At 51.5% G+C, this 57,063-nt stretch carries 57 protein-coding genes and 1 other annotated feature (1 of these 58 only partly in view); of the genes, 35 read left to right on the top strand and 22 right to left on the bottom strand.

Features of this window, described 5'->3' with window-relative positions; all coding sequences use genetic code 11:
- The 5 genes from dnaA (at position 1) to yidA (ending at position 6,968) form a co-directional block, all read left to right on the top strand.
- Positions 1-1,404: a chromosomal replication initiator protein DnaA gene (gene dnaA / locus HV352_RS00005; protein WP_016155069.1), complete on the top strand. Its 1,404-nt coding sequence runs from the start codon at positions 1-3 to the stop codon at positions 1,402-1,404.
- Positions 1,405-1,408: 4 nt separating this feature from the next.
- Positions 1,409-2,509, top strand: coding sequence for a DNA polymerase III subunit beta (dnaN, locus tag HV352_RS00010; protein WP_016155068.1), 1,101 nt, complete (start codon positions 1,409-1,411; stop codon positions 2,507-2,509).
- Entirely contained in the window at positions 2,509-3,582 is a 1,074-nt protein-coding gene (gene recF / locus HV352_RS00015; RefSeq protein WP_016155067.1) for a DNA replication/repair protein RecF, read from the top strand. The genes dnaN and recF overlap by 1 nt, the downstream gene beginning before the upstream one ends.
- Before the next feature lie 28 nt (positions 3,583-3,610).
- On the top strand, positions 3,611-6,025 hold the full coding sequence (gyrB, locus tag HV352_RS00020) for a DNA topoisomerase (ATP-hydrolyzing) subunit B (protein WP_016157816.1): 2,415 nt from the start codon (positions 3,611-3,613) through the stop codon (positions 6,023-6,025).
- 130 nt (positions 6,026-6,155) lie between these two features.
- Positions 6,156-6,968, top strand: a complete 813-nt coding sequence (gene yidA, locus HV352_RS00025; protein ID WP_016155065.1) for a sugar-phosphatase — start codon at positions 6,156-6,158, stop codon at positions 6,966-6,968.
- Between the two features lie 4 nt (positions 6,969-6,972).
- On the opposite strand, the gene cbrA is transcribed toward yidA, so the two are convergent.
- A complete protein-coding gene (gene cbrA / locus HV352_RS00030; protein WP_181635108.1) occupies positions 6,973-8,091 on the bottom strand; it encodes a colicin M resistance lipid reductase CbrA in 1,119 nt (372 codons plus the stop codon).
- Between the two features lie 99 nt (positions 8,092-8,190).
- Between cbrA and HV352_RS00035 the strand changes: the two genes are divergently transcribed.
- Positions 8,191-9,417, top strand: a complete 1,227-nt coding sequence (locus HV352_RS00035) for a DUF3748 domain-containing protein (protein ID WP_181635109.1) — start codon at positions 8,191-8,193, stop codon at positions 9,415-9,417.
- A gap of 1 nt (position 9,418) precedes the next feature.
- Here HV352_RS00035 and HV352_RS00040 read toward each other — a convergent pair whose 3' ends face one another.
- The gene (locus HV352_RS00040) at positions 9,419-9,751 is read right to left on the bottom strand and encodes a YceK/YidQ family lipoprotein (RefSeq protein WP_181635464.1); all 333 of its coding nucleotides are present in this window, start codon (positions 9,749-9,751) and stop codon (positions 9,419-9,421) included.
- A 238-nt stretch (positions 9,752-9,989) separates the two neighbouring features.
- Positions 9,990-10,062 (top strand) — a sequence feature (ROSE (Repression Of Heat Shock gene Expression) occurs in the 5'-region of heat shock genes and acts as an RNA thermometer to modulate expression.).
- Here HV352_RS00040 and ibpA point away from each other — a divergent pair.
- Both ibpA and ibpB read left to right on the top strand, forming a co-directional pair.
- A complete protein-coding gene (ibpA, locus tag HV352_RS00045; RefSeq protein ID WP_003023882.1) occupies positions 10,056-10,469 on the top strand; it encodes a small heat shock chaperone IbpA in 414 nt (137 codons plus the stop codon). Its footprint overlaps the feature before it by 7 nt.
- Positions 10,470-10,561: 92 nt before the next feature.
- On the top strand, positions 10,562-10,990 hold the full coding sequence (gene ibpB / locus HV352_RS00050; protein WP_003827096.1) for a small heat shock chaperone IbpB: 429 nt from the start codon (positions 10,562-10,564) through the stop codon (positions 10,988-10,990).
- On the opposite strand, the gene HV352_RS00055 is transcribed toward ibpB, so the two are convergent.
- On the bottom strand, positions 10,979-11,200 hold the full coding sequence (locus HV352_RS00055) for a hypothetical protein (protein WP_131380377.1): 222 nt from the start codon (positions 11,198-11,200) through the stop codon (positions 10,979-10,981). The two genes, ibpB and HV352_RS00055, sit on opposite strands and share 12 nt — an antisense overlap.
- Positions 11,201-11,271: 71 nt before the next feature.
- On the opposite strand from HV352_RS00055, the gene HV352_RS00060 reads away from it, so the two are divergent.
- Positions 11,272-12,933, top strand: a complete 1,662-nt coding sequence (locus tag HV352_RS00060; protein ID WP_016155061.1) for a putative transporter — start codon at positions 11,272-11,274, stop codon at positions 12,931-12,933.
- 67 nt (positions 12,934-13,000) lie between these two features.
- On the opposite strand, the gene HV352_RS00065 is transcribed toward HV352_RS00060, so the two are convergent.
- Positions 13,001-13,450 (bottom strand): hypothetical protein, encoded by a 450-nt coding sequence (locus tag HV352_RS00065; RefSeq protein ID WP_181547010.1) that lies wholly within the window; start codon positions 13,448-13,450, stop codon positions 13,001-13,003.
- Between the two features lie 107 nt (positions 13,451-13,557).
- On the opposite strand from HV352_RS00065, the gene HV352_RS00070 reads away from it, so the two are divergent.
- Genes HV352_RS00070 through HV352_RS00080 form a run of 3 tightly spaced genes read left to right on the top strand, consistent with a single transcriptional unit; the run spans position 13,558 to position 15,366 of the window.
- Positions 13,558-13,905, top strand: a complete 348-nt coding sequence (locus HV352_RS00070) for a DUF202 domain-containing protein (protein ID WP_016157812.1) — start codon at positions 13,558-13,560, stop codon at positions 13,903-13,905.
- Positions 13,895-14,257 (top strand): DUF202 domain-containing protein, encoded by a 363-nt coding sequence (locus tag HV352_RS00075; protein ID WP_019078012.1) that lies wholly within the window; start codon positions 13,895-13,897, stop codon positions 14,255-14,257. The genes HV352_RS00070 and HV352_RS00075 overlap by 11 nt, the downstream gene beginning before the upstream one ends.
- Entirely contained in the window at positions 14,254-15,366 is a 1,113-nt protein-coding gene (locus HV352_RS00080; protein WP_181635110.1) for an anaerobic sulfatase maturase, read from the top strand. Before HV352_RS00075 ends, HV352_RS00080 begins: the two co-directional genes overlap by 4 nt.
- A 12-nt stretch (positions 15,367-15,378) precedes the next feature.
- Here HV352_RS00080 and dsdA read toward each other — a convergent pair whose 3' ends face one another.
- Complete coding sequence (gene dsdA / locus HV352_RS00085) at positions 15,379-16,701, bottom strand: D-serine ammonia-lyase (protein ID WP_181635111.1); 1,323 nt, start codon at positions 16,699-16,701, stop codon at positions 15,379-15,381.
- A gap of 17 nt (positions 16,702-16,718) precedes the next feature.
- Positions 16,719-18,056 carry a D-serine transporter DsdX gene (dsdX, locus tag HV352_RS00090; protein ID WP_181635112.1) on the bottom strand — a complete coding sequence of 446 codons (1,338 nt, stop codon included), beginning with the start codon at positions 18,054-18,056 and terminating at the stop codon, positions 16,719-16,721.
- Positions 18,057-18,285: 229 nt separating this feature from the next.
- Here dsdX and dsdC point away from each other — a divergent pair, with 229 nt between their 5' ends.
- Both dsdC and HV352_RS00100 read left to right on the top strand, forming a co-directional pair.
- Positions 18,286-19,212, top strand: coding sequence for a DNA-binding transcriptional regulator DsdC (gene dsdC / locus HV352_RS00095; RefSeq protein WP_047415695.1), 927 nt, complete (start codon positions 18,286-18,288; stop codon positions 19,210-19,212).
- 78 nt (positions 19,213-19,290) lie between these two features.
- Positions 19,291-20,373 carry a cellulase family glycosylhydrolase gene (locus HV352_RS00100; RefSeq protein WP_085055756.1) on the top strand — a complete coding sequence of 361 codons (1,083 nt, stop codon included), beginning with the start codon at positions 19,291-19,293 and terminating at the stop codon, positions 20,371-20,373.
- On the opposite strand, the gene emrD is transcribed toward HV352_RS00100, so the two are convergent.
- From emrD to tisB, 3 genes are all read right to left on the bottom strand, one after another.
- On the bottom strand, positions 20,300-21,484 hold the full coding sequence (gene emrD, locus HV352_RS00105) for a multidrug efflux MFS transporter EmrD (protein WP_181635113.1): 1,185 nt from the start codon (positions 21,482-21,484) through the stop codon (positions 20,300-20,302). The two genes, HV352_RS00100 and emrD, sit on opposite strands and share 74 nt — an antisense overlap.
- A gap of 193 nt (positions 21,485-21,677) precedes the next feature.
- The gene (locus HV352_RS00110) at positions 21,678-22,511 is read right to left on the bottom strand and encodes a DMT family transporter (protein WP_181635114.1); all 834 of its coding nucleotides are present in this window, start codon (positions 22,509-22,511) and stop codon (positions 21,678-21,680) included.
- Positions 22,512-22,634: 123 nt separating this feature from the next.
- Positions 22,635-22,724: a type I toxin-antitoxin system toxin TisB gene (gene tisB, locus HV352_RS00115; RefSeq protein WP_003023909.1), complete on the bottom strand. Its 90-nt coding sequence runs from the start codon at positions 22,722-22,724 to the stop codon at positions 22,635-22,637.
- Positions 22,725-23,246: 522 nt separating this feature from the next.
- Between tisB and ivbL the strand changes: the two genes are divergently transcribed.
- The 3 genes from ivbL to ilvN all read left to right on the top strand — a co-directional run bounded on the left by ivbL (position 23,247) and on the right by ilvN (position 25,435).
- Positions 23,247-23,345 (top strand): ilvB operon leader peptide IvbL, encoded by a 99-nt coding sequence (gene ivbL, locus HV352_RS00120; protein WP_003827118.1) that lies wholly within the window; start codon positions 23,247-23,249, stop codon positions 23,343-23,345.
- A gap of 107 nt (positions 23,346-23,452) precedes the next feature.
- Positions 23,453-25,141, top strand: coding sequence for an acetolactate synthase large subunit (ilvB, locus tag HV352_RS00125; RefSeq protein ID WP_181635115.1), 1,689 nt, complete (start codon positions 23,453-23,455; stop codon positions 25,139-25,141).
- 3 nt (positions 25,142-25,144) lie between these two features.
- Positions 25,145-25,435, top strand: a complete 291-nt coding sequence (ilvN, locus tag HV352_RS00130; protein ID WP_003023914.1) for an acetolactate synthase small subunit — start codon at positions 25,145-25,147, stop codon at positions 25,433-25,435.
- 1 nt (position 25,436) lies between these two features.
- Here the strand turns inward: ilvN and HV352_RS00135 are convergent, their stop codons facing one another.
- Complete coding sequence (locus HV352_RS00135) at positions 25,437-26,222, bottom strand: DeoR family transcriptional regulator (RefSeq protein ID WP_016157805.1); 786 nt, start codon at positions 26,220-26,222, stop codon at positions 25,437-25,439.
- A 325-nt stretch (positions 26,223-26,547) separates the two neighbouring features.
- On the opposite strand from HV352_RS00135, the gene rbsK reads away from it, so the two are divergent.
- From rbsK to nepI, 11 genes are all read left to right on the top strand, one after another.
- A complete protein-coding gene (rbsK, locus tag HV352_RS00140; RefSeq protein WP_181635116.1) occupies positions 26,548-27,468 on the top strand; it encodes a ribokinase in 921 nt (306 codons plus the stop codon).
- Between the two features lie 27 nt (positions 27,469-27,495).
- Positions 27,496-28,812, top strand: a complete 1,317-nt coding sequence (gene fucP, locus HV352_RS00145) for an L-fucose:H+ symporter permease (RefSeq protein ID WP_003023919.1) — start codon at positions 27,496-27,498, stop codon at positions 28,810-28,812.
- Between the two features lie 11 nt (positions 28,813-28,823).
- Positions 28,824-29,837, top strand: a complete 1,014-nt coding sequence (locus tag HV352_RS00150; RefSeq protein ID WP_137379365.1) for an aldose 1-epimerase family protein — start codon at positions 28,824-28,826, stop codon at positions 29,835-29,837.
- 195 nt (positions 29,838-30,032) lie between these two features.
- On the top strand, positions 30,033-30,626 hold the full coding sequence (uhpA, locus tag HV352_RS00155; RefSeq protein WP_016155044.1) for a transcriptional regulator UhpA: 594 nt from the start codon (positions 30,033-30,035) through the stop codon (positions 30,624-30,626).
- Entirely contained in the window at positions 30,623-32,125 is a 1,503-nt protein-coding gene (uhpB, locus tag HV352_RS00160; protein WP_016157802.1) for a signal transduction histidine-protein kinase/phosphatase UhpB, read from the top strand. The genes uhpA and uhpB overlap by 4 nt, the downstream gene beginning before the upstream one ends.
- A gap of 9 nt (positions 32,126-32,134) precedes the next feature.
- Complete coding sequence (locus tag HV352_RS00165) at positions 32,135-33,463, top strand: MFS transporter (protein ID WP_046276191.1); 1,329 nt, start codon at positions 32,135-32,137, stop codon at positions 33,461-33,463.
- A 142-nt stretch (positions 33,464-33,605) separates the two neighbouring features.
- Positions 33,606-34,997: a hexose-6-phosphate:phosphate antiporter gene (gene uhpT / locus HV352_RS00170; RefSeq protein WP_003023929.1), complete on the top strand. Its 1,392-nt coding sequence runs from the start codon at positions 33,606-33,608 to the stop codon at positions 34,995-34,997.
- 148 nt (positions 34,998-35,145) lie between these two features.
- On the top strand, positions 35,146-35,598 hold the full coding sequence (locus HV352_RS00175; RefSeq protein ID WP_016157801.1) for a DUF1198 family protein: 453 nt from the start codon (positions 35,146-35,148) through the stop codon (positions 35,596-35,598).
- Between the two features lie 100 nt (positions 35,599-35,698).
- Entirely contained in the window at positions 35,699-36,040 is a 342-nt protein-coding gene (locus HV352_RS00180) for a type II toxin-antitoxin system RelE/ParE family toxin (RefSeq protein WP_016157800.1), read from the top strand.
- Positions 36,041-36,048: 8 nt separating this feature from the next.
- Positions 36,049-36,348, top strand: a complete 300-nt coding sequence (locus tag HV352_RS00185) for a helix-turn-helix transcriptional regulator (RefSeq protein WP_016157799.1) — start codon at positions 36,049-36,051, stop codon at positions 36,346-36,348.
- Between the two features lie 119 nt (positions 36,349-36,467).
- Positions 36,468-37,652, top strand: coding sequence for a purine ribonucleoside efflux pump NepI (nepI, locus tag HV352_RS00190; RefSeq protein ID WP_094169436.1), 1,185 nt, complete (start codon positions 36,468-36,470; stop codon positions 37,650-37,652).
- A gap of 55 nt (positions 37,653-37,707) precedes the next feature.
- Here the strand turns inward: nepI and HV352_RS00195 are convergent, their stop codons facing one another.
- Complete coding sequence (locus tag HV352_RS00195) at positions 37,708-39,090, bottom strand: glycoside hydrolase family 1 protein (RefSeq protein ID WP_047358473.1); 1,383 nt, start codon at positions 39,088-39,090, stop codon at positions 37,708-37,710.
- Between the two features lie 92 nt (positions 39,091-39,182).
- Positions 39,183-39,476 carry a YicS family protein gene (locus tag HV352_RS00200; protein ID WP_019078023.1) on the bottom strand — a complete coding sequence of 98 codons (294 nt, stop codon included), beginning with the start codon at positions 39,474-39,476 and terminating at the stop codon, positions 39,183-39,185.
- Between the two features lie 130 nt (positions 39,477-39,606).
- Between HV352_RS00200 and HV352_RS00205 the strand changes: the two genes are divergently transcribed.
- Together HV352_RS00205 and nlpA are read left to right on the top strand one after the other, a co-directional pair.
- On the top strand, positions 39,607-40,023 hold the full coding sequence (locus tag HV352_RS00205) for a GNAT family N-acetyltransferase (RefSeq protein ID WP_181633089.1): 417 nt from the start codon (positions 39,607-39,609) through the stop codon (positions 40,021-40,023).
- A 171-nt stretch (positions 40,024-40,194) separates the two neighbouring features.
- The gene (gene nlpA, locus HV352_RS00210) at positions 40,195-41,013 is read left to right on the top strand and encodes a lipoprotein NlpA (RefSeq protein WP_016157795.1); all 819 of its coding nucleotides are present in this window, start codon (positions 40,195-40,197) and stop codon (positions 41,011-41,013) included.
- A 28-nt stretch (positions 41,014-41,041) separates the two neighbouring features.
- Here the strand turns inward: nlpA and HV352_RS00215 are convergent, their stop codons facing one another.
- From HV352_RS00215 to HV352_RS00225, 3 genes are all read right to left on the bottom strand, one after another.
- On the bottom strand, positions 41,042-41,944 hold the full coding sequence (locus tag HV352_RS00215; protein ID WP_047415725.1) for a carboxylate/amino acid/amine transporter: 903 nt from the start codon (positions 41,942-41,944) through the stop codon (positions 41,042-41,044).
- A 118-nt stretch (positions 41,945-42,062) separates the two neighbouring features.
- Entirely contained in the window at positions 42,063-42,368 is a 306-nt protein-coding gene (locus HV352_RS00220) for a putative quinol monooxygenase (protein WP_047415729.1), read from the bottom strand.
- 1 nt (position 42,369) lies between these two features.
- Positions 42,370-43,377, bottom strand: a complete 1,008-nt coding sequence (locus tag HV352_RS00225; RefSeq protein WP_016155033.1) for a zinc-binding alcohol dehydrogenase family protein — start codon at positions 43,375-43,377, stop codon at positions 42,370-42,372.
- A 110-nt stretch (positions 43,378-43,487) separates the two neighbouring features.
- Here HV352_RS00225 and HV352_RS00230 point away from each other — a divergent pair, with 110 nt between their 5' ends.
- On the top strand, positions 43,488-44,393 hold the full coding sequence (locus tag HV352_RS00230) for a LysR family transcriptional regulator (RefSeq protein WP_049282835.1): 906 nt from the start codon (positions 43,488-43,490) through the stop codon (positions 44,391-44,393).
- Positions 44,394-44,748: 355 nt separating this feature from the next.
- Entirely contained in the window at positions 44,749-45,585 is an 837-nt protein-coding gene (locus HV352_RS00235; RefSeq protein ID WP_137352478.1) for a helix-turn-helix domain-containing protein, read from the top strand.
- 60 nt (positions 45,586-45,645) lie between these two features.
- On the opposite strand, the gene HV352_RS00240 is transcribed toward HV352_RS00235, so the two are convergent.
- The 4 genes from HV352_RS00240 to HV352_RS00255 are packed head-to-tail and all read right to left on the bottom strand — an operon-like array spanning position 45,646 to position 50,412.
- Complete coding sequence (locus tag HV352_RS00240) at positions 45,646-46,593, bottom strand: fimbrial protein (protein WP_137380135.1); 948 nt, start codon at positions 46,591-46,593, stop codon at positions 45,646-45,648.
- On the bottom strand, positions 46,584-49,046 hold the full coding sequence (locus tag HV352_RS00245; RefSeq protein ID WP_181635117.1) for a fimbria/pilus outer membrane usher protein: 2,463 nt from the start codon (positions 49,044-49,046) through the stop codon (positions 46,584-46,586). The genes HV352_RS00240 and HV352_RS00245 overlap by 10 nt, the downstream gene beginning before the upstream one ends.
- Positions 49,047-49,071: 25 nt before the next feature.
- Positions 49,072-49,776, bottom strand: coding sequence for a molecular chaperone (locus tag HV352_RS00250; RefSeq protein WP_049282831.1), 705 nt, complete (start codon positions 49,774-49,776; stop codon positions 49,072-49,074).
- Positions 49,777-49,830: 54 nt separating this feature from the next.
- Positions 49,831-50,412, bottom strand: a complete 582-nt coding sequence (locus HV352_RS00255; RefSeq protein ID WP_016157787.1) for a fimbrial protein — start codon at positions 50,410-50,412, stop codon at positions 49,831-49,833.
- A 481-nt stretch (positions 50,413-50,893) separates the two neighbouring features.
- Between HV352_RS00255 and HV352_RS00260 the strand changes: the two genes are divergently transcribed.
- Complete coding sequence (locus HV352_RS00260; protein WP_016157786.1) at positions 50,894-51,556, top strand: LuxR C-terminal-related transcriptional regulator; 663 nt, start codon at positions 50,894-50,896, stop codon at positions 51,554-51,556.
- A 62-nt stretch (positions 51,557-51,618) separates the two neighbouring features.
- Here HV352_RS00260 and HV352_RS00265 read toward each other — a convergent pair whose 3' ends face one another.
- The 3 genes from HV352_RS00265 to HV352_RS00275 form a co-directional block, all read right to left on the bottom strand.
- Complete coding sequence (locus HV352_RS00265; RefSeq protein ID WP_016155025.1) at positions 51,619-53,115, bottom strand: C69 family dipeptidase; 1,497 nt, start codon at positions 53,113-53,115, stop codon at positions 51,619-51,621.
- A gap of 343 nt (positions 53,116-53,458) precedes the next feature.
- Complete coding sequence (locus HV352_RS00270; protein ID WP_016155024.1) at positions 53,459-53,923, bottom strand: hypothetical protein; 465 nt, start codon at positions 53,921-53,923, stop codon at positions 53,459-53,461.
- On the bottom strand, positions 53,920-54,693 hold the full coding sequence (locus tag HV352_RS00275) for a winged helix-turn-helix domain-containing protein (protein ID WP_047358481.1): 774 nt from the start codon (positions 54,691-54,693) through the stop codon (positions 53,920-53,922). The genes HV352_RS00270 and HV352_RS00275 overlap by 4 nt, the downstream gene beginning before the upstream one ends.
- A 577-nt stretch (positions 54,694-55,270) precedes the next feature.
- Between HV352_RS00275 and HV352_RS00280 the strand changes: the two genes are divergently transcribed.
- A complete protein-coding gene (locus tag HV352_RS00280) occupies positions 55,271-55,888 on the top strand; it encodes a helix-turn-helix transcriptional regulator (RefSeq protein ID WP_046276006.1) in 618 nt (205 codons plus the stop codon).
- A gap of 75 nt (positions 55,889-55,963) precedes the next feature.
- Positions 55,964-57,063, top strand: the 5' end (the start) of a protein-coding gene (misL, locus tag HV352_RS00285; RefSeq protein ID WP_155574574.1) for an intestinal colonization autotransporter adhesin MisL. It continues 1,735 nt past the right edge of the window; 1,100 of the gene's 2,835 nt are visible here — the first part of the coding sequence; its start codon is at positions 55,964-55,966; its stop codon lies beyond the right edge, outside the window.

Raw genomic sequence — 57,063 nt, forward strand, 5'->3', positions numbered from 1 at the left:
GTGTCACTTTCGCTTTGGCAGCAGTGTCTTGCCCGATTGCAGGATGAGTTACCAGCCACAGAGTTCAGTATGTGGATACGCCCGTTGCAGGCGGAACTGAGCGATAACACGCTGGCTTTGTATGCGCCAAACCGTTTCGTGCTTGATTGGGTAAGGGATAAATACCTTAATAATATTAATGGATTACTCAATAACTTCTGTGGAGCGGATGCCCCGCAGCTGCGCTTTGAAGTCGGTACTAAACCCGTCACGCAAACGCTGAAAACGCCGGTAAACAACGTTGTTGCGCCCGCCTACGTGGCTCAGCAAGTGCAACCGCAACGTGCCGCTCCGGCGGCGCGCTCAGGCTGGGATAACGTCCCGGCACCGGCAGAACCTACCTATCGTTCTAACGTCAACGTCAAACACACGTTTGATAACTTCGTTGAAGGTAAATCTAACCAACTGGCGCGCGCGGCGGCACGTCAGGTGGCGGACAATCCTGGCGGCGCCTACAATCCGTTATTCCTTTATGGCGGTACGGGTCTGGGTAAAACCCACCTGCTGCACGCTGTCGGTAACGGTATTATGGCGCGTAAGCCAAACGCGAAAGTGGTGTATATGCACTCCGAACGTTTTGTGCAGGACATGGTTAAGGCCCTGCAAAACAACGCGATCGAAGAGTTTAAACGCTACTACCGTTCCGTGGATGCGCTGCTGATTGACGATATCCAATTCTTCGCGAATAAAGAACGATCGCAGGAAGAGTTTTTCCACACCTTTAACGCCCTGCTGGAAGGCAATCAGCAGATCATCCTGACTTCGGATCGCTATCCGAAAGAGATCAACGGCGTTGAAGATCGTCTGAAATCCCGCTTCGGCTGGGGACTGACTGTTGCGATCGAGCCGCCTGAGCTGGAAACGCGCGTCGCGATCCTGATGAAAAAAGCCGACGAAAACGACATTCGTCTGCCGGGTGAAGTGGCGTTCTTTATTGCCAAGCGTCTACGCTCTAACGTACGTGAGCTGGAAGGTGCACTGAACCGTGTGATCGCCAACGCTAATTTTACCGGCCGGGCGATTACCATCGATTTCGTGCGCGAAGCGTTGCGCGATCTGCTGGCTTTGCAGGAAAAGCTGGTCACCATCGACAATATTCAGAAGACGGTGGCGGAGTATTACAAAATCAAAATTGCGGATCTGCTTTCTAAGCGTCGATCTCGCTCGGTAGCTCGTCCGCGCCAGATGGCGATGGCGCTGGCAAAAGAGCTCACTAACCACAGTCTGCCGGAAATTGGCGACGCGTTTGGTGGGCGTGACCATACTACCGTGCTTCATGCCTGTCGCAAGATTGAGCAGTTGCGTGAAGAAAGCCATGATATTAAAGAAGATTTCTCCAATTTAATCAGAACATTATCTTCGTGACGCTATGAAATTTACCGTTGAACGTGAACATTTATTAAAACCGCTTCAGCAGGTCAGCGGCCCGCTGGGTGGACGTCCTACACTGCCTATTCTCGGAAATCTGTTGCTGCAGGTTGCTGACGGTGCGCTTTCTCTGACCGGTACCGATCTCGAAATGGAGATGGTGGCGCGCGTGGCGCTGATCCAGCCTCATGAACCTGGTGCGACCACCGTTCCGGCGCGTAAATTCTTCGATATTTGCCGTGGGTTGCCGGAAGGCGCGGAAATTGCCGTTCAACTGGAAGGCGATCGCATGCTGGTGCGTTCTGGCCGCAGCCGTTTCTCGCTGTCTACGCTGCCTGCCGCCGACTTCCCGAATCTGGACGACTGGCAGAGCGAAGTCGAATTCACTTTGCCGCAGGCCACGATGAAGCGCCTGATTGAAGCCACGCAGTTTTCTATGGCGCATCAGGACGTGCGTTACTACTTAAACGGCATGCTGTTTGAAACCGAAGGGGAAGAGCTGCGTACCGTGGCGACCGACGGTCACCGCCTGGCGGTCTGTTCAATGCCTGTCGGTCAGCAGTTACCCAGCCATTCGGTGATCGTTCCGCGTAAAGGCGTAATTGAACTGATGCGTATGCTCGACGGCGGCGACAACCCGCTGCGCGTGCAGATTGGCAGCAACAACATTCGTGCGCACGTGGGTGACTTCATCTTTACCTCCAAGCTGGTTGATGGTCGTTTCCCGGATTATCGCCGCGTATTGCCGAAGAATCCGGACAAACATCTGGAAGCCGGTTGCGATATCCTCAAACAGGCATTTGCTCGTGCGGCGATCCTCTCTAACGAGAAATTCCGCGGCGTGCGTCTGTATGTCAGTGAAAACCAGCTGAAAATCACCGCCAACAACCCGGAGCAGGAAGAAGCGGAAGAAATTCTGGATGTCTCCTATCCTGGCACTGAACTGGAAATCGGTTTTAACGTTAGCTACGTACTGGACGTACTAAACGCGCTGAAGTGCGAGAACGTTCGTATTCTGCTGACCGATTCCGTATCGAGCGTACAGATTGAAGATGCTGCCAGCCAGAGCGCGGCTTATGTTGTTATGCCAATGAGACTGTAATGTCGCTCACCCGTCTGTTGATCCGCGACTTTCGCAATATCGAAAGCGCGGATCTCGCTTTATCCCCTGGCTTTAACTTCCTGGTTGGCGCGAACGGCAGTGGCAAAACCAGCGTGCTGGAAGCCATCTATACGCTCGGCCACGGTCGGGCGTTTCGCAGTTTGCAGATTGGCCGCGTAATTCGCCACGAGCAGGAGTCGTTTGTTTTACACGGGCGTTTGCAGGGGGAAGAGCGTGAGACATCGATTGGCCTGACGAAAGACAAACTGGGCGACAGCAAAGTGCGCATTGACGGCACTGACGGGCACAAGGTCGCGGAACTGGCGCACCTGATGCCGATGCAGCTGATCACGCCAGAGGGGTTTACTTTACTCAATGGCGGCCCCAAATACAGAAGAGCATTCCTTGACTGGGGATGCTTTCACAATGAAGCCGGATTTTTCACCGCCTGGAGCAATCTGAAGCGACTGCTCAAGCAGCGCAACGCAGCCCTGCGCCAGGTGAGTCGTTATGAGCAACTGCGTCCGTGGGATAAAGAACTGATCCCGCTGGCGGAACAAATCAGCACCTGGCGCGCGGAGTACAGCGCCGGTATCGCGCAGGATATGGCGGATACCTGTCAGCAGTTTCTACCCGAATTTTCTCTCTCCTTCTCATTCCAGCGCGGCTGGGAGAAAGAGACCGATTATGCCGAAGTGCTGGAACGCAGTTTTGAACGCGATCGCATGTTGACCTACACCGCACACGGTCCGCACAAAGCGGATTTTCGCATTCGCGCTGACGGTGCGCCGGTGGAAGACACGTTGTCGCGTGGGCAGCTAAAGCTGCTGATGTGCGCCTTACGTCTGGCGCAAGGGGAGTTCCTCACCCGCGAAAGTGGGCGGCGGTGTCTCTACCTGATAGATGATTTTGCCTCTGAACTTGATGATGCCCGTCGTGGGCTGTTAGCCAGCCGCTTAAAAGCGACGCAATCTCAGGTCTTTGTCAGCGCAATCAGCGCTGAACACGTTCTGGACATGTCGGACAAAAATTCGAAGATGTTCACCGTGGAAAAGGGTAAAATAACGGATTAACCCAAGTTTAAATGAGCGAGAAACGTTGATGTCGAATTCTTATGACTCCTCCAGTATCAAAGTCCTGAAAGGACTGGATGCGGTGCGTAAGCGCCCGGGTATGTATATCGGCGACACGGATGACGGCACCGGTCTGCACCACATGGTATTCGAGGTGGTAGATAACGCTATCGACGAAGCGCTCGCGGGTCACTGTAAAGATATCGTTGTAACGATTCACGCTGACAACTCCGTGTCCGTTACCGATGATGGCCGTGGTATCCCAACCGGTATTCACCCGGAAGAGGGCGTTTCGGCGGCGGAAGTTATCATGACCGTTCTGCACGCAGGCGGTAAATTCGATGATAACTCCTATAAAGTTTCCGGTGGTCTGCACGGCGTAGGTGTTTCCGTAGTAAACGCCCTGTCACAGAAACTGGAGCTGGTGATTCGCCGCGAAGGTAAAGTGCATCAGCAAACTTACGTGCACGGTGTGCCGCAGGCGCCGCTGGCGGTAACCGGCGAAACAGAAGCGACGGGTACTCAGGTACGTTTCTGGCCAAGCCACGAAACCTTTACCAATGTCGTTGAGTTTGAATACGAGATTCTGGCTAAGCGTCTGCGCGAGCTGTCGTTCCTGAACTCCGGCGTCTCTATTCGTCTGCGCGACAAGCGCGATGGTAAAGAAGACCATTTCCACTACGAAGGCGGCATCAAGGCGTTTGTTGAATACCTCAACAAAAACAAAACGCCGATTCACCCGAATATCTTCTACTTCTCCACCGAAAAAGACGGTATCGGCGTTGAAGTTGCGCTGCAGTGGAACGATGGTTTCCAGGAAAACATCTACTGCTTCACCAACAACATTCCGCAGCGTGACGGCGGTACTCACCTTGCAGGTTTCCGTGCGGCGATGACCCGTACCCTGAACGCCTACATGGACAAAGAAGGCTACAGCAAAAAAGCCAAAGTCAGCGCCACCGGTGATGATGCCCGTGAAGGCTTGATTGCCGTTGTTTCCGTGAAAGTACCGGATCCGAAGTTCTCCTCACAGACCAAAGACAAGCTGGTCTCCTCTGAGGTGAAATCGGCGGTAGAACAGCAGATGAACGAACTGCTGAGCGAATACCTGCTGGAAAACCCGTCTGACGCGAAAATCGTCGTTGGCAAAATTATTGATGCTGCACGTGCCCGTGAAGCGGCACGTCGCGCGCGTGAAATGACCCGTCGTAAAGGCGCGCTTGACTTAGCGGGCCTGCCGGGCAAGCTGGCGGACTGTCAGGAACGCGACCCGGCGCTGTCCGAACTGTACCTTGTGGAAGGGGACTCCGCGGGCGGTTCTGCGAAGCAGGGCCGTAACCGTAAAAACCAGGCGATTCTGCCGCTGAAGGGTAAAATCCTCAACGTCGAGAAAGCGCGCTTTGATAAAATGCTCTCTTCTCAGGAAGTGGCGACGCTGATCACCGCGCTCGGCTGTGGCATCGGTCGTGACGAGTACAACCCGGACAAACTGCGTTATCACAGCATCATCATCATGACCGATGCGGACGTCGACGGCTCGCATATTCGTACGCTGCTGTTGACCTTCTTCTATCGTCAGATGCCGGAAATCGTGGAACGCGGCCACGTTTACATTGCACAGCCACCGCTGTACAAAGTGAAAAAAGGCAAGCAGGAACAGTACATTAAAGATGACGAAGCGATGGATCAGTACCAAATTTCTATCGCTCTGGATGGCGCAACGCTACACACTAATGCCAGCGCACCTGCTCTTTCAGGTGAGTCGTTAGAAAAACTGGTTTCTGAATACAACGCGACGCAGAAAATGATTGGCCGTATGGAACGTCGTTTCCCGAAAGCGCTGCTGAAAGAACTGGTTTATCAACCGACGCTGCCGGAAGCTGATTTGGCGAACGAGCAGACCGTTACCCGCTGGGTTAATTCGTTGATTACCGAGCTGAACGAAAAAGAACAGCACGGCAGCCTGTGGAAGTTTGATATCCACCACAACGCAGAGCAGAACCTGTTTGAGCCGATTGTGCGCGTCCGTACTCACGGTGTGGATACCGACTATATTCTGGATCACGAGTTTGTGACCGGTGGCGAATACCGTCGTATTTGTACGCTCGGTGAGAAGCTGCGCGGGCTGATCGAAGACGATGCGTTTATCGAACGTGGCGAGCGCCGCCAGCCGGTTGCCAGCTTTGAGCAGGCGCTGGAATGGCTGCAGAAAGAGTCACGTCGCGGCCTCGCTATCCAGCGTTATAAAGGTCTGGGCGAGATGAACCCGGATCAGCTGTGGGAAACCACCATGGACCCGGAAAGCCGTCGTATGCTGCGCGTTACCGTGAAGGATGCGATTGCCGCCGACCAGCTGTTCACTACGCTGATGGGCGATGCCGTTGAACCGCGTCGCGCGTTTATCGAAGAAAACGCCCTGAAAGCGGCGAACATCGATATCTAACTTGCACCCAGGTCTACAACCGTCCTGCAAAAGGGGAATCTCGATTCCCCTTTCTATCCCCCTTTTCGTAGCTGTTTTTTGAGCGGAATCGCGTTAGCATGAGGACGGACTCATTTAATCCGGGGAACTCATGGCTATCAAACTTATTGCTATCGACATGGATGGCACACTTCTGCTGCCCGATCACACCATTTCACCCGCGGTCAAAACGGCGATTGCCGCAGCACGCGCGCGTGGCGTAAATGTGGTGCTGACCACGGGGCGCCCGTATGCCGGCGTCCACAGCTATCTGAAAGAATTGCATATGGAAGAACCCGGTGACTACTGCATTACCTACAATGGCGCGCTAGTGCAGAAAGCAGGGGATGGCAGTACTGTCGCGCAAACCGCGTTGAGCTATGATGATTATCGTTATCTGGAGCAGCTCTCCCGGGACGTTGGCTCGCATTTCCACGCTCTCGATCGCAACACCCTGTATACCGCGAACCGTGATATCAGCTACTACACGGTGCATGAATCGTTTGTTGCGACGATTCCGCTGGTGTTCTGTGAAGCCGAGAAAATGGATCCCGCAACCCAGTTCCTGAAAGTGATGATGATTGACGAGCCGGAGATCCTCGATAAAGCTATCTCACGCATACCTGCGGAAGTAAAAGAGAAGTACACCGTGCTGAAAAGTGCGCCGTATTTCCTCGAAATCCTCGATAAACGCGTCAATAAAGGGACTGGCGTGAAATCGCTGGCCGATGCGTTGGGTATAAAAGCCGAAGAGGTGATGGCGATTGGCGATCAGGAAAACGACATCGCGATGATTGAATACGCAGGCGTGGGCGTTGCCATGGACAACGCTATTGGATCAGTCAAAGAAATCGCCAACTTTGTGACGAAATCTAACCTTGAAGATGGCGTCGCGTATGCCATTGAGAAGTTTGCGCTGAAATAAGATGTTATGGGCAAATGCCTTGGCGCATTTGCCCTGTTTCAGCAATTAGTTGTGATACTGAGTGGTCACCTTGAGGAATATGCGCCACGCCGCTGCGCATTATCCATTTACGGGAAAACGCCGACGTCAGGGCCCGACTTTTCAGGATCTTGCCAAACAGTTTGAGACGTAACTTGCGGGTGGCTTTGCGGTAAGCGTGATTCATATCTGGTGCATCCCGCAACAATACAGATTTGAGCGCCTCCGCGCTGTCCAGCGCATAGCTAATCCCCTCCAGTGAGCTGGCGCTGATAAAACCGGCCGCTTCGCCAATCAAAAATGCGTTGTCCTTGCCACAGACGAAGTCTTTCCAGCGTGAAGGAAACAGCACCGTACATTTTTCACTTTTCACCGGTTTGCCGAACTGAAATTGGAACGCTTCCATCTTCGCTTTCAGCGCGTCAAAGCGCGCCTGACCGTCCTTCATCGGGTAGGCACCGCCAAAGATAAAATAGCCATCTTTGCTGATACTCCAGGAATAACAGTCGGTTGCGTCGTTATCAAAAATGCAGGAATAGAACGGGACGGGATGTTTTTCCGCAAACCATTGTTGAATAGCAACATATTTACGGATCTGGTGCCGGGGATAGAGATGACGGCGTACCAGTGAGTTCGCGCCGTCGGCTCCCACCAGATAACGCGCGGTGATCTGCTGCTCCCAACCGTCGGCGCGGAAGATAACATGCCATTTATCGCCCTCGCGCCAGATTTTCCGACACAGGCTGTCGTGGTACACCTGTACATCATCAGGAATGAGAGATTTAAGCCATAAATCAAAAGTATGGCGGTTGATATTAATGTAGCTACGCTGGTAGTTACGCGTCAAAGAGGCTGCAACATCAACCGTTTTAACGCTAAATATCTGTGGGTTAGCGATGACATCAACGGGTAAGGTTATCCCGTCGCGGATAAACGAACGCTGGGCATCCGGGGCCAACAGACCGCCGCAGGGTTTGGTGAAACCTTCGTTGCCGCACTGGTGTTTTTTATCCAACGCGATCACGCGCATTTTTCCACTCAACTGCCGCGCCAGCGCTGCGCCTGCCGGGCCTAACCCGATAATGGCTACGTCAAAATGTTCCATCTTTCTGTCCGCAAAAATGAAGATGGCGATACGCTAAAGCCTGAAAGTGAAGTGCTTGTGAAGTATGATTGCTGAAATCGTCTTGTATCAGGGCATTCCATGAAGCAAATCACCTTTACGCCGCGTAATCATCAACTTACCAATATCAATACCTGGACACCGGACAGCCAGTGGCTGGTCTTTGATGTGCGCCCTTCCGGTGCCTCTTTTACCGGCGACACAATTGAGCGCGTCAATATTCATACTGGCGAGCTGGAGGTGATTTATCGGGCCATGCAGGGATCGCACGTTGGCGTGGTGACCGTTCATCCAAAGTCGGAAAAATATGTGTTTATTCATGGGCCTGATAATCCTGATGAAACATGGCATTACGACTTCCATCATCGGCGTGGGGTGATAGCTACGCAGGCAAAAGTGGAGAATCTGGATGCAATGGATATTACCGCCCCATATACGCCGGGCGCGCTGCGCGGTGGTAGCCATGTGCATGTATTTAGCCCGAGCGGCGAGTTTGTCAGTTTCACCTATAACGACCATGTGCTGCATGAGCGCTCACCGGCGCTGGATCTACGCAATGTCGGTGTGGCTGCGCCCTATGGTCCGGTGACGGTCTCCGCGCAGCATCCCCGTGAGTACAGCGGGAGCCATTGGTGCGTGCTGGTAACCCAGACGACACCCACGCCTAAACCGGGTAGCGATGAGATTAACCGCGCCTATGAAGAGGGCTGGGTAGGGGAAAACAGACTGGCGTTTATCGGTGATACGTTATCAGTCACGGGCGAGAAAGTGCCGGAGTTATTTATTGTTGATTTACCACAGGATGAAAGCGGCTGGAAACAGCCGGGCGACACTCCGCTGGAGGGCACTGAGACGACAATGCCTGCGCCGCCATTCGGTATTAATCAACGCCGCCTGACGTTTACTCATGCGCGCGCCTTTCCCGGTCTGGTAAATCAGCCGCGCCATTGGGTGCGCAGTAATCCAAAGGCATCTGAGATTGCGTTTTTAATGCGTGATGACGTCGGCATTGTGCAACTGTGGCTGATTTCCCCACAAGGAGGGGAACCGCGTCAGCTTACCCGCTGCGCCACGGATATTCAGTCAGCATTCAACTGGCATCCGTCAGGGAAATGGCTGGGGTTTGTACTGGATAACAAAATTGCTTGTTGTGATGCTCAGACGGGAGAGGTTGATTTTCTAACGGACCGTCACGGCAACCCACCATCGGGCGATGCGATCATCTTCTCTCCTGATGGTCGACAGGTTGCGTGGATGGAAGACGTCGAGGGTTTCCGCCAGCTGTGGGTAACAGAGACTGGGCGTTAACTTAAGGAGCAGGCATTTCAGCCGGAGGGATAACGGCGTTCGCGGCCTGCGTTCTCTCCTCGCTTTTTTCTACACGGGATCTCACCGAGTTATCTTTGCGAAAGAGATCCCACGGAAGTAATACTGTATCCAGTACTGCGGTAAACGGCATATCCAGAATCGCCAGTGACTTGGTTCCCCAGTTTGTATCACTTTCGCTAATCATTGTGGCGCTGGCGCGCGTGCCAGGATACGTCCCTTCTTTGCCTCCGGTATGCGACATAATGCTGGAACAGCCGCTCACAAACGCCATCCCGCTGCACATTGTCAGTGTTACCAATATTTTTTTTATCATCATTTTTTCATCTGTATTTATTGTGTTTGCATGGTGAGTTAAAGCGATCCGTTGCGAAAATAACATCACCATTTCGTCACACTGTGGCGGCTATCGCGATTTAACGATAACAACTGCTCCCACCAGTGTATGCAATAGACAACAAACTGCAAAAAAAGTCAGATGAATACGCTTGAAAAGTTTGTATTAAGACCCATTTTTAGAGTGTAGACAAATGAAGGGCATGCCTGATGGGTGTCCTGGCTACCTGACCTGTCCATGATGAAAGGTCTATTATTCTCGCTGATTTCAGGAGCTATTGATTATGCGTAACTTTGATTTATCCCCGCTGTACCGTTCTGCTATTGGTTTTGATCGCCTGTTTAACCTGCTGGAAAACAATCAGGGCCAGAGCAATGGCGGCTACCCTCCGTATAACGTTGAGCTGGTAGACGAAAACCATTACCGAATTGCGATTGCCGTTGCTGGTTTTGCTGAAAGCGAACTGGAAATTACTGCCCAGGACAATCTGCTGGTGGTGAAAGGCGCCCATGCGGACGATCAAAAAGAACGTACTTACCTGTATCAGGGGATTGCCGAGCGCAACTTCGAACGTAAGTTCCAGTTAGCGGAGAACATTCATGTTCGCGGCGCGAACCTGGTGAATGGTCTGCTGTATATCGATCTCGAACGCGTGATTCCCGAGGCGAATAAGCCGCGCCGCATCGAAATCAACTAATTCTGTGGGCCGCTTCAGGCGGCCCTGCTAAGCAATCGGCTTGCCGTCAGGGAGCCAAAAGGTACTTACTCGCTTCTTAGAAGGAGATTATTATGCGTAACTACGATTTATCCCCACTGCTGCGTCAATGGATCGGTTTTGACAAACTGGCCAATGCCTTGCAAAACACGGGCGAAAGCCAGAGCTTCCCGCCTTATAACATCGAAAAGAGCGATGATAACCACTACCGCATTACCCTTGCGTTAGCCGGTTTCCGCCAGGAAGATCTGGATATTCAACTGGAAGGCACGCGCCTGACCGTGAAAGGTACGCCACAGCAGCCGGAAAAAGAGACCAAATGGTTGCATCAGGGGCTGGTCACTCAGCCGTTCAGCCTGAGCTTTACGCTGGCTGAAAATATGGAAGTCTCCGGCGCAAGCTTCACTAACGGCTTGCTGCATATCGATTTGACCCGGAATGAACCTGAAACCATCGCTCCACAACGTATCGCCATCAGCGAACGTCCCGCATTAGACAGTTAAATAGCTCCATGCCTTTGCCCCGCCAGAAATGACGGGGCTTTTTTGTGCGTCAGCCCACATGAAACTATTATCTGGGAGGGCAGGATGCCGGAAGCGCTGCCATTGCCAGAAAAAAGCATTCAGCAATTTTAAATCGACGTGAAGAAAAACAGTAAAGAACGCCCTTCTTAAGCGCTCCTGGGCGCTCTGTAGCATGATAATGTGCGCCACTCTGCATTCATGCCTGAACGGTTCAGTCATAATCTTCGTTAAATAAAATGTTATTCACAGGGAACAGGAAAATGAGTGATATAGCATTGACGGTCAGCGTTCTGGCAATGGTGGCAGTTGTCGGATTATGGATCGGCAACATAAAAATACGTGGTGTTGGTTTTGGCATCGGAGGCGTGCTGTTCGGCGGTATTATTGTCGGGCATTTTGTCGATCAGGCAGGGATGACCCTGAGCGGTGACATGCTGCATTTTATTCAGGAATTTGGCCTGATTCTTTTCGTCTACACCATCGGTATTCAGGTGGGGCCGGGTTTTTTTGCGTCACTGCGCGTTTCGGGCCTACGGCTGAATCTGTTTGCCGTGCTGATTGTTATCATGGGTGGCCTGGTCACCGCGATCCTGCATAAGATTTTTGCCATTCCCCTTCCCGTGGTGCTGGGCATTTTTTCCGGTGCGGTTACTAATACTCCGGCGTTAGGCGCGGGGCAGCAAATTCTGCGCGATCTGGGTACTCCTGTTGATGTGGTGGATCAGATGGGGATGAGCTATGCCATGGCTTATCCTTTTGGTATCTGCGGTATTTTGCTCACTATGTGGCTGATGCGCCTTATTTTTCGCGTTAACGTCGATGCCGAAGCCCATCAGCATGAATCCACGCTGACCAACGGACACGCGCTGATTCAGACGATGAATATCCGTGTGGAAAACCCGAACCTCAACAATATGGCGATTCAGGATGTCCCAATCCTGAACAGCGACAAAATCATCTGCTCACGTTTGAAACGTGAAGAAACATTGATGGTGCCGTCGCCGGGGACGATTATCCAGATGGGCGACCTGCTACACCTGGTTGGTCAGCCTGCTGATCTGCACAACGCGCAGGTGGTGATTGGGCAGGAGGTGGACACATCGCTGTCGACGCGAGGCACCGATTTACGCGTTGAGCGCGTGGTGGTGACCAACGAACAGGTGCTGGGGAAACGAATCCGCGACCTGCATTTCAAAGAACGTTACGACGTGGTTATCTCCCGTCTGAACCGTGCAGGGGTTGAGCTGGTAGCCAGCAGCGACGCCAGTCTGCAGTTTGGCGACATCCTCAATCTGGTCGGTCGACCTTCCTCGATTGATGCTGTTGCCAATGTGGTAGGTAACGCGCAGCAAAAACTGCAGCAGGTGCAGATGCTGCCGGTATTTATCGGGATCGGGCTGGGTGTTCTGCTGGGTTCAATCCCGCTGTTCATTCCTGGGTTCCCGGTGGCGCTTAAACTGGGGTTGGCCGGTGGGCCGCTGATTATGGCGTTGATCCTGGGGCGTATTGGCAGCATCGGTAAGTTGTATTGGTTTATGCCCCCCAGCGCTAACCTGGCGCTGCGAGAGTTGGGTATCGTGCTGTTTCTCGCAGTGGTTGGTCTGAAGTCAGGCGGTGATTTTGTTCATACCCTGACGCAGGGGGATGGCCTGAGCTGGGTGGGCTACGGTATTTTCATCACCGCGATTCCGCTGATTACCGTGGGGCTGCTGGCGAGGATTTTCGTCAAAATGAACTACCTCACGCTGTGCGGCATGCTGGCTGGTTCAATGACCGATCCGCCTGCACTGGCATTTGCTAACAACCTGCATGCTACCAGCGGGGCAGCGGCGCTGTCGTATGCGACCGTTTATCCGCTGGTGATGTTCCTGCGAATTATCACGCCGCAACTGCTGGCGGTGATTTTTTGGGGGATGGGTTAAAGAGCGAGTATCCGGCCTGCATCACCTGTAGGCCGGGTAAGATGAACGTCGCCATCTGGCATGCAAACTAAACCGGTGAAACGTTGCCGAGAAAGGAGAAGATCAGAATAAGCAGGATGATGGCGCAGATAATTCCAATACCAAAAAGCAGGGCGTGAAAGGTGAGCGTTCCGCCACCAAAGCACATCGCACCACAAATACCCCAACGATTTTCTTTGCGCATGCCGCCAATAAATGCACATACCAGCGCGATGACGGCAAGAGCAATGCCGCTGTTATCCAGTATCTTATCGATATCTGTTGCTGGTTTTTCCACTGCGGCAGATGCTTGTTCGCCTTTCAGTCCAGCAAGAATACCTTTTTTAATGGCTGATACCTTCTCTGATACCACGCTTTCAAGCGTAGGAGGCGGGGCGGAAAAAGGACCGAAAGAAAAATGAAAAATGCCAAGGATCAATGCAATGGCGCCAAAAAGCATTCCCAATGAGCTACATTTGTTTTGCGATAATATGTCCATCAGACCTCCTTGTGCTGGATGGCATAAAGAGTATCAGCAATACCATGTTCGCAATTCTGAAAGTGAGCAGCGTTTTAGCTGAACTGTGAAAGTAAAAAGGAGTCCTGATGAAAATTTCCCGCCTTGGAGAAGCCCCGGATTACCGCTTCTCACTGGCAAATGAGCGTACCTTTCTGGCGTGGATCCGTACCGCGCTGGGATTTCTGGCGGCGGGGGTTGGTCTCGACCAACTGGCTCCGGATTTTGCCACGCCGGTAATTCGTGAGCTTTTAGCGCTGTTGCTATGCCTGTTTGCCGGTGGTCTGGCGATTTATGGCTACCTGCGCTGGCTGCGTAATGAGAGGGCGATGCGCCTGAAAGAGGATTTGCCCTATACCCATAGCCTGTTAATCATCAGTCTGATTTTGTTTATTGTCGCGGTGATTGTCATGGGACTGGTGCTGTATGCCGGATAGCCGTAAGTCGCGACGTATCGCCGATCCGGGGTTACAACCGGAGCGAACATCGCTGGCCTGGTTTCGTACGCTTCTGGGTTATGGAGCGCTAATGGCGTTGGCGCTGAAGCACAACTGGCATCAGGCGGGCTTCCTGTTTTGGGTTTCAATTGTGGTGCTGGCGATGGTGGCGATCGTTCTGTGGCGCTATACCCGCAGCCGTAATCTGATGGATGTTACGCATAGCGATTTTTCTGAATCTCGCGCGGTGCGTGACAAATTTATGATCTCCCTCGCGGTGTTATCCCTCGCAATACTGTTTGCTGTAACGCATGTCCGCCAACTTATTGCGTTTATCGGGAATTTAGCATGACAGGATGTCAGGTCATGGCCAAACCAGCCAGCTCTCGTTGTAACCTGTATTGTCGTTACTGTTTTTACATCGATAAACCCACTCAACCCGAAATGGATGACGCCACCTTAGAGACGTTTATTCGTCAGCATATCACCGCACAGCCGGGGGCTGACGTAATGTTCGCCTGGCAGGGCGGAGAGCCAACCCTCTGTGGCATCGACTTTTTTCGCCGCGTAGTGACGTTGCAAAAACAGTACGGGGAAGGGAAGAAAATCCATAACGCGTTCCAGACCAACGGGATTTTGCTCAACGACGAATGGTGTCAGTTTTTGCACGATAACGGCTGGCTGGTGGGGATTTCGTTGGATGGCCCCGCCGAGTTGCACGATGCTTATCGTGTTAACCGCAGCGGAAAACCGACTCACCATAAGGTGGTGGACGCCATTGCCAGGCTCCGTAAGCATCAGGTGGAGTTCAATCTGCTGGTAGTGGTTAATTCTCTGAACAGCCAGCAACCTGAGTTGATGTATCGCTACCTTCGCCAGCTTGGCACGCCTTTTTTGCAGTTCATTCCGCTGGTTGAATATGATGAAGACGGCGAGCTTACCGCCGAATCCGTCCCGCCTCAGGCGTGGGGAACCTTCCTGAATTCCGTCTTTGATATCTGGGTCAGAGAAGATATTGGCCGCGTATTCGTCCAGTTATTTGATTCAACTCTGGGCGTATGGTGCGGACACCCGGCGCAGATGTGTTCGCTAAGCTCCACCTGCGGACATGCTTTTGCTCTGGAAGCGAATGGCGATTTGTATCAGTGCGATCACTATGTTCACCCTGATTTTCGCCTGGGTAATATTCATCGCACGTCGTTGAGTGAGCTCAACGCCAGCCCGTGGGCAGCGGCGTTTGGTCAGTCCAAGAGAACCACGCTGAGCGCGGAATGCCAGGCGTGTTCGCTATTACGCTTTTGCCATGGTGATTGCCCAAAGCATCGCGACAGCAGTGGAAAGAGTGCGATTTGCGGCGGATACAGCGCTTTCTTCAATCATACCGCGCCGCATATGCGCGTGATGCGTGACCTTCTGAAGCAACATCGCTCACCGATGGAACTGATGGCGATGCTGCGTTAATTTCAGCGGCGTTTAACGTCCTTTGGCCAGATACTGCGCCATTTCGGCTTCCGGCACCATGCCGCCGCCGGTCGCCCACACCAGGTGGGTGGCGTTATTGAGCTGCTCCGCGCTGAAGCCATGCATTTGCTGATAGTCAGCAGAAGCGCAAACGTGCTGCGGACCGGCCATCCCGGCCAGCGCCGATGGCTCAAGGCGAATGCCTTCTTCCTGCGCCAGCCAGCCCAGCATGTCGTACATAGTCTGATCGTCCAGGGTGTACAGACCGTCGAGCAGACGTTCCATTGCTCGGCCAACAAAGCCGGACGCGCGGCCCACCGCCAGCCCATCAGCCGCTGTCAGGTTATCGATACCAATGTCCTGCACAGAAATCGTATCGTGCAGCCCGGTATAAATCCCCAGCAGCATGCACGGTGAATGGGTCGGTTCTGCGAAGAAGCAGTGCACGTTATCGCCGAATGCCAGCTTCAGGCCAAACGCCACCCCGCCAGGCCCACCGCCGACGCCGCACGGCAGGTAAACAAACAGCGGATGGTCGGCATCCACCACGCGCCCCTGCTGCGCGAACTGCGCCTTCAGACGCTGGCCGGCGACCGCATAACCTAAAAACAACGTGCGGGAATTTTCATCATCGATAAAGAAACAGTTCGGATCGGATTGTGCCGCCTTACGGCCCTGCTCAACCGCCACGCCATAATCTTCTTCATACTCCACGACCGTCACGCCGTGGCTGCGCAGTTTGGCTTTTTTCCATGCGCGAGCGTCTGCAGACATATGAACCGTCACCTTAAAGCCGATACGGGCGCTCATAATGCCGATCGACATCCCAAGGTTGCCAGTGGAGCCTACGGCGATGCTGTACTGACTGAAGAACTGTTTAAACTCAGGCGAAAGCAGAATGCTGTAATCGTCTTGTGTGGTCAGCAGACCAGCCTCCAGCGCCAGTTTTTCCGCGTGGGTTAGCACTTCATAAATACCGCCACGCGCTTTAATTGAGCCGGAAATCGGTAGATGGCTGTCTTTCTTCAGCAGAATTTCGCCGTTGATGCGCTGCCCATACTCTTTTTCCAGCCGCTTTTGCATCGTTGGGATCGCGGCCAGTTCAGATTCGATAATGCCGCCGGTGGCTGCGGTTTCCGGGAATGCCTGCGCCAGATACGGCGCGAAGCGCGTCAGACGAGCGTGGGCATCCTGAACATCGTGCTCTGTCAGGCCAACATACGGTAAACCTTCCGCAAGAGAGGTAGTGCCAGGGTTAAACCAGGTCGTCTCCTTGAGAGCGACCAGATCTTCCACTAAAGGATGCTGGGCGATAAGTGTTTGAATGTTTTCCATAGTCAGTCTCTTTGCGCTTAGATAATAAAGGAAAGCAGGAATGTGCAAACCAGTGCAATAACGGACGCGATAAATGTCGCGGTCGTATAATATTTGAACGTCTCATTTAGGGTGGCGCCGCAGTACTGCTTCACCAGCCAGAAGAGGGAATCGGTGACGATCGTGCAGCCAATCGCGCCGGAACCGATGGCAATGGCGATGATCTCCGGGCTAACGTTGGGGTAGAGCGGCAGCATCGGGGCCACGATTGCCGTCGCACCCATCATCGCCACCGTGGCAGAGCCCACCGCAGCATGCAGGATTAACGCCACCAGCCAAGCCAGCAGAATCGGGTGCATATGCATGTTCGAGAGGATCAGCGCGAGAGTATCCGCCAGTCCGCTGCTCTTGAGGATAGCGTTGAATGCGCCGCCTGCGCCGATAATCAGCAAAATGTTAGCAATGGAGCCAAAACCGTTTTCGGTGTGGGTCAGCAGCGCACCCATGCCAATGTGCTGACGCAGACCGAGAATGTAATAGGCCACGAAAACGGCAATAAACATCGCGGTGATCGGGTTACCAATAAACTCCAACAGCGTATAAACCGTGCTGCCTTTCGCCATGTTCAGCTCAGCGACGGTTTTTACCAGCATCAGGCCAATCGGCAGCAGTACGGTAAACAGCGTAGCGCCCAGCGATGGCAGCGTACTTTCGTCGCGCACCTTGAGGTCGGAAAACTCAGCCGGAACCGGTTTAAACGGCAGACGGTTACCGAGGAATTTCAGATACAGCGGACCGCCGATCAGCGAGGCCATTAAGCCCACCAGTAAGCCGTAGACAATCACGGTGCCAATGTCCGCGCCCAGCTTGTTCGCCACGAACAGGGCGGCTGGATGCGGCGGCACGACGCAGTGTACCGCCATCAGCGCTGTACATAACGGAATCGCCAGCTTCAGTAGCGAGGTATTGGTTTTTTTGGCAATTGAAAAGGCCAGAGGAATCAACAGCACTACGCCGACTTCAACAAACAGCGTGATCCCGCAAATCAGCCCGACCAGTACCATAATGACGTCAACGGAAAGCCAGCGACAGCGCTGTAGCGTCAGGCCGATACGTTCGGCCGCGCCGGATACTTCCATCATTTTGCCAAGAATGGTCCCAAGGCCGATAACCGCGGCGAGGAAGCCCAGCGTACCGCCGATGCCACTCTCAATGGCATTGACCATATCCAGCGGCCCCATACCCATCATCGTACCCACGAAGAAGCTGGCTAACAGCAGCGCCAGAAACGGGTGGAATTTGAACTTCACGATGGTCAAAACGATTAACACGATGCTTATCAGCAGCGTGCTCACAACCCAGATTTGAGAGTGCATAACTCACCTTGCCCTGTGATTAATATAGGGTTATTGGACAAAAATAAGGCATGGTCTGACAAACGATATAAATCCCCTTTCACATGAGCCAGATTGCATCAATTAGGTGATTTACGTCTAATTACGCTTTGTTTATGCGATATGGTTCACCTTGATTCATCTTTATGCTGATTTTTGCAGCGAACTTTTTTACACTCCGGCGAATGAATCAGGAGGACAGGAGGTGAACATGGATCCCTTACGCGAGGTCAGAAATCGGCTGCTCAACGGCTGGCAGTTGTCAAAGCTGTATACCTTTGAAGTGGCGGCCCGACATCAGTCGTTTGCGCTGGCGGCAGATGAGCTGTCATTAAGCCCCAGCGCTGTCAGCCATCGCATTAATCAGCTGGAAGATGAGCTGGATATTCAGCTGTTTGTTCGTTCGCATCGTAAAGTGGAACTCACCCACGAAGGCAAGCGGGTGTTCTGGGCGCTGAAATCATCGCTGGATACGCTGAATCAGGAAATCCTTGATATTAAAAATCAGGAGTTGTCCGGGACGCTCACCGTCTACTCACGGCCTTCTATCGCTCAGTGCTGGCTGGTTCCGGCGCTCGGCGACTTTACCCGTCGCTATCCGTCGATTTCGCTGACCATGCTGACCGGGAACGACAACGTCAATCTGCAGCGTGCCGGGGTCGATCTGGCCATCTATTTTGACGACGCGCCCTCCGCGCAGCTCACGCACCACTTCCTGATGGATGAAGAGATCCTGCCGGTATGCAGCCCGGACTACGCTCGCCGCCATGACCTTACCGGTTCGCTGGTGAATTTACCGCACTGTACGTTGCTGCATGACAGACAGGCGTGGAGTAACGACTCCGGGACCGATGAATGGCACAGTTGGGCGCAGCATTTTTCGGTGAATCTGCCGACATCGTCGGGAATTGGCTTCGATCGTTCTGATTTGGCGGTAATTGCGGCGATGAATCATATCGGCGTAGCGATGGGCCGAAAGCGGCTGGTGCAAAAACGCCTCGACAGCGGAGAGCTGGTTGCGCCTTTTGGCGATATGGCGCTGAAATGCCATCAGCACTACTACATCACCACCCTGCCTGGCAGACAGTGGCCGAAAATCGAGGCGTTTATTCGCTGGCTTCAGGAACAGGTTAAATAAGCGGGTTGCGAATATTTTTTACGCTTTCTCGCTACACGCAAAGTGAAAAAGCATGCTAAATACGTGATATCACTCCTGATGATTTGCGTAAGGACGACCGTGTTAAAGCCGATTGTTTCCCTTTTACTGTTAGCCAGCGCCACCGTGTGTGCCGCGCAACCTGTGCTGACCGCGGCGCAGTATGCGCAGCAGCTTGGCGTTGGGATGGACGTAGACTGGGCGCGCACCGATCGGGGTATTCGTGAATTCGATCCGCTGGTGGTGCGGGATTACAAGGCGAAAGGGTTAACCCACGTGCGCATTCGCGTGGCGGGAGAGCCTACGGAGGCGCGGCTTATACATCTGCGCAAGCTGGTGGAAGCCTGCGAGCAGTATGGCGTGATCCCGATAATTGCCTATCAGGCTGACGAATATAAAAAAGATCCCAGTACCGGTAACGAAAAAGAGGTGGTTAACTGGTGGGTGGCGGTGGCGCATTACTTTGGTCAAAGCTCGCCGTTGCTGGGTTTCGACCTGATATACGAACCCTCTGATAAGCTCAACCATAATCAGGTGTCGCTCAATCGGGTGTATGACAAAACCATTCGTACTGTCCATGCCATCGACCCGCAGCGGATGATTTTTATCGCGCCGCGACTACGCGCCGCCCCGGAAGATTTGCCTGACCTGAAACTGCCGCCGCAAAGTCAGAATACCGTGCTGGCTCAATGGCATATTTTTCCGTGGGGGCCGCTGAAAAATAACGGTAAATATCCGTGGACCTCAGGCACAGCGGCAGAAAAGGCCGCTATTCGCGCCCGTATCAATACCGCCATTCACTGGCAGCAGAAAACGGGTCATGTCAGTTGGGTGGGAGGCTGGTCGCCAGGAGAAACTATCAGGAACGCGCCTTCTGCCTCGCAAATGGCGTTTGCCCGATTTATGGCGTGCGAACTGAAAAAAGCGAAAATTCCCTATGCTATCAATGCGGATACGCAGTTTTATGATGGTGAGGAAGGCGCCTGGCGTCCGGCGCTGGAGCCGTTACTGACGACGATGATCGCGCCTGAATGCGAAAAGCCCGGCGATAAGCCGGGCCATCATACGCTTAAACCGCCTGCCCCTGATGCGACACGCGTGACGCCAGCGGAAGCCAGCAAACAAAAATCAACAGTCCCATAAGGGTCATCAGCAGGCCCAGACTGGCTTGCCCGGTCTGCGGCAGCATTGCAGAGAACCACGCCAGCACGCCGGAACCAATATTCTGTAATCCCCCAACCAGCGCACCGGCAGTGCCTGCCAGGAATGGGAAAGGCTCCATTGCGCCACTGGTTGCCAGCGGAAAAAGCATCCCGGCACCGAAGAAAAATAGTGCGGCGGGAATCAGCAGCGTCCAGACGTTCATCACGTCAAACAGGCCCGGGATCCACATCATTAAACCGGCTACCAGACAGCAGATAACCGACTGCCACATCAGCGTCGAGAAACGCTTATTCGGGCGACCGGCGAACCAGGCGCCGAAAAATGCCGCCGGGATGGGCAGAATAAACAGGATACTGACCACCATGCTGCTTAAACCGAGCCTTGCGCCCAACAATACCCCGGAGCAGGCCTCGAAGACCGCAACGCCCGCCAGGCCGCCGATCAGCATCAGCACGTAACAGGTGAAAGAACTGTTACCAAACAGCGTTTTATAGCTGGCGATAAGGCGTGGACGCGGTGCGCCCGCAGGACGCGTTTCCGGCATCCAGCGCGCCATGCTAAACGTGACGCCCGCGCACAGAACCAGCAGGAAGATGTAACAGGTGCGCCAGTTCCACAAGGTATCCAGCATGCCGCCAATCAGCGGGGCCAGCAGCGGACTCACCAGAATCCCCATGTTTAACAAACTATTCGCGTGGCGCAGCTGCGTGCCTTCGTACAGATCGCGCGGTAAGGTTCGCGCCATTACACCGCCGACGCCTGTGCCCATGCCCTGGATTGCACTGGCGATAATCAGTACCGTCAGGCTGTGGGTGGTAATCGCGACCAGCGTGGCCAGCATAAAAATAGACATTCCGGCGAGGATCACCGGACGGCGGCCAACGCGATCGGAAAGTGGGCCGTAAAACAGTTGTGACAGGCCGTAGGTCAGCAGGTAGGCGGCCATTACGCTTTGCACCGCTCCTTCGCGAACGTTCAGTTCACGCGCCATATCAGCAATCGCGGGGATATAAATGGTTTGCGCCATCTGACCTACCGCCACCAGTAATACCAACATCAACAACAAATTGACGCTTCTATGCCTTTTCATTTCGCTGATTACTTTTAAAAAAGAGAAAAAAGAAGAATAAGGTGCTGTACTTTCCCGTAAATGCGCGTGGAATCTACCACAACAGAAAAAGAAGGCCAGATAGTGGGCTGGAATGTTTACGCGATGAACGGCAGGAAATGTAAACAAAAAGCGGCAACAAATGTTGCCGGATTGCATCGGCTTTACGGCGCGATCATGACAAGCGAAGTAAGACAGCGCCTACGGCAATACCGGCGGCCGCGATAAGGCGTATTCCGGCAACCTTTTCTTTCAGCAGCAGCCAGGCGAGCAGAGCACCAAACAGAATGGAGGTTTCACGCAGCGCTGCGACCACCGCCAACGGAGCCTGGGTCATGGCCCACAGCGCCAGACCGTAAGAACCCATCGTACCAATCCCGCCCAGAATACCTTTCTTCCACTGCTGTACCAGATAGCGCGATGCTTCCCGGCGCCGGGCGATCATCGCCCAGCCCAGCAGACAGGAACCGTTCAGAAAGAAGGTCCACAGCGTATAACCGAGCGCGGTTTCTGATAAGCGTACGCCGGTGCCATCAACCAGCGTGTAACCGGCGATAAAGCAGGCGTTAATGAGCGCCAGTACGATCCCGCGTTGTGAGCTGCTGCGTCCGTTAAATGCCATGCCGAGAATGGCCAGACAGATCGTAGCAATCCCCACCCAGGCAAACACAGACAGGCTATCGCCAAGGAACAAGACGCTGATAATCGCAACCAGCAGCGGTGCTGTTCCACGCATCAGAGGATAGGTCTGACTCATATCCGAAACCTGATAGGTTTTGGCGACCAGGACCGTATACACCACTTGCAACGCGGTTGAGATGGCCAAAAACGGCAGGCTGGTGGCGGAAGGCTGAGGCGCGAAGGGTAAGCAGATCAATGCCATAATCGCCGCGGAGCCGCTGACGCCAATCGCCGAGTACAGTTTATCGTTTCCAGCTTTAACAATGGCATTCCAACTGGCATGCAGCAGCGCGGCAAACAGCAAAATGCAGAAAACAGAAAGCGTCATGGTGGCGTTCTTCCCTGAGAATGTCATAAAAACGTAACATATTGGCGCAAGACAAGCACCAGGGAGAAGGTGAAAGGGGAGCGGAGTTTTACCCGCTCCCCTTAGGTGCGACTTGAATCCGAATTACTTAACGTATTTCAGAACGGCATCAAGTAGTTGCAGTGCTGCAACAATGAGTTTGAGGATAAGAATAGCGATATCCACGAGGCTCATACGCTCTCCTTTTGGTACAAGGAGCACGGTGCTGACGTACCTCGCCGCTGCCTGTTGCCAGCACCTTTGTTGACATAACACAGTGTGCTCACACGGGGGTTAAGGCGCTGACGGCACCACCCGTTTCAGCCAGGACTTTGATGCGCCGGTTTACGATGCGGCCCCCGCATAACACATTGCGTACCGAGACATTATAGATAAATACTGTATAAATTAACAGTATTTTATGGACATTGTGCCATTCATGTTCCATACTCAAAACCATCAAAATTCGTGCCGAAATTGCGTGTTCTTCGCAGAACGCGTATACTTTTTCCGTTGACATAACACAGTGTGTTCGGCGGCTACCAACCGCACAGCGCTGAAAAAAACCTCGCTCCGGCGGGGTTTTTTGTTTTCCGACTCTGCACAGCGAAATGTGATCGTTGACGCATTTTTATGCAGATGAAAAATTTTCCATTGTCACGCTGAAAAACCTGTGTTTGTATAAATCCAGTTAATCAACAAACAGACAGGTCCCTAATGAACCCTTCCATGCTGACTGCGACCCTACTAAAAACTGCGCCATCTCGCGCAGCGGTCGTCGTGCGTGTGGTGGTGGTCGTCGGCAATGCGCCGTAGGGTCCGGATCAACACACGATTCCAAAACCCCGCCGGCGCAAACCGGGCGGGGTTTTTCGTTTAAGAGACCTGCCCGAAGCAAAGGCCCAGAATAAAAGGACTGGAGCATGGCAAGTTCGGGCATAACATCCAAGCGTACGCGTTTTACGGGCGCAGAATTCATCGTTCATTTCATGGAACGCCAGGGGATTCAGGTGGTCACCGGTATTCCTGGCGGATCGATTCTTCCCGTGTATGACGCCTTGAGCCAAAGCACGCAAATCCGTCATATCCTGGCGCGCCACGAGCAGGGCGCGGGGTTTATCGCGCAGGGGATGGCGAGAACCGATGGTAAACCCGCCGTCTGTATGGCCTGCAGCGGACCGGGCGCGACCAACCTGGTGACCGCCATTGCCGACGCGCGGCTGGATTCTATCCCGCTGGTGTGTATCACCGGGCAGGTTCCGGCCTCAATGATCGGGACCGACGCCTTCCAGGAAGTCGACACCTACGGCATCTCTATCCCCATCACCAAGCACAACTATCTGGTCCGCCATATCAGTGAATTACCGCAGGTCATGAGCGATGCGTTCCGCATTGCGCAGTCCGGCCGTCCGGGCCCGGTGTGGATAGACATTCCTAAGGATATTCAAACCGCCGTTTTTGAGATTGAAGAGATGCCGGAGCCCGCGCAGAAAATGGCGGCACCGGCGTTCAGCCAGGACAACATTCGCGATGCCGCAGCTATGATTAACGCCGCACAGCGTCCGGTGCTGTATCTCGGCGGCGGCGTGATTAACGCGCCTGAGCGGGTTCGTGAACTGGCAGAAAAAGCCATGCTGCCCACCACCATGACCTTAATGGCGCTCGGTATGTTGCCGAAAGCGCATCCGCTGTCGTTAGGCATGCTGGGTATGCACGGCGCGCGCAGCACTAACTTTATTCTGCAAGAAGCGGACTTATTGATTGTTCTGGGCGCGCGTTTTGATGACCGGGCGATTGGTAAAACCGAGCAGTTCTGTCCGAACGCCAAAATCATCCATGTGGATATCGACCGCGCGGAGCTGGGTAAAATCAAACAGCCACACGTGGCGATTCAGGCGGATGTCGATGAGGTTCTGGCGCAACTGATCCCATTAATTGACGCGCAGCCGCGAGAGTCGTGGCATCAAATGGTGGCCGATTTACAACGCGAATTCCCCTGCAGCATTCCGCAGGAAAGCGACCCGCTCAGCCACTATGGGCTGATCAACGCCGTAGCGGCCTGCGTGGATGACAATGCCATTATCACCACCGACGTAGGCCAGCATCAGATGTGGGCCGCACAGGCTTACCCGCTGAACCGTCCGCGTCAGTGGCTGACCTCCGGCGGTCTGGGAACCATGGGCTTTGGCCTGCCGGCGGCAATTGGCGCAGCGCTGGTCAACCCGGACAAAAAGGTGCTGTGCTTCTCCGGCGACGGTAGCCTGATGATGAATATTCAGGAAATGGCGACGGCCAGCGAAAATCAGCTGGATATTAAAATCATCCTGATGAATAACGAAGCGCTGGGTCTGGTGTATCAGCAGCAGAGTTTGTTCTATAAGCAGGGCGTTTTTGCGGCGACATATCCGGGGATGATTAACTTTATGCAGATAGCCGCCGGGTTTGGCCTCGAAACCTGCGATTTGAATAACGAAGCGGATCCACAGGCAGCGTTGCAGGAGATTATTAATCGCCCTGGACCTGCGCTGATCCACGTGCGCATCGATGCCGAAGAAAAAGTGTACCCGATGGTGCCGCCGGGTGCGGCAAACACAGAAATGGTGGGGGAATAAGCCATGCAACAGCAGACTCATGACAACGTAATCCTGGAACTCACCGTACGCAACCATCCGGGCGTAATGACCCACGTCTGCGGGCTGTTTGCCCGCCGCGCGTTCAACGTGGAAGGCATTCTCTGTCTACCGATTCAGGACAGCGACAAGAGCCGCATCTGGCTACTGGTCAACGACGATCAGCGTCTTGAGCAGATGATAAGCCAGATCGACAAGCTGGAAGATGTGGTGAAAGTGGCCCGCAACCAGTCCGACCCGTCGATGTTTAACAAAATCACGGTTTTCTTTGAGTGAGTTAGTCGCCGTCTGAATCCGGGGTGATGACTTTGACAGAGCCGTTCCGGCAGTGGGTTGCGTAATCTGCCGGCAACGGGCGATCGCTTATCAGTACGTCAAAAGTGGAAAGCGGACCAATGCTGGCGGGAGCAACCTCATCAAACAGGGCGTGGCGGGTTAGCAGAATTTTGCGCAATCCGCGTTCCATCGCTTTGCGTTTGGTGGCCAGATCGTCCGGATTGAACCAGCTAACGCCGAAATGCTCATGGACTCCGCTGGCAGAGATAAACACTTTTCGTGGGTTGAGCGCATCCAGCGGAGAGGGATTGCTGGTGTCGTAAAAGGCATCACTTTTCGCCCGATAGGTGCCCCCGCAAAGAATCACCGTGGCGTTGGGTTTTTCATTTAGCGCCACGAATACCCGGTGTGAGTAGCAAATTCCGGTAAAGGTAATATCGTCCGGGATCATGCTGACGACTAATGGCATTTCCGCACCATTATCAAAAAAGACCAGATCGTTTTCACTGACCAGTCCCGCGGCCAGAATGGCAACCGGTAAATCGTCGCGATGATACTGCTTTTGCACGGGGAGCGGAGCGTTAACGAGGGTGGCGGGCTTGTTCACCATCACGATGTAACCACCGAGTAGCGTAAGCGGCAATGGTTCGTCATCCTGGCTGAGATCCCGACGGATGGTCATCACGGAAACCTCCAGCATGCGCGCCGCCTCTTTCAGATGGATTCTGTCGGTCTTCTTCAACAATTCCATCAGACGTCGAATACGTTCTTTTTGCTTGGTTTCCATGCACACTCTCCACGAATCATGTTTTCATGTTCCTTCAGTAACATTTATGTGTTTCTGGGAACATGATATTGCTGCATTACTATACGTCTGACCATTGGGAAATAAAAGCGTGTTTTTACACGTTTTATTGATTATAAGCAGCGAGTTTTCAGTCAATTGTAAGCAAGTTAATCATTTTGAGTGTGATAGAGATGCAACATTTAGCATAATAAATAAACAATAAAATGATCCTCCAATCGCGATCCTAGTCACAAATGATACGGAAGTAACATGATAATGTTATTTTAATATCATTGTTGTGTGATTGTTTCTGAGAGGTAGTAAAATGGATATCGCGGTTATTGGCTCCAACATGGTGGATCTCATCACCTACATCAACCAGATGCCCAAAGAAGGGGAAACGCTGGAAGCACCCGCCTTTAAAATTGGTTGTGGCGGTAAAGGGGCAAATCAGGCCGTTGCGGCTGCTAAGCTCAACTCCAAAGTGCTGATGCTGACGAAAGTCGGTGATGATATTTTTGCGGATAACACCATTCGTAATCTCGAATCCTGGGGGATTAATACGACCTATGTCGAAAAGGTACCCTGCACCAGCAGCGGCGTTGCACCGATCTTTGTTAATGCAAACTCCAGCAACAGCATTCTGATTATTAAAGGTGCCAACAAGTTTCTCTCCCCGGAAGATATCGATCGCGCGGCGGAAGATCTGAAAAAGTGTCAACTTATTGTCCTGCAGCTGGAAGTACAGTTGGAAACGGTTTATCACGCGATTGAATTCGGTAAAAAACACGGTATTGAAGTGTTATTAAATCCCGCCCCTGCATTACGGGAATTAGATATGTCTTATGCCTGTAAATGCGATTTCTTCGTGCCAAATGAAACCGAGCTCGAAATATTAACCGGTATGCCGGTGGATACCTATGACCATATTCGCGCCGCGGCACGTTCTTTGGTCGATAAAGGTCTGAACAATATTATCGTCACCATGGGGGAGAAAGGCGCTCTGTGGATGACGCGTGACCAGGAAGTCCATGTCCCGGCGTTTAAAGTGAACGCTGTCGATACCAGTGGCGCAGGTGACGCTTTCATCGGTTGTTTTGCCCACTATTACGTTCAAAGCGGTGATGTCGAAGCCGCCATGAAAAAAGCCGCTTTCTTCGCTGCATTCAGCGTTACCGGGAAAGGCACTCAATCATCTTATCCAAGCATCGAACAATTTAATGAGTTTCTTACCTTAAACGAATAATACTCCTGCATTGTAAAAGGTAGCACTATGAACGATAAAAACATCATTCAGATGCCCGACGGCTATCTGAATAAGACGCCTCTGTTCCAGTTTATTTTGTTATCCTGTTTATTCCCTTTATGGGGATGCGCAGCCGCATTAAATGATATTCTGATTACGCAATTCAAAAGCGTATTTTCACTCAGCAACTTTGCTTCGGCATTAGTTCAGAGTGCCTTTTATGGCGGTTATTTTTTAATTGCGATTCCGGCATCTTTGGTGATTAAAAAGACCAGTTATAAAATCGCCATCTTAATGGGACTGACCCTTTATATTGTTGGCTGTACGCTCTTTTTCCCGGCATCGCACATGGCCACCTACACCATGTTCCTCGCGGCAATTTTTGCGATTGCGATTGGCCTGAGCTTCCTGGAAACCGCAGCCAACACCTACAGCTCCATGATAGGCCCAAAAGCGTATGCCACCCTGCGCCTGAACATCAGCCAGACCTTTTACCCCATTGGTGCAGCCGCCGGTATTCTGCTGGGTAAATATCTGGTCTTCTCTGAAGGCGAGAGTCTGGAAAAACAGATGGCTGGGATGAACGCGGAGCAGATCCACAACTTTAAAGTGTTGATGCTGGAAAATACACTTGAGCCTTACAAGTACATGATTATGGTGCTGGTTGTGGTGATGGTGTTGTTCCTGCTGACCCGCTTCCCGACCTGTAAAGTCGCGCAAACGGCGAGTCATAAACGTCCGTCAGCGATGGATACGCTGCGTTATCTGGCCAGCAATGCCCGTTTCCGCCGTGGGATTGTGGCGCAGTTCCTGTACGTGGGGATGCAGGTCGCGGTGTGGTCATTTACCATCCGTCTGGCGCTGGAATTGGGTGATATCAACGAGCGCGACGCCTCAACCTTCATGGTCTATAGCTTTGCCTGCTTCTTTATCGGCAAGTTTATCGCCAACATCTTGATGACACGCTTCAATCCGGAAAAAGTGCTGATCCTCTACTCCATTATTGGCGCACTGTTTCTGGTCTATGTTGCGCTGGCGCCAAGCTTCAGCGCCGTGTACGTTGCCGTACTGGTGAGCGTCCTGTTTGGACCCTGCTGGGCGACAATCTATGCCGGTACGCTAGATACCGTGGATAACGAACACACTGAAATGGCGGGAGCAGTCATTGTCATGGCGATTGTTGGTGCAGCGGTGGTTCCGGCAATTCAGGGCTATGTGGCCGATATGTTCCACTCGCTACAACTCTCGTTCCTGGTCTCCATGTTGTGCTTCGTGTACGTCGGTATCTACTTCTGGCGTGAAAGCAAAGTGCGCAATAACCTGGCTGAAGCGACTGTTTCCTGAGGAGAGCGATCATGACAACACGTATCACGCTGTGGCGGGAACTCTTTGCAGAGCATCCGCGAATCTTACTGAAGAATAGCGACTTCACGGTTACCGCATTTCGTTACGCCAGCGGTGTGGAAGGGCTGAAGGTAGAAAACAGTCGTGGACATCTGGTTATTCTGCCCTGGATGGGGCAGATGATCTGGGATGCTCAGTTTGACGGGCATGAACTGACCATGCGCAACATGTTCAGTCAGCCGAAACCGGCTGCGGAAGTGGTAGCGACATACGGCTGCTTTGCTTTCCACTCGGGTATATTGGCTAATGGCTGCCCTTCGCCGGAAGATTCTCACCCGTTGCATGGCGAAATGGCCTGTGCCGCGATGGATGAGGCCTGGCTGGAGCTGGAGGGAGAGAATTTGCGCGTGAGCGGACGCTACGAGTATGTGATGGGATTCGGTCATCATTATCAGGCGCATCCTGCGGTGATTATGCGCAAAGCGAGTGCGCTGTTTGATATTCAGATGGCGGTCACCAACCTCGCCTCAGTGGCAATGCCTTTACAGTATATGTGCCATATGAACTATGCCTACGTACCGGAAGCGACCTTCAGCCAGAATATCCCGGATGAAGCCATGAAGCTGCGTGAGTCGGTACCCGCGCATGTTAAACCTACCGAGCAGTGGCTGGCGTTTAATCAGCGGATCATTCAGGGCGAGACCTCGCTGGGGCGCCTCAACGAGCCCGATTTTTACGATCCGGAAATCGTTTTCTTCGCTGACCAACTGGACCGATACACGGATAAGCCTGAATTTCGCATGATCGCACCTGATGGCACCACGTTCGTGACGCGTTTCTCCAGCGCGGAGCTGAATTATGTCACCCGTTGGATCCTCTATAACGGCGATCAGCAGGTGGCAGCCTTCGCCCTACCTGCGACCTGTCGCCCTGAAGGCTTCCTGGCGGCACAGCGAAAAGGCACGTTGATTCAGCTAGAACCGCAGCACACCCGCACATTTACCGTCACAACTGGCATCGCCTGATCGCTCAAGGCTTAAACAGCAGCGCGTCGGAACACAAAATCCTTCAAGCTGCATAAGGCGGCAAGTCTGCTCACCTCAGAAGCTTACTCAAGTCAGTGACTGGGGTGAGCAGACCAAGCCAACGCAGAGGCTGCTTGAAGGATAAAGTGTATATCGTTAAGGTAAGCACGTTTTTTATCCCCCAGGACAGAACCCATGATCACCGTTGCCCTTATCGACGACCACACTATCGTCCGCTCCGGCTTTGCCCAGTTGCTGGGGCTGGAACCTGATTTGCAGGTTGTGGCTGAGTTCGGCTCAGGCAGTGAGGCGCTGGCGGGATTACCGGGACGTGGCGTGCAGGTATGTATCTGTGATATCTCGATGCCTGATATCTCCGGTCTTGAACTGTTAAGCCAGTTGCCAAAAGGGATGGCGATTATCATGCTCTCCGTCCACGACAGCCCGGCGCTGGTGGAGCAGGCGCTCAACGCGGGCGCGCGTGGTTTCCTTTCTAAACGCTGTAGCCCTGATGAGCTGATCGCGGCGGTGCATACCGTGGCGACCGGCGGCTGCTATTTGACGCCGGATATCGCCGTCAAACTGGCGGCTGGTCGTCAGGATCCGCTGACCAAACGCGAACGTCAGGTGGCGGAGAAACTGGCGCAAGGCATGGCGGTAAAAGAGATTGCCGCCGAACTGGGCCTGTCGCCGAAAACGGTGCACGTGCATCGTGCTAACCTGATGGAAAAACTGGGCGTTAGCAACGATGTCGAACTGGCCCGCCGGATGTTTGACGGCTGGCAATGAACACGCTCTGTTCCCGGTTAATCACCGTTGTTGCCTGCTTCTTTATCTTCTCTGCCGCGTGGTTTTGCTTGTGGAGTATCAGCCTGCACCTGGTTGAGCGCCCGGAGCTGGCGGTACTGCTGTTTCCGTTTGGCCTGCGTCTGGGGCTGATGCTGCAATGTCCACGCGGCTACTGGCCGGTGCTGCTGGGTGCGGAATGGCTGCTTCTTTTCTGGCTGGCGCAGGAAGTGGCGCTGGCTCACTTGCCACTTTTGATGATCGGGAGCTTCCTCACGTTACTCCCGGTGATGCTGATTTCGCGCTACCGCCATCAGCGCGACTGGCGCACGCTGCTGTTGCAGGGCGCGGCGCTGACGGCGGCGGCGTTGCTGCAATCGCTGCCCTGGCTTGGGCAAGGCGAAGAGGCGTGGAATGCCCTACTGCTGACGCTCACTGGTGGATTAACGCTGGCTCCGATCTGTCTGGTTTTCTGGCACTATCTTACCAGCACCACCTGGTTGCCGCTGGGTCCGGCGGTGGTGTCTCAGCCAGTGAACTGGCGCGGGCGGCATCTGGTCTGGTATCTGCTGCTGTTTAGCGTCAGCCTGTGGTTGCAGCTTGGCCTGCCCGACGAACTGTCGCGCTTCACGCCGTTTTGCCTCGCGCTGCCGATCATTGCGCTCGCCTGGCACTACGGCTGGCAGGGGGCGCTGATTGCCACGTTAATGAACGCCATTGCGCTGATTGCCAGCCAGACCTGGCACGATCATCCCGTTGACCTGTTGCTCTCCCTGCTGGTGCAAAGCCTGACCGGGCTGCTGCTCGGCGCGGGGATCCAGCGTCTGCGCGAGCTTAACCAGTCGCTGCAAAATGAATTAGCGCGCAACCATCGTCTGGCGGAACGCCTGCTGGAGACCGAAGAGAGCGTACGCCGGGATGTGGCGCGCGAACTGCACGATGATATCGGTCAGACCATCACCGCCATTCGCACCCAGGCGGGCATTGTCCAGCGGCTGGCGCCGGAAAACGCAGGGGTGAAGCGCAGCGGGGCGCATATCGAACAACTTTCTCTTGGCGTGTACGATTCGGTGCGTCGTCTGTTGGGTCGTCTGCGTCCGCGCCAGTTGGATGATCTCACGCTGGAACAAGCCATCCGCTCATTGATGCGTGAAATGGAGCTGGAAAGCCGTGGCATTGTCAGCCACCTTGACTGGCGAATTGACGAATCTGCACTCAGCGAAAGTCAGCGGGTGACGCTGTTTCGCGTCTGTCAGGAAGGGCTGAACAACATCGTTAAGCACGCCAACGCCAGCGCGGTGACGCTTCAGGGCTGGCAGCAGGATGAACGGCTGATGCTGGTGATTGAGGACGATGGCAGCGGCCTGCCGCCGGGGTCGAATCAGCAGGGATTTGGCCTCACCGGGATGCGTGAACGTATTACCGCCCTCGGGGGATCGCTCTCGATTTCCTGTACGCACGGCACGCGGGTCAGCGTGTCGTTACCCCAGCGTTATGTGTAAGGAGCGGTCATGTTTTCGTTTTTAAAATCCCCAGTCAGCGCGCCGCTCATCACCGATAAGCGTGAAGTGGATGCCCTCTACCGCTACTGGCGGCGGCATATTCTGACCACTATCTGGCTCGGCTACGCGCTGTTCTATTTCACACGCAAGAGCTTCAACGCCGCCGTACCGGATATCCTCACCAGCGGCGTGCTGACCCGCAGCGACATTGGTCTGCTGGCGACGCTGTTTTACATCACCTACGGCCTGTCGAAGTTTGTTTCCGGTATCGTCAGTGACCGTTCCAACGCCCGTTATTTTATGGGGTTTGGGCTTATCGCCACCGGCGTGGTGAACATTCTGTTTGGCTTCTCCACCTCGCTCTGGGCTTTTGCGGTGCTCTGGGCGCTGAACGCCTTTTTCCAGGGCTGGGGGTCGCCGGTCTGCGCGCGTTTATTGACTGCGTGGTATTCGCGTACCGAACGCGGCGGCTGGTGGGCGCTGTGGAATACTGCGCACAATGTTGGCGGGGCGCTGATCCCTATCGTGATGGCGGCGACGGCGCTGCACTACGGCTGGCGTGCCGGGATGATGATCGCCGGGCTGTTGGCGATTGTAGTGGGGATTTTTCTCTGCTGGCGGCTGCGCGACAGGCCGCAGGCGATTGGTCTGCCGCCGATTGGCGACTGGCGCCATGATGAGCTGGAAATCGCCCAGCAGCAGGAAGGCGCAGGGCTGAGCCGTAAAGAGATCCTCACCCGCTATGTATTGCTGAATCCCTATATCTGGTTGCTGTCGCTGTGTTACGTGCTGGTGTACGTCGTCCGCGCCGCCATCAACGACTGGGGCAATCTGTATATGTCGGAGACGCTCGGCGTGGATCTGGTGACCGCCAATACCGCCGTGACCATGTTCGAATTGGGCGGATTTATCGGCGCGCTGGTCGCAGGCTGGGGCTCGGACAAACTGTTTAACGGCAACCGCGGTCCAATGAACCTGATTTTCGCTGCCGGAATTTTGCTCTCCGTGGGCTCGTTGTGGCTGATGCCGTTCGCCAGTTACGTGATGCAGGCGGCGTGCTTCTTCACCACCGGATTCTTCGTCTTCGGCCCGCAAATGCTGATCGGCATGGCGGCGGCGGAGTGCTCGCACAAAGAGGCAGCGGGCGCGGCAACCGGATTTGTCGGGTTGTTTGCCTATCTGGGGGCATCGCTTTCCGGCTGGCCGCTGGCGAAGGTGATGGAGGTCTGGCACTGGACCGGATTCTTTGTGGTGATCGCCATTGCGGCGGGGATTTCCGCGCTGCTGCTGCTGCCGTTTTTGAACGCCCAGGCTCCACGCGAACTCAACGAAGCGTGATGCACCTCACCTTTTTGCCCCGAGTAGGGTAAAACTAAGAAATTTTCCCGGTTTCACCTGGACGCTGTCTCAGGCGCGTCTCCCGGCTGATTTTTACAATGCCTGCCATTCGCAGGTATAAAAATTAGCTCGGGAGTGTCAAATGCTGGCCTTTCTAAACCAGGTACGCAAGCCGACCCTGGATCTGCCGCTCGATGTGCGGCGCAAAATGTGGTTCAAACCGTTCATGCAGTCCTATCTGGTGGTCTTTATTGGCTACCTGACCATGTATCTGATCCGCAAAAACTTCAACATCGCGCAGAACGACATGATCTCCACCTACGGGCTGAGCATGACGCAGCTGGGAATGATTGGCCTGGGCTTCTCCATCACCTACGGCGTGGGTAAAACGCTGGTTTCCTACTACGCAGACGGCAAAAATACCAAGCAGTTCCTGCCGTTTATGCTGATCCTCTCCGCCATCTGTATGCTCGGCTTCAGCGCCAGCATGGGGGCGGGTTCAACCAGCCTGTTCCTGATGATCGCCTTCTACGCGCTGAGCGGTTTTTTCCAGAGTACTGGCGGCTCGTGTAGCTATTCCACCATCACCAAATGGACGCCGCGTCGCAAGCGGGGTTCTTACCTCGGTATGTGGAATATCTCCCACAACCTCGGTGGTGCGGGTGCGGCTGGCGTGGCGCTGTTTGGCGCCAACTATCTGTTCGACGGTCACGTCATTGGTATGTTTATCTTCCCGTCAATTATCGCCCTGATTGTCGGCTTTATCGGCCTGCGCTACGGCAGCGACTCCCCGGAGTCTTATGGCCTCGGTAAAGCTGAAGAGCTGTTCGGCGAGGAGATAAGCGAAGAGGACAAAGAGACTGAAGAAAATGAGATGACCAAATGGCAGATCTTTGTTGAGTACGTGCTGAAAAACAAAGTGATCTGGCTGCTGTGCTTCTCCAACATTTTCCTGTACGTGGTGCGCATCGGTATCGACCAGTGGTCCACTGTCTACGCTTTCCAGGAGCTGAAGCTCTCCAAAGAGGTGGCGATTCAGGGCTTTACCCTGTTTGAAGTGGGCGCGTTGGTCGGCACGTTACTGTGGGGTTGGCTCTCTGACCTGGCTAACGGTCGTCGTGCGCTGGTAGCCTGCGTGGCGCTGGCGTTGATTATCGCGACCCTGGGCGTTTATCAGCACGCCAGCAACCAGTATGTCTATCTGGCTTCGCTGTTTGCGCTGGGCTTCCTGGTGTTTGGTCCTCAGCTGTTAATCGGCGTTGCAGCCGTCGGATTCGTACCGAAAAAAGCAATCGGCGCAGCCGATGGGATTAAAGGCACCTTCGCATATCTGATTGGTGACAGCTTCGCCAAGCTGGGTCTGGGGATGATTGCCGACGGCACGCCGATTTTCGGTCTGACCGGCTGGGCGGGCACGTTCGCCGCGCTGGATACCGCCGCCATCGGTTGTATCTGCCTGATGGCCATCGTGGCCGTGTTTGAAGAACGTAAAATTCGCCGCGAGAAAAAAATTCAACAATTGAAAGTCGCTTAAGTTAAGTGTGCATTGGTAACTTTTGCCCGCCTGGATGGCGGGCTTTTTTATGTCGCGGAACCATCCTGAATCGTGTTGATACGTTCAGTCGTCGACAGAGAGGAATTTGCCGTTATGATGGGCATCCTGTCTGGTAATGGATGTGCGCATGATTTGGATAATGCTGGCCACATTGGTCGTTGTTTTTGTAGTGGGTTTTCGGGTGTTGACGTCCGGATCTCGACGGGCAATTCGCCGTCTGAGCGAGCGACTGAATATTGATGTTGTGCCGGTAGAGTCGATGATCGATCAGATGGGAAAAGTACAGGGTGAGGCTTTTTTACAGTACCTCCACCGCCCAGATGAATCGCATCTGCAAAATGCTGCCCAGGTGTTGTTGATCTGGCAAATCGTTATTGTCGACGGCAGTGAGTCGAATCTGCTGCAATGGCACCGTTGGCTGCAAAAAGCCCGATTGGCCACGCCGATTACTGACGCACAGGTGCGTCTGGCGCTCGGTTTTCTGCGCGAGATAGAGCCGGATATGCAGGAGTTTAATGCGTTTCAGATGCGCTATAACGCCTTTTTCCAGCCCGAAGATGGCGTGCACTGGCTACACTGACAGTCATGCCTGTTGGCGAATTAATTGTGCAAATATAAATTGATTTAATAGCTAATGGGCTATAATTTACCTATAGCTTATTAGCTATGAGGGATCGTTGATGTGGGAAGTGGAAACAACGGATGTTTTCGATAAATGGTTTGACGTACAGACCGAGGCGCTCAAGGAAGATATGCTCGCAGCGATGATGATTTTATCCGAGTATGGTCCTCAGTTAGGCAGGCCGTTTGCTGATACGGTAAATGCTTCTGCTTTTTCAAATATGAAAGAGTTGCGAGTGCAGCATCAGGGCAACCCGATTCGGGCGTTCTTCGTGTTTGATCCTTCTCGCCATGGCATCGTGTTATGCGCTGGCGACAAAACAGGGTTAAACGAGAAGAAATTCTATAAAGAGATGATCAGGCTTGCTGACGCTGAGTACCGAAATCACCTTAATAAGTAAGGAAAATTATGGCGACGCTTAAAGAATTGATGGCGAAACAAAGCCCGGAAAGCCAAGAGCGCATTGCTGAAAAAGTAGAAGTGCTACGTCAGGTGATTGCGTTAAATATGTTACGGGAAGAACTGAATCTCTCTCAGGCGGAACTTGCCTCGGCAATGGGCGTTAAGCAGCCAACAATCGCAAAAATGGAACAGGCGGATAACGATCCTCGTCTGTCGACGCTTAAGCGTTATGTCACGGCGTTAGGTGGCGAACTGAGCATTGATGTTAAGTTACCGACAGGTAAAAGAGTCGCGTTTCATCTTTAAAAATCCGTGTGGCCTGGATTTTGTGTTAGATGAAAGTAGTTGCCAAAACGTTAAATGCGTCACAAATTTAGTGTTACACTGCGTAACTTATTCTGCAATAACCCCACGCAGGTAACAAAATGAGTGAAGCTGTTGAACAAAAATCCCGCGCTGAGGCAAATGCCCGACCGAACTGGTCGGCGGTATTCGCCGTGGCGTTCTGCGTTGCCTGCCTGATAACCGTTGAGTTTCTGCCCGTTAGCCTGTTAACGCCGATGGCGCAGGATCTGGGGATTTCTGAAGGTGTTGCCGGACAATCGGTGACTGTGACGGCATTTGTTGCCATGTTCGCCAGCCTGTTTGTGACGCAAATTATCCAGGCGACCGATCGTCGCTACGTGGTGATCGTGTTTTCGGTGCTGCTGACGCTCTCCTGCCTGCTGGTTTCCTTTGCCAACTCTTTTTCACTGCTGCTCATTGGCCGCGCCTGTCTCGGTCTGGCGCTTGGCGGATTCTGGGCGATGTCGGCGTCGCTGACCATGCGTCTGGTTCCCGCCCGTACGGTACCGAAAGCGCTGTCGGTGATTTTTGGCGCGGTCTCTGTCGCGCTGGTGATTGCCGCGCCGCTGGGGAGTTTTTTGGGCGGTATTATCGGCTGGCGCAACGTGTTTAATGCGGCGGCGGTAATGGGCGTGCTGTGCACGATTTGGGTGGTGAGAGCGCTGCCGTCGTTGCCAGGTGAACCTTCGCATCAGAAACAAAATATGTTCATCCTGCTGCAGCGCCCGGGGGTGATGGCCGGGATGATTGCCATCTTTATGTCCTTTGCCGGACAGTTCGCCTTCTTTACCTATATTCGCCCGATCTATATGAATCTGGCAGGCTTTGAAGTTGATGGCCTGACGTTGGTGCTGCTGAGTTTTGGTATCGCCAGCTTTGTCGGGACGTCGCTCTCCTCGGTAGTTCTGAAGCGCTCGGTCAAACTGGCCTTAGCCGGTGCGCCGCTGGTGCTGGCGCTTAGCGCGCTGGTCCTGATCCTGTGGGGTAGCGACAAAGTTGTGGCGGCAGGTATTGCGATTATCTGGGGCCTGGCGTTTGCGTTGGTTCCGGTCGGCTGGTCGACGTGGATCACCCGATCGCTTGCCGATCAGGCAGAAAAAGCCGGATCCGTCCAGGTCGCCGTGATCCAGCTTGCCAATACCTGCGGGGCAGCGGTGGGAGGCTATGCGCTCGATAACCTCGGACTGCTTTCGCCCCTGATGCTTTCCGGCAGCCTGATGCTGCTGACGGCGCTTCTGGTCACGATGAAGGTCAGAATACAGTGAGATTGTTGCCTGATGGCGCGCAGCTTTCAGGTAACACCGCTATCTGACGACTGAATCAATCAAAACCCTTGTTTTCGGCGGTATGGGCAAACCATTCGCCGCTTTTCTTCACCGTACGTTTTTGCGTATCTAAATCTAACTGGACAAAACCGTAGCGGTTTTTATATCCGTTGAGCCAGGACCAGTTATCAATAAAGGTCCACATATGGTAGCCAAGACAATTACACCCTTCGCTAATGCCTTTATGTAGCCATTTAAGATGCGCAGAAACAAATTCAATACGGTAGCTGTCGTTGATTTGGTCCTGCTGAATAAAACGTTGCTCATTTTCGACTCCCATGCCGTTTTCAGAAATAAAACAGCGCGGGTTGCCGTAGTTATCACGCAGATTAGTAATAATATCGTATATACCTGGCTCGTAAATTTCCCAGCCACGGTAAGGGTTCATTTTACGCCCCGGCATTTCGTAATAATCAAACAGCCACTCCGGCATAAACGGCGCGTCAGGATTGACGGCAGTATCACGACATTTCACGCGGCGCGGCTGATAATAATTAATACCGAGCAGGTCGATTTTGCCATCGGCGATGAGCTGACTGTCGCCTGGCTGACATGCTGGGAGTTGATCGTACTCTTTTAGCAGCTCTATCAGATCCGCCGGATATTCACCTTTTAGCACCGGGTCAAGGAAGCTGCGGTTAAACAGCAGATCCGCATGGTGCGCAGCTTTTACATCCGCTGGGTGTTGTGAGCGCGGATAAGAGGGCGTTAAATTCAGGATCACACCGATTTCACCGTCATAACTACCGGCGTGATATGCGCGTACCGCCGTGGAATGCGCCAGTACGGTGTGATACGCCACGGTGGCCGCGCGTTTGAAATCCACCACATTAGGGTAATGGAAGTCATACAGATAGCCGCCTTCTACCGGGACAATCGGTTCGTTAAAGGTGAACCAGTGCTTCACCCGATTGCCGAACAAGGTAAAACAGGTTTGTGCGTAGCGACCAAACGCCTCAACCACATCACGGTTTTCCCAGCCACCTTTCTCCTGCATCACCATCGGCATATCGAAGTGGAACAGGGTGATAAATGGCGTAATGCCTTGCGCCAGCAGCTCATCGATGACGTTGTTATAGAAATCAACTGCCTGCGGGTTGACGTCGCCAGTACCGTCCGGGATCAGTCGTGACCAACTGATTGAAGTGCGGAAGCTGTTGTGCTTCAGCTGTTTGAGCAGTGCGATGTCCTGTTTCCAGTGCTGATAAAAGGTCGAGGTGTTCGCCGGGCCAACCCCCTGATGGAAACGCCCAGGCTGGCGGTCGAACCACACGTCCCATGTCGTCTGGCTTTTGCCGCCGTTCAGACTATCCCCTTCGGTTTGCAGCGCCGAGCAGGCACTGCCCCACCAAAAGTTTTCGGGAAAACGATATCGCATTATCTTGCTCCTTGATGTGTTTCATTTCCCTACACAATAGGCGATTTTGCAAAACAGAAACCGGTTACAGCACTCGTTTTTCAATGCGATAGTTACAAATCCGGGCATTCAACTTTGCCCAGCGCTTCCCAGTAGTTGTTCTGATTGTTTCTTTGTATTGCCAGAATGGCTTCGCGGATGTGTTGCTGATTACGGGTATCAGCCATAATCGTTTTTTCCCACACCTCATCCGATGGCGACCCCTGCGGGGTACAAATCTTGCGTAAATCCTTCAATACGGTGTTTTTTTCATGAACGGACTGTAGAGAGCCATAAGCCGAATCGGCCTGCGCCAAACCCGGCAGCATGAAAAGAATGGCAATAAGCGGTAAAACGGCTTGTTTCATGATAATAATCCTTGTTGTCGATGCGCATCATCTCAAGAGTAAGTGTAGACGGCATGCGCCTCACTCATCAGCCTGTGTTAATTTCTAAAAAGAAAATCAGCCAGAAGTTTTAGTTTTTCAGGAGGATAGGATGCAAATACAGATTACAGATACCATTACTGAAGACGATCAAAATGCTCTGCTTGTTGGATTGCGCGCCTACAATCGCCAGTTCCTGAGGACCACCAATTTTGGCGACCTGGCGGTGTACTGGCGCGATGAGCACAATGAAATACTGGGCGGGCTGATCGGTAAAATCAAAGGCGAATGGCTGTGCATTGATTTCCTGTGGATGCATGAATCGCTGCGTAAAGGCGGTTACGGCACAAAGTTGATGCAGGCCGCTGAACAGACGGCGCGTGAGAGAGGATGCCTGCATGCGCTGGTGGACACGATGAGTTTCCAGGCGCTGCCGTTTTATCAGAAAAACGGCTATCAGTTGCAAATGACCCTCGATAACTTTCCAGAAACCGGTTCCGCGCGCCATTATTTGTCGAAAACGTTTTGATGACCGGAAGGACTGCAAAAGGGATGACCTAACGGCACATTCCGAGTCATTTTCCTTTTCGCATTATGCTTTTTTCTTCTTGCTGATGCTTTTTCGTTTTTTAAACCGCAGCGGCCTTCCCGCTATAGTCATTTCATTACTCATCAGGCGGTTATTGCAAAAGGAAAAAACGTGAAACTGAAGATACCTTATTTCGGGGCTGGGGCGGCGTTATTACTGGCGGGATTATTGCTGGCAGGATGCGATCAGCAGAACAATGATGCAAAGCATATTAAAGTGGGCGTGATTAACGGCGCGGAGCAGGATGTGGCGGAAGTCGCGAAGAAAGTCGCTAAAGAAAAATATGGCCTGGAGGTGGAATTGGTGGGGTTTAGCGGTTCTCTGCTGCCCAACGATGCCACTAATCATGGTGAGCTGGATGCCAATGTCTTCCAGCATCGTCCGTTCCTTGAACAAGATAATAAAGCGCACGGCTATAAGCTGGTAGCGGTGGGCAATACCTTTGTGTTCCCGATGGCGGGTTATTCGAAGAAAATCAAAACCGTTGCTGAACTAAAAGACGGTGCGACGATTGCGATACCTAACGATCCGACCAACCTTGGGCGGGCGCTGTTGCTGCTACAAAAAGAGAAGTTAATCACTCTGAAAGCGGATACCGGCCTGCTGCCAACGGCGCTGGATATTACGGATAATCCGCGACATCTGAAAATTATGGAACTGGAAGGGGCGCAGCTACCGCGTGTGCTGGACGATCAAAAAGTGGATGTGGCGATTATCAGTACCACCTACATCCAGCAAACCGGGCTTTCTCCGGTACATGACAGCGTATTTATCGAAGACAAAAATTCACCGTACGTGAACATTCTCGTGGCGCGAGAAGACAATAAAGATGCCGAGAATGTGAAAGAATTCCTGCAATCTTATCAGTCACCGGAAGTGGCGAAGGCCGCTGAAACTATCTTTAACGGCGGCGCAGTTCCGGGCTGGTAATCGTCACCCGTTGCCGCGCCGGTTGGGGTTAAACCGCTCTGGCGCGGCGACGTGAGTCCATTGAGATAAGCACTACCGATGAGAGGATCAAAAGCGTACCCAGCCAGTCTGGAAGGGTAAAGGTGATGCCTAACAGCAGCAGGGACAGCAACGCACTGCTCAACGGTTCCGCGCAGCTTAAAATGCTCGCTTTCGGTCCGCCAATCATCTGCGCGCCTTTCAGGTACAGGCTAAACGTGAGTGACGTGCCGATGACCACCAGATAGAAAAACGCCAGAATTAAACTGCCATTCACCACGAAATGAGTTCCCTGCCCGGCATAGAACGGCAGTAGGATCATTCCACCGATTAACATACTCCAGCCGACGACCGGCAACGTGCCGTAGCGCGCGATGAGCGTTGAGGGGTAGGTGGTATAGAACGCGGCGGCAAACGCCGAGGCTATTCCCCAAAACAGCGCGGCAGCTGAGATAGATAACGACGTCGGATTACCGTGGGTGACCAGTAAGAAGGTACCGATGAGCGAGGTGAAGATCGCCGTCAGCACTAAAATCCCCGGCCGCGCTTTGCGCACCATGGAGAACCACGCCACGATAATGGTCGGTGACAAAAATTGCAGCACCGTCGCGGTGGCGGCGTTGGATTTTTCGATGGTCAGCAGGAAGGTTAGCTGTACGGTGAGTGCCCCAACCACGGAAAAAATCAGCAGGCTGATGGCGTCCTTGCGGTTTTTGATAATGGAGAACACGTTGTCGCCATGAACGAAAGAGAGCATCAGCAGAATGAGCCCCGCGAAAATCAGGCGCGTCATGGTCAGAAACTGCGACGACATCTGGCTTTGTTCCATGATGTACTGCGCGCAAACGCCTGAACTTCCCCATAATACGGCGGCAATCAGGACGTTCATCATCCCTCTTCTGGTGGAACTCATCTTTCCCTCTGCATGTTGTTTTGTTTTATTTGTGTGCAGGCATCATAGCAGAGATAGCGAAGCGAGTGAGACATGACGGGCACAGCCCCCCACACCGCAGGGGGCTTCGGCAGTCATCTTACGGCGCAATCGGCGTCAGATAATCCAGTCGTAGCGGTTCGGCCAGCAGCTCGTTCATTTGCAGAATAAACGTCTGGAAATGGGGCAGGGCGATATGCTCGTCCAGACCGGCCTGACCGCGCCAGGATTCACGAACGTAGAAGACATCCGGTGTGTCGCGCAACTGGAACAGGGCATACTCAATATTGCCCGGCTCCTGGCGCGTGGGCAGCAGCAGAGCCTGCAGCGCCTGTTTCAGTGCGTCGATTTTCCCCGGTCTGGCTTTCAGTACCGCAATAATTGAAATCACCTCTGAATCAGACATGTTAAAACCCCTCCAGCACAATCTTGCCGACTGAACGACCGGTTTCAATTTGCGCGTGCGCTTTTTGCAGATTCGCCGCGTTGATTGCGCCAAAATGCTCGCCCAGCGTGGTGCGAATGGTGTTGTCATCGATCAACTGTGCCACGCGGGTTAATAGCTGATGCTGCGCAATGATGTCGTGGGTGGTAAACATCGAACGGGTAAACATAAATTCCCAGTGCAGCGAAATGCTTTTGGCCTTCAGTGGACGTGCATCGAGGGTTTGCGGATCGTCAATCAGCGCCAGTTTGCCCTGCGGCGCCAGGGCGGCAATAATTTGCGGGTAGTGCTGCTCGGTATTGTTCAGGCTGGCAACGTGCGTCACCTCTTTAATGCCTATCCGAGCCAGCTCTTCCATCAGCGGCTTGCTATGGTCAATCACGTGATGAGCGCCTGCTTCACGTACCCATTTCTGGCTCTGTGGACGTGAAGCGGTACCGATGACTGTCATTTTGGTCAGCTTACTGGCCAGTTGCGTCAGGATAGAACCGACGCCGCCAGCAGCGCCAACAATCAATAACACATCATTTTCATTGCCATTTTCCTCAACGCCCAGACGGTCGAACAGCATTTCCCAGGCGGTGATGGCGGTCAGCGGCAGTGCCGCAGCAGAAGCGTTGTCCAGCGATTGCGGCTTCAGCGCGGTAATACGTTCATCAACCAGCTGAAATTCACTGTTACTGCCAGCGCGACCCAGCGCACCGGCGTACCAGACTTCATCGCCAGGAGCGAACAGAGTGACTGCTTCACCCACGGACTTCACTACGCCAACGGCGTCCCAACCCAGCACGCGGGGCACATCAGCGTTAAAACCTTCGCGGACCTTGGTATCAACGGGATTGACGGAAATGGCCTTCACTTCAACCAGCAGATCGTGCCCGGAGGCGACGGGCATGGGCAGGTCAATCTCTTGTAAAAATTCAATGTTACTGCCGTCGGTTGCGGCGCGGGTAATAGCGATGGCTTTCATAATCTCTCCGGTTCATAAACCTTCTATCTGTTGAATAATTCGATGGTAAACCGGTAGCAGAACGGGAAAAATAGCCCTTCGGCGACAGGACTTATACTCGGGGAGTGAAAATGTTCCGGCTTGAAGATCTCACGTTGTTTGTCCGCGCCGCGGCGCTAAATAGTTTTAGCGATGCCGCGCGCGAAGTCGGCGTTCAGCCTGCTCAGGTCAGTTCTGCTATTAAGCGCCTGGAGTCTACGCTGGCTATCCGCTTGTTTGCCCGCTCCACGCGCAGTCTGCGCCTGACGCCGGAAGGTGAGGTCTGGCTACCCTATGCCCGCCAGATGCTGGACGTGATGCATGCCGGGCTGCAAAAAATTCAGACCCCGGAAGATGAAGTTTCAGGCACGCTGCAAATCGCTGTACCTTCCGATCTCGGTCGGAACCTACTGCTGCCGGTCTTTCAGTCGTTTCGACGCCGCTATCCCGCGCTGCGCCTGCGGATTTTTTTCTCCGACCAGGTGACGGATGTCTTTAAAGACCCCGTCGATGTAGCGTTTCGCTATGGCAACACCGAAGACGCATCTTACATTGCGCTGCCTGTCGCACCGGGTAACCGGCGCGTGCTGGTGGCATCACCGGAATGGGTTGTGCAAAACGGCGCGCCGCAAACTCCGGATGATTTAACACAGCTCAACGCCATGACCTTCGTCTTACGCGGACGCCTGCACGATCGCTGGACGTTTACGCATAACGGCGAGGTTAGCAGTGTGCAGGTTAACGGCACCATTATGAGCGACGATGCTGAAGTAATCCGACGGCTGGCGATTGCCGGAGAAGGCATCGCGTACAAGTCGTGGCTGGATGTCAGCGAGGATGTGCGTGATGGACGATTGCAGCTACTGATGCCTGATTACCTGGGCGAGAAAGCCCCGCTGAATATGATTTGCCCACATCGTAAGCAGCTTTCAACGGCTGTCCGTCTGCTGCATGACGCCGTGAAGGCGCGGTGTGACACGTTGGGCGTTTCCCCGTGAGGTGTTCAATCGCAGGAATATTATTCGATAGCCATACGCATAAATAATAGCTAATCTCTGTTGCTGGCATTAATCTGATCGGAACGCCGATCAGTTAGTGATAATTGTTTCATTGAGTATAGTTTCTTCGATAAATATTATTTCTTAAACTAATGCAGTGTTTATAATATTTATGTTAAGAATTTTTTGGTCGATGATTTAATGACTTGTATATTTATTAAAAGGTATTTGACGAGATACCTTCCGCTACGATATAAAACATAATAGCCCCGATACATACCTATTTCTTTGCCTGATTGTTAAACGCATTGATGCTTTTTGTTATTACGTTATTTATTGGGGTAGGAGAGGGCCATTGAAGTCAAAGACTATAAATGATGTATTGTATTATATAGAAGATAATTTTGTTTCAGGCATTGGTATTGATGACATTTCACAGTTTTCCGGATACAGTCGCAGACATATACAGAATATTTTAAAGCAGCGAATAAATATGCCTGTGGGGCTTTATATTCGTAGGCGACGGATAACCAAAGCAGCAAGCTTGTTACGCCTTACTCATATGGATATTATCGATATTTCAGTGCGGGTAGGATTCGATTCTCAGCAATCTTTCTGCCGTGAATTTAAAAAACTAACCGGTTATACCCCCACAGAATACCGTAAAAATCCCAGTTGGGATCTTTCGCCGTTAATGTCGTTTGTACTGCGCAGTGATATTGTTGTCGGCGAATTGCAACTACGTACCTTACCTGCTGATATCGTGCATGGATTTCAGTACAACTATGACACACCAATCCCGCCTGCCAGTGACTCGCATCTTCATCGATTAAATCTAATATTTGAGCAACTTACCAGTTCAAAACAAAATGTGTGGGCATTAACCGATTTCTCGTCTAATCCAAACTCAATGATGCGGTTGAAAGTTAAAAGCATCATTGGTAACAAAAGTCATCATTCGCCCAATGCCTATAATCGTTATGAGTGTCCTTCGGGAACGTATGCCTGTTTTTCATTCAGATTCAAGAAAGAGGACTATCCACTCTATTCAAGATATATTTATTTTAAGATGTTGCCGGAGAGTAAATTAAAAAGGAAGGCAGGCTATGATATTGAAATATTCCATTATAACCAAGAGGATCTTAAAAACAAAATAATTACCTGTGAACATTACATTCCGATAGATGTGTAATGTAAAAAAGCTCCACTTGCGTGGAGCAAAGACCTCGCAGTACGCCTAAATTAGGATTAATTATTGGTACTCAGCATTGAAATACAAAACTGAACGTACAATGCCGGGACTGACATTGTTAGCTGTTTGATAATACTGAGCATAAAACGGGATGGAATGATTACCTTTATCTTGAGGTGCTAAATTGATATATGAAGGTGTATTGAATTTAACAGGCTGTTGTTGTTGATCTAACACCTGAATGCCGATGCCAGCAGCGCCTTTGAGGTGGATATTCTTTAGTACACCGATAATACTTTGGTGACCATTCTCTGTGTCGCTCCAGCTTAGAATAACCCGGGAAGGCGTGGTAAAATCACTTTTACAGAGAAGGTCGATAGTAAATGGTTTTCTTCCCGCAGTGCTTCCATAGCCTCTGAATTGCTCAAGTGCTATATCGGGCAGTTTGACGTTGATCGAGCGGTTACCTTTGATTGCGCATGACCGGTTGAGCATCGTGATATATTTTGCCGGCACAATGATATCCACCACGGGCAACGATTGAGCCTCACTTCTGATTTGCAGGTTGATGGAACCCGCAGCGGCTCCTGCCGCAAGCTGATCATCCAGTTTGATCAGCTCAATCTTTATTTTGCTGTTTCTGAATTCATCTGCCGTCGCTCTGAAAGTTGATGGCCACTGGATCGTTTGTCCGGTTGAGGTTTCCAGGGTGACTTTAATGCCAATCCCACTCACATTGCTGCGTATAATACCGGGTTGTTTCATTGCGGACCGATCGCCAATAATCTGTGCGGAAAAAGGCTGGTTGTTAGTACAGCCTGACGCCTGAATATTCTGTAGCGAAAGCGTGCGCGTCTGAATAACTCCCCCTGACTGGATTGATTGCTTATCGTTAACGATTTCCGGCGATAAAATAAACTTTTGTGTGGTCAGGGTACATGCAGCACTGGCTGCCTGATGAATGCCCAAGGCACAGCCCAGAATTAAAGCGGTACGTATTACCGACATGTGGCCTCCTGGTTTTTTAACACGATCGTGCATTTCCCTGTTTCCAGTGAAACGAACACTTCTGGTGAGGTGGTTTCATCAATATAAAGCGCACCGCCTTGTCCGACGTAGCCGACATGATTATTGGCATTGTCGCGGATGATGGCACCGAATGGCATTCTCTGCTGACCCTGCAGGCGGGGATAAATAATGTTCTGTTTTCTGAGCGTCGTTTCAAAGGTGACTGGAATGACATTACCTTCGTAAGGCGCAATCTTGGCCTGGGTTTTAGTAAAGTTCAGACCTTCAGTTGAACCTTTTGGATCGATAGTAACGTCATTCACGCGCCACGGACGAAGCCAGGGCAGAATGGCGTAGCCATTTTTATCGAAGCGGGTTCCAGGTACGCCTTCAAGATGAGCGCCATGCGCATCAGGCGCATAGACCAGCGCGACGGTATCTGAGCGCTCTGGTGAAAAGGTTATTCCCCCCGCGTGCCCAACCAGCATGCCACTCATTCCACCGCTTACCTGGTGCCATGAGTTACTCTGACTCCACGTCCCGTTCAGCGAGGTATAAGGCGTACGCACCATGCCGTTTGCTCCCCATTCCACACTACCGCCGCGGAGATAGCCAGTATTGGCTCCCCAAACGATATTGTTTTCCTCATCAGTCGAGGTCGTGAAGCCGAGGCGTGTATTGCTGGCTTTGCCGTTATTGCTGTAGCTATCAGAGGAGATCTGCGTAAAACCGGCGTTATCCCGGGGCAGGAAATAGCTGAATGAGAGCATGATTTGGTCATCTTTGGTGACCGAACCCTGTTGATCCTCATTCCAGAAACGCTGGGCGGATATACTCCAGGTCAGGTTGCCCCAGGCATTGGTGTATCCCACGGCATACTGGCGATAATTATCCTGCTGATCCCAGAACTTCTTAAGAGAGCCGGATAAATAGAATGAGCCCCAGGTATCGGATAACGGCTGATTAATACTGGCGCTAAACGACTGCTTCTCGCGTGACGAGAAATATTGGCTGACGAATGCCTGTGCATCCAGGGCATCCAGGGCATCGCGTTGACCGTAAAAGTGATGTGAACTGTATTTTGCTTCCAGCCAGAGCGCGGTTGCCGACCAGGGTAGGGTGCTATTCCATGTCAGACGATACTGTTGTCCTTGTTGACGATTGTCCTCAAGCTTTAGGCGCGATTGGGTGATATCAAGGGCGAATGCGCCGAGTTGGGTGTTCAGACCGCTACCGATGAGGGCTGACTGATAGCGCTCGAATCCAGAGGCCCCGGTATACAACGTTAAATAGTTGTTCAGGCCATACTGCCAGTAGGCCTGGGCTAAAAACGGATCTTCATCATAATTATCTTCATCGACGGTGCCGAGAGTGATGCCATAGCGCGAAATGCCGGGTTTTAGTAGCTGTGGTACCGAAGAGTATGGAACGGTAAAGCGGCGGATACGCCCGTCTGATTCCTGAATCGTGACCAGCAACTCGCCGCCAGTATTCGCGGGCAACACGGAATCAATCGAGAATGGCCCAGCCGGAACCGAGGACTGATGAATGGTTTGACCATCCTGGGTGATGGTAATACGGGCGTTGGTCTCAGCTACGCCGCGAATAATCGGCGCCCAGTTCAGCGTGCTATCCGGGCGCATTAAATCCTCAGAAGCCAATCCCACTCCGAGAATAGCCATACTGTCGAACATCTGGCTGTCAGTATAGAACTTGCCAGCGCTTAACATGGATTTCCAACGAGTGATGGGCCGTTTTAGCGTCGTGCGATTATTGGCGTAATGGCTACCTATTTTACTGTCCCAATTTTGGCTACCAAAATGTTCAATTAGCCACCCTCCAGCAGAGCTTCGGATATCCATTCCCACCCAGGCGCTGTCCGTACTTGAACGATCGTTACCACGTTGCTGGCTGCTGTAGTAATCGGCGTTATAGCTGAAATTAATCGCCGGCACTCCTGGTTGCCAGAGTTCAGGTTGGACATAATTGTTTTCGATATTATCAACATAAGCCTGCGGGATGGTGATGCGCAGCTCAAGCTGGCTGGTGTTGAGTCTCTCCGTTGCTTTCCCGCTGGTGTCCCAATCGGCAATGCTGCCGCAGCGTGAAGGGTGAGCTGCCAGCGTTTCATTCATTTTTTCTGGGTTAATGCCCACGCCTTTGAGAAATGCTTCTGAATAACAGCTAACTAAATCGCCGTGATTATCTTTTTTGAATAAGAGTTCACGACGTCCACGCCAGTTATCATTAATATAAATATCTACGATATATGTCCCGGGCAATAAGCCTGCGGCATTAAAGGACTGCAAATCGTTAAGTGAAGCATTGCCCATTAAGATGGCATTATCGAACTCGTAGCGAGTGCTGCCTTCTGCGTGAGCTCCAACGGAAAATAATGAACCATGAAAAATAATGAAACAGGGTATGGTGAGGATCCTTTTACATAAACCCATTACTAATTCCTTTTATCCCTTTTTATTAATTAATGGTTGTTTTGTGTTCCACAATTCCGCCGTAATCGCTGATTGCTTGTAAAACAACCGATTCACCCTGGCTGACTTGTTGTTTTGCATTGATAGTCGTTCTGCTTTTCGGGGCGACCATGACCCCTTCGTTTATGAGTCCATGGCCTGATGACGTCACAATATCCGCAACCGTGATGAAGAAGGGGGTGGGGTTTACCAGCGTTATGTCACGTTGGTTAGCAATAATTTTTATCTTATTTTCCGCGTTTTGACGGTCACCTAACCCACTGGGTCGCCAGAAAAACTTAAAGCGTGAGCGAATGGCTAAATTGAGCACAGCTGAATTGTCCGTGACGCTATTCTTATCCACGGAAGGAATATCCAGTATGTTAAGCCACCACATAGACTCACGGTCGGTGGCGACAATATTTTTATCAACTGCTTTTTTTATTCTGAGTGATTGCCCATTGCCTGCGTCAACGCGGGCAATGGGTGGAGAAATAATAAATGGAGTGGAAATTTCTTCCGGTAACTTTTCTGGATTTCCCTCATCCAACCATACCTGGGCCAACGATGGATAGTTTCCCGTATTCGTCATTTGTATCGTGATCTCTGCGGAATCTTCAGAGTAAATAAATCGGGTGCCATTGACAATGATATTATTTGCATGTGCGGTAGAGAGAGCAAATAGAGCTAATAAATAAATGAAAATTTTCATGAAGCCTCTATTAAAATAAATGCTATAGCGCAAGGCAGCTATAGCATTGTGTATTTAGAGATAAGTAATGCTATAGTTTGCCTGAGCGCTTACCGGTCCCGGTTGAACATATGATGAACCACTATTTTCACGTGGTATAATGTAACCCACGCTGAATTTATAAGTTAAAGTCGGGCTATCATTGCCATGTCGGAGATCATCTTTCTCAGGTTCAAATCGGTCATTCTTATTCCTCAGGTTAATATTTTTTTCGCGATTATCCTTAAGGACTAGCGCTACGTTTTGGGCTCCACCCCTTGTCGTGTTTTTGAGATATCCATCGTGAGTTAGAGGGGAATTAACATTCCAGGCTAATTTGGGAACTATTTTTTCATTAATATAGCATCCCTTCACTTTAATACTGAATTGCTGGAGTTGCGTTGCATGTAATTTGCTAACTGATGTATTGAGAACTGGGTTTAATTTTACCTGTTTATCTTTATCACCGGCTTCAATTATGCACGAATTGGAATAGACATGACCGGAAAAATTAACAACGCCTTTTTGATCCCTGTTGGGGCCATGTCCAACATCTGCCATAGCGGAAGGAATTGCGATGGCACAGCTAATTAAACTTATAATGGATAGTTTACTCATAATGCGCTCCTCATTTAGAGATAGATCGTCCCTATTATCAGTAACATTGTCTGGGCTCCTTTTTTCTTGCGCCCTGTAAGGCTGTCGCCCGCTATCAATTATGTTAGATAAATTATTGTTGTACATCGTAGATTGGACGTATTTCACTCATCCTATAATATTAATAATGATCATTAACTATGAGTATTAATGAATTATTATTATCTATAAGCAGATTGTGAGTAAGATAGTCCTTTACTCAAAGGTCAAATAAAAATACTTGGAATACAATATGTTATGTTTGTATTGTGATAATTCTTTAAGTGCTATAAAGAAAAATCGAATCCTGCGCTCGGAAAAAGCGAATGATCGAATTGCACAATTAGCTAAATTCTTATAATTCAATCAGATTATCTTTAATCTTAAGTAGTGACTTGTTATTGGCTTGGCATGCAATAACGATAAGGAATATTGTCAATCATCATTTGAATGAAGGCTACATATGCTTAACATGGACAGTAAGATAATACTCATTAGCAACCAATCAATACAGACGCAACTCTTGCTGGATTATCTCAATAAGCAAAACGATATCTTGGTTGATTTTGTTAACATTAGCAGACCAGACATGTCATTTATCGTTGAGGGAAGTATCATCCTCTATGATATACAGGCATCAAGCCGTAAATTAAAAAATGTCTGGTCAAAATTACTCAATGACAGCGCATATAGTTTGCGCGTTTATATTATTAACTGCCTGCGGTCGCTCCCACTCTATGAGAGCATGCTATGGCCAAATTTTGAGTCGATCGTACCAAATAATTGCTCTACAGAATATTTGTTAGAACTCCTTAAAGAGGGGCTAAAAACCTCCCGTCCACCACGCTCACTGTCACCGCTGCCAGAGTATGTAAACCTCACGCCATCAGATAATAACTACGGCATTTTAACCGAAAGAGAATATGAAATTTTAACTGAGTTGTCGAAAGGTGCGTCTAATGTAGAAATTGCTAACGCATTTTTTATTAGTGAAAATACAGTGAGAACGCATATTTATAATATCTTTAAAAAGATATCTGTGAATAACCGAACTCAGGCAGCCTGCTGGGCCAACTTGCATCTAAGAAGTCTGGCTCTCGATCAACTGCCGCGGAAGGAAATGTAAACCGTACTACTGGCGCAAAGTTTTGAAGCTTACTTTGCGCCAGCATGTCATCGTGTCGTTACTCAGTCTTTTTTCGCAGCGTTTGCAAAGAAGATATCAGACTGAATGTCTTTAGTGCGGATGGTAAAGAGCTGATTAGTCAGATCTTCCGTCAGCTTCTCGGCATCGGCCATGATGCGCAAGTTGAAGTCATTCAGCATCTTATCTGCGGCAGGTTTATCGGTTTTCGCCATCTTCAGATATTTTGCTTCGACCTCTTTTTGCTCCTTCGCCACTTTATCTTCCCATGCTTTGTAGGCTTTTTTGACGATTGGCGCGAGCTTCGGATAATCGGTCATCGTCAGCGTCTGTAACTTACGGTATTTCCAGTAAATGGACTGATCGTCCGCTTTATCGGTACCCATCGTATAGTTTGCCGGATACGCTTTCAGGCCGCTGTAGTACGGAACAAACGCGGTGAGGTCGGCCATACCCAGACCAATGTAGGTCGTTTCACCAATCTCTTTTGGCAACCACGGACGGACCTGCATCACGTGTGCTTCATAGGTGCGGAAGACACTAACCGGACGCCATGGCTCTTTGCCGTTCAGACCGTTGGTGTACGGATCATGGCTGGTGCCTTCGTAATGGTTACGCAGCACGGCCTTCACATCGTCCAGCGTCATCTTCTTCTCTGGTGTCATGAACACCGGGAATTCGCGCCCTTTGGCCATATCCTGATTTACGGAAGGATTGAACTCTTTCTGGATGGTCCATACGCGAGGATCGTTATACGTGCGGTCACGCTCATCATCACGGGTATAGGCTTTGGAGAAGTTGAATTTGCCATCTTTTGCCGGTTCGTACAGACCTTTTTCGGTCGCAAATTGAATCAGGTTTTTTGACGCCATCATGTCCGGGTTTTTAGGGTCGTAATCCTGTAAGCGGCCCTGATTACCGGTGGCAAAATACTGGTTATTCGGCAGGCGCTGCGCCATCCACTGGTGACCGCTGCCGGTTTCCAGGTACCAGATTTCGTTATCGTCGACGACGGCCACGCCAAAACCTTCCCCAGCGCCGACGGTCTCAACGATATGACCCAGTAGCGCCACGGCTTCACGCGCGGTTTTGCTCTGGGACAACAGAATATCCGGGATATCATCTTCGGTGATCCCTTTATCTTCAACGTAGGGGTCGGCAGCCAGCGCTTTTGCTGAGGCAAAAATAGATTCTGTACCGCTCACGCCAACGCCCAATTCGTTAAATCCGGTCGCGCCGTGCAGTTGGGTTTTCCAGTTTGGAACGGTGGTATAACGCAGAGAGTTTTTGGGTAGCGGCCAGGTAAAGTCATTCGCGCCATTATGTGCTTTGGTGCTGTATACCCCGGTCTGATTCTGCTTTGCCGGATGAATGACAAAATGCTGCGCTTTCAGGGCATCGCTGTCAGCGCTACGGGCTACCAGCATGGAGCCGTCCGCTGATGCTTCATTACCGACCAATAGGGTCGTACAAGCAAAACCTGATGAAACAACGGCCAAATTTATAGAAAGTGCAATCAGGCACTTTTTAAAAGTAAACATTACGTATCCCTCATATGTACGCCAAAAATACACCGGAAACACACCGTTTCCTGAAATGCGATAACGCCTGAACGCTCAGACATTGCTCGCGAGAGAGATAAACGCCCCTGTCCACGTCTTCTCCAAATATCCATCCGTAGGTTGAAGTCTTCTGGGCAAAATAAAACGCCCATTTCGCTTAATTATTGCGCAATGGATATCGTGGTATTCAGGATGTTTCCTGATTCGGGATGAAGAATAGCAATGGGATATGAGTGGATTCAGTGACCCATGTCGCGTAAGTCGATGATGGCAAATATGAATTCTATTGAAGGGGGCGTGCTTTTTGTATCCGGATATGACGTTACCTTTTGCGGCAATACAGCGAGGGGACATTTGAGCTGGCAAAAATCCATGCGCCCTTATACTCCTCCATAACCAGGCTCAGGTTTCGTCCGCTTTGACGGTAAAATCCGGGTAATGTGTTGTTAATATCAGCTTCATCGGCGCTATCAGCGAAGGTTTTGACCACCTGCATTGCCTGTAGCACTCGGGCTTCGTGCTGCCGGGTATAACTGAAATAGATGTTCCTGCTAATGTCTGAGGTATTACGTCCGTACAGTTTTCCGGTAATGGTCGCTAGCCCTGCATCTTTGTACATCCGAAATGAAACCGTACCTGCAAAGCGGTTGCTGCCAATATTCCATTCGACATTTCCAACGCAATTTAGCTGCTTTTCGGCATAGCGTGAATGCCATAGCCATCCGCCTGAGCCGAGCAATGTCGCCACGCCGATTACGATTAAAATAAGGTGGTGTATTTTTTTCATTGCCCGCGCATCCAGTAATAATGGGTAGTACAAAACGCGTACGCATCTACCCGTGCATCTTTATCACAAACAAATGCCACGATCCTCTCCGCTTTACGGTAGCCAGAAAGGAAAACATGCTTGTTGTTTTCACAGAGAGAAGGGTGCAGTTGCATCAGATTGAAATAATTTTCCTGATCGTGATCATTCAGTGAGTAATAAATTTTACAGTTTTGCCGAGATGGGACCTGCATAGAAACAGAAATGAATTTACTAAACGGCATAACAGGACGTGTCTGATACCACACCAGCCAGATAATCAAAGTGGCAATAACGATGCCAGCGCTAAATATAATATTCCACCAGGGGACCCGCGTCGTTTGTTGTGCCGCGGGAGGAATTATCTTTGGGGGCGCGTATTCCTCTATTAGCGGTGACTGGAAAACTTCACTCTGAAGATGCGTTATCGCCTCTACCTGCGTATTTCCATTTAATCTGAGTCCGCGTCGTGAAATAGTTTTCACCGTATCACGTGGCAGACCCACATCCGCCAGCGCGTTACGTAGCGTCAGAATAGCCTGGTAAAATGTGTTGGTTGTGGTCACATTATTTCTCTCACCCCAACCCACTTTTATCAATGTGTTCTGCGAAACAATGTCACTTGCGTGAGTAATTAAATAGAGAAAGCAAAGCGAAGCTGGGAGCTGAAGTTGTATTGCGCGCCCGGTCTGACGATTGACCAGACTTTTGCTGTCAGGATTAAATTCGACCAACTGATTGATAAGGTACAATTGCCCAGCCCTCAGTAACTATAACGTATCACCGCGTGTGCCTACACATACCTTAAATTTTACATCCAAATCGTGAATATGCCTCACTCTTTGTACGTGATCGAAGATAAGAATTTCACTTAAGGATTAAAAATACTTTAAATACAACGTGTTACGTGTGTAAATTCTTAGGTGAGTATTAACTAATGTTAAATAATGAGAATTCATTACAGTTTTATCTGAATTCTCATTATATTTATCAACAGCACTTCAAGGGGGATTGAGTTATCAGGATTGTGTAATTAATAAGAGCCCCTTTCATTGGTTAATTTTTAGCAAATAGTGCTTTTTTAATTTTTATTCTGGGATTTGGATTTATGCATAAAATTCCTAATACCCAGACTGTTATTCTGAGATAAAGCAGAAAAAAGCTTAGCGCAATCGCATTGCTTACAGCCTATTCATAATAGCGTATCAGGAGTTTATTACATTTTTTAAGTGTCACTGTTATTAACTGACAAGGAATGTCATACGTGTCGGATTGACACATTTATTTACCAATGAAATATTTATGGAAAAATAACAGGAGTCATTTTTGATGAAGAGATCACCATCACAGAGTGTTCGTTGCATAAGCTGTGAATTATCCTGTCAATTATTTCCGGATACTGTGGTACGCGCCAGCTACTGTCACCGAGCCACTTTTGCGATCTGGCCAGAGGGAAATAGTTTTCTGCAAAAAGGAATTATTGAAAAACTTCTCCTTAATAATCAAAATCATTTGTCGCGTGGGTTTATTTTTGTGGACTTTTCCTTCCCAAACCTGCGCCTGTTCGCCGATCCGCAATGGGTTGACCGGCTGGCCTACAGCGGTATGTATATTGTGTTGATAGCGGACAGGAATCTCGCGCCGTTAGCCAACTACTGGCTGTCGAAAAGCAATAAAATACAAGGGATTATATATTCCGATGATGATGATGAAGTTCAGCATCAGAAAATTCGCCGATTATTTACCGGCCACCTTGCGAACAGTAAACGCGGACGCTCACTCAACTATACAGAAATGATATTACTGAAGCGGTTTGTGTCAGGGAAAAGTATTCAGCAAATTACCAAAATAGATAATATAGATATTAAGAAAATATATGTCTACAAGCTCAGGCTTGAAGATAAATTAGGCCATAGCATTCATCAAATACTGTCGAATATTTTATAACGCATTTTTGATTTTTACTATTTTCACATCTTTGCGATGTGGTGGACGCCCTACGCCCGAAAGCAGGAGGCTATTATGAAAAAACCTAAGCATTACTCACGCATTGCGATAGCGGTATCAACCGCGTTAACGTCAATGGTATTTTCAACCCACGCGGCCTGGATTGATATTGATAGTCTTCCTGCCAGTGGATTGGTGAGCAGTCTTTCGCCGGAGTTGCAGGCTTTATTTCCTGCACAGACGAATGACAGTTTCAAAAAAAACAGCGAAACGCCGAATTATGTTTATCAGTGGAGTGCCGGTACCATTCCCGTTTATGGTCATGGATTAACGCTGAATGGGCCAGGAGGAGAAGCCTTCGAACACACCATTACCGTTATTCAGAACAGCGCGACGGGTAGCCCGGGCGTTATTTTCGGTGACGACCTTACGATTCGCACACAGTCAAAGAATGCCGCTAATAATGGTAAAGATGTTGACGGTATCCGCACGCACGGGGCTAATACGCCGGATAATCCAGTCTTTATTATCACCGGGGATCGCACCAGTATTTATGTGGACGGCCAGGATGGTGATGGTATTAACGCCGGATACAACGTCATCGGTCAGGGTGGGATAGGCTCAGCAAACATCTACGTCGGCGACGATCTGTATATTCAAACCACCGGTAACCAGGGACGTGGCATCACCGCCAACGCGTTTAGAGACGCAACGCTTGCCAAAAATACGATTATTGTCGGCGATCGTGCCCACATTGTGACTACCGGTAACAGCTCAGAGGGAATCCGCTCCGGACAGAGCGGGTCCTCAATCCGCCTTGGCAATGACGCCACCATCGAGACATCGGGCACTTCCTCAATAGGGGTCTACGCCGCCTCATCTTCCAAAACGGAACTGGGCAATAACGCCACTATTTCGGTGAGCGGAGCCAGCGCCCATGCGGTCTATTCCTATAATGCGACGGTGAATCTGGGTGATAATGCGACGATTCGTGTTAACAGCATCGATAAAGTTTACTCATTCAGCAAGGCCCCACGCGGCCTGTATGCGATTTCACGCGGCACGGTAAATCTCGGTGGCGGCGCTACTATTGCTATGGCGGGCAATCACAGCAATGAAAGCTATGCCATCAGTACAGAAACGGGCGGCATCGTCGACGGTTCTGCTGGCGGGCG

This window comes from Citrobacter sp. RHBSTW-01044 (genome assembly GCF_013781945.1).
Lineage (GTDB): Bacteria > Pseudomonadota > Gammaproteobacteria > Enterobacterales > Enterobacteriaceae > Citrobacter > Citrobacter braakii.

Excerpts from the sequence above, each read along its gene's own strand:
- HV352_RS00255 (WP_016157787.1), bottom strand. The coding sequence starts at position 50,412 with ATGAGTAAACTATCCATTATAAGTTTAATTAGCTGTGCCATCGCAATT.
- fucP (WP_003023919.1), top strand. The coding sequence starts at position 27,496 with ATGAACGATAAAAACATCATTCAGATGCCCGACGGCTATCTGAATAAG.
- ibpA (WP_003023882.1), top strand. The coding sequence starts at position 10,056 with ATGCGTAACTTTGATTTATCCCCGCTGTACCGTTCTGCTATTGGTTTT.
- HV352_RS00220 (WP_047415729.1), bottom strand. The coding sequence starts at position 42,368 with ATGTCTGATTCAGAGGTGATTTCAATTATTGCGGTACTGAAAGCCAGA.
- HV352_RS00185 (WP_016157799.1), top strand. The coding sequence starts at position 36,049 with ATGGCGACGCTTAAAGAATTGATGGCGAAACAAAGCCCGGAAAGCCAA.
- uhpB (WP_016157802.1), top strand. The coding sequence starts at position 30,623 with ATGAACACGCTCTGTTCCCGGTTAATCACCGTTGTTGCCTGCTTCTTT.
- HV352_RS00110 (WP_181635114.1), bottom strand. The coding sequence starts at position 22,511 with ATGACGCTTTCTGTTTTCTGCATTTTGCTGTTTGCCGCGCTGCTGCAT.
- ivbL (WP_003827118.1), top strand. The coding sequence starts at position 23,247 with ATGAACCCTTCCATGCTGACTGCGACCCTACTAAAAACTGCGCCATCT.
- ilvB (WP_181635115.1), top strand. The coding sequence starts at position 23,453 with ATGGCAAGTTCGGGCATAACATCCAAGCGTACGCGTTTTACGGGCGCA.
- rbsK (WP_181635116.1), top strand. The coding sequence starts at position 26,548 with ATGGATATCGCGGTTATTGGCTCCAACATGGTGGATCTCATCACCTAC.
- HV352_RS00215 (WP_047415725.1), bottom strand. The coding sequence starts at position 41,944 with ATGAGTTCCACCAGAAGAGGGATGATGAACGTCCTGATTGCCGCCGTA.
- HV352_RS00250 (WP_049282831.1), bottom strand. The coding sequence starts at position 49,776 with ATGAAAATTTTCATTTATTTATTAGCTCTATTTGCTCTCTCTACCGCA.
- HV352_RS00065 (WP_181547010.1), bottom strand. The coding sequence starts at position 13,450 with ATGGACATATTATCGCAAAACAAATGTAGCTCATTGGGAATGCTTTTT.
- HV352_RS00180 (WP_016157800.1), top strand. The coding sequence starts at position 35,699 with ATGTGGGAAGTGGAAACAACGGATGTTTTCGATAAATGGTTTGACGTA.
- HV352_RS00230 (WP_049282835.1), top strand. The coding sequence starts at position 43,488 with ATGTTCCGGCTTGAAGATCTCACGTTGTTTGTCCGCGCCGCGGCGCTA.
- ilvN (WP_003023914.1), top strand. The coding sequence starts at position 25,145 with ATGCAACAGCAGACTCATGACAACGTAATCCTGGAACTCACCGTACGC.
- HV352_RS00240 (WP_137380135.1), bottom strand. The coding sequence starts at position 46,593 with ATGTCGGTAATACGTACCGCTTTAATTCTGGGCTGTGCCTTGGGCATT.
- HV352_RS00100 (WP_085055756.1), top strand. The coding sequence starts at position 19,291 with ATGATTTGCGTAAGGACGACCGTGTTAAAGCCGATTGTTTCCCTTTTA.
- HV352_RS00175 (WP_016157801.1), top strand. The coding sequence starts at position 35,146 with ATGATTTGGATAATGCTGGCCACATTGGTCGTTGTTTTTGTAGTGGGT.
- HV352_RS00245 (WP_181635117.1), bottom strand. The coding sequence starts at position 49,046 with ATGGGTTTATGTAAAAGGATCCTCACCATACCCTGTTTCATTATTTTT.
- HV352_RS00265 (WP_016155025.1), bottom strand. The coding sequence starts at position 53,115 with ATGTTTACTTTTAAAAAGTGCCTGATTGCACTTTCTATAAATTTGGCC.
- uhpT (WP_003023929.1), top strand. The coding sequence starts at position 33,606 with ATGCTGGCCTTTCTAAACCAGGTACGCAAGCCGACCCTGGATCTGCCG.
- dsdX (WP_181635112.1), bottom strand. The coding sequence starts at position 18,056 with ATGCACTCTCAAATCTGGGTTGTGAGCACGCTGCTGATAAGCATCGTG.
- HV352_RS00200 (WP_019078023.1), bottom strand. The coding sequence starts at position 39,476 with ATGAAACAAGCCGTTTTACCGCTTATTGCCATTCTTTTCATGCTGCCG.
- ibpB (WP_003827096.1), top strand. The coding sequence starts at position 10,562 with ATGCGTAACTACGATTTATCCCCACTGCTGCGTCAATGGATCGGTTTT.
- dnaN (WP_016155068.1), top strand. The coding sequence starts at position 1,409 with ATGAAATTTACCGTTGAACGTGAACATTTATTAAAACCGCTTCAGCAG.
- HV352_RS00060 (WP_016155061.1), top strand. The coding sequence starts at position 11,272 with ATGAGTGATATAGCATTGACGGTCAGCGTTCTGGCAATGGTGGCAGTT.
- dsdC (WP_047415695.1), top strand. The coding sequence starts at position 18,286 with ATGGATCCCTTACGCGAGGTCAGAAATCGGCTGCTCAACGGCTGGCAG.
- yidA (WP_016155065.1), top strand. The coding sequence starts at position 6,156 with ATGGCTATCAAACTTATTGCTATCGACATGGATGGCACACTTCTGCTG.
- HV352_RS00260 (WP_016157786.1), top strand. The coding sequence starts at position 50,894 with ATGCTTAACATGGACAGTAAGATAATACTCATTAGCAACCAATCAATA.
- HV352_RS00080 (WP_181635110.1), top strand. The coding sequence starts at position 14,254 with ATGACAGGATGTCAGGTCATGGCCAAACCAGCCAGCTCTCGTTGTAAC.
- HV352_RS00040 (WP_181635464.1), bottom strand. The coding sequence starts at position 9,751 with ATGATAAAAAAAATATTGGTAACACTGACAATGTGCAGCGGGATGGCG.
- HV352_RS00195 (WP_047358473.1), bottom strand. The coding sequence starts at position 39,090 with ATGCGATATCGTTTTCCCGAAAACTTTTGGTGGGGCAGTGCCTGCTCG.
- cbrA (WP_181635108.1), bottom strand. The coding sequence starts at position 8,091 with ATGGAACATTTTGACGTAGCCATTATCGGGTTAGGCCCGGCAGGCGCA.
- HV352_RS00150 (WP_137379365.1), top strand. The coding sequence starts at position 28,824 with ATGACAACACGTATCACGCTGTGGCGGGAACTCTTTGCAGAGCATCCG.
- HV352_RS00135 (WP_016157805.1), bottom strand. The coding sequence starts at position 26,222 with ATGGAAACCAAGCAAAAAGAACGTATTCGACGTCTGATGGAATTGTTG.
- uhpA (WP_016155044.1), top strand. The coding sequence starts at position 30,033 with ATGATCACCGTTGCCCTTATCGACGACCACACTATCGTCCGCTCCGGC.
- HV352_RS00280 (WP_046276006.1), top strand. The coding sequence starts at position 55,271 with ATGAAGAGATCACCATCACAGAGTGTTCGTTGCATAAGCTGTGAATTA.
- HV352_RS00225 (WP_016155033.1), bottom strand. The coding sequence starts at position 43,377 with ATGAAAGCCATCGCTATTACCCGCGCCGCAACCGACGGCAGTAACATT.
- dsdA (WP_181635111.1), bottom strand. The coding sequence starts at position 16,701 with ATGGAAAACATTCAAACACTTATCGCCCAGCATCCTTTAGTGGAAGAT.
- recF (WP_016155067.1), top strand. The coding sequence starts at position 2,509 with ATGTCGCTCACCCGTCTGTTGATCCGCGACTTTCGCAATATCGAAAGC.
- emrD (WP_181635113.1), bottom strand. The coding sequence starts at position 21,484 with ATGAAAAGGCATAGAAGCGTCAATTTGTTGTTGATGTTGGTATTACTG.
- tisB (WP_003023909.1), bottom strand. The coding sequence starts at position 22,724 with ATGAGCCTCGTGGATATCGCTATTCTTATCCTCAAACTCATTGTTGCA.
- nepI (WP_094169436.1), top strand. The coding sequence starts at position 36,468 with ATGAGTGAAGCTGTTGAACAAAAATCCCGCGCTGAGGCAAATGCCCGA.
- HV352_RS00035 (WP_181635109.1), top strand. The coding sequence starts at position 8,191 with ATGAAGCAAATCACCTTTACGCCGCGTAATCATCAACTTACCAATATC.
- gyrB (WP_016157816.1), top strand. The coding sequence starts at position 3,611 with ATGTCGAATTCTTATGACTCCTCCAGTATCAAAGTCCTGAAAGGACTG.
- HV352_RS00070 (WP_016157812.1), top strand. The coding sequence starts at position 13,558 with ATGAAAATTTCCCGCCTTGGAGAAGCCCCGGATTACCGCTTCTCACTG.
- HV352_RS00205 (WP_181633089.1), top strand. The coding sequence starts at position 39,607 with ATGCAAATACAGATTACAGATACCATTACTGAAGACGATCAAAATGCT.
- HV352_RS00075 (WP_019078012.1), top strand. The coding sequence starts at position 13,895 with ATGCCGGATAGCCGTAAGTCGCGACGTATCGCCGATCCGGGGTTACAA.
- HV352_RS00270 (WP_016155024.1), bottom strand. The coding sequence starts at position 53,923 with ATGAAAAAAATACACCACCTTATTTTAATCGTAATCGGCGTGGCGACA.
- HV352_RS00165 (WP_046276191.1), top strand. The coding sequence starts at position 32,135 with ATGTTTTCGTTTTTAAAATCCCCAGTCAGCGCGCCGCTCATCACCGAT.